General features: G+C 42.3%; 48 protein-coding genes, 1 tRNA gene and 1 other RNA gene (1 of these 50 running past the window's edge). 31 read left to right on the forward strand and 19 right to left on the reverse strand.

Going from position 1 to position 57671, the window contains the following annotated elements; genetic code table 11:
* Positions 1-97: 97 nt before the first annotated feature.
* Complete coding sequence (locus tag JMX07_RS08060; protein WP_201607341.1) at positions 98-415, forward strand: hypothetical protein; 318 nt, start codon at positions 98-100, stop codon at positions 413-415.
* A 190-nt stretch (positions 416-605) separates the two neighbouring features.
* Here the strand turns inward: JMX07_RS08060 and JMX07_RS08065 are convergent, their stop codons facing one another.
* The 3 genes from JMX07_RS08065 to JMX07_RS08075 all read right to left on the reverse strand — a co-directional run bounded on the left by JMX07_RS08065 (position 606) and on the right by JMX07_RS08075 (position 4822).
* Positions 606-1175, reverse strand: a complete 570-nt coding sequence (locus JMX07_RS08065) for a hypothetical protein (RefSeq protein WP_227684715.1) — start codon at positions 1173-1175, stop codon at positions 606-608.
* 453 nt (positions 1176-1628) lie between these two features.
* Positions 1629-2039: a hypothetical protein gene (locus tag JMX07_RS08070; protein ID WP_134292608.1), complete on the reverse strand. Its 411-nt coding sequence runs from the start codon at positions 2037-2039 to the stop codon at positions 1629-1631.
* A gap of 329 nt (positions 2040-2368) precedes the next feature.
* Positions 2369-4822 carry a YgiQ family radical SAM protein gene (locus JMX07_RS08075; RefSeq protein ID WP_201607342.1) on the reverse strand — a complete coding sequence of 818 codons (2454 nt, stop codon included), beginning with the start codon at positions 4820-4822 and terminating at the stop codon, positions 2369-2371.
* A gap of 615 nt (positions 4823-5437) precedes the next feature.
* Between JMX07_RS08075 and JMX07_RS08080 the strand changes: the two genes are divergently transcribed.
* Together JMX07_RS08080 and JMX07_RS08085 are read left to right on the forward strand one after the other, a co-directional pair.
* Positions 5438-6721, forward strand: a complete 1284-nt coding sequence (locus JMX07_RS08080) for an ammonium transporter (protein WP_201607424.1) — start codon at positions 5438-5440, stop codon at positions 6719-6721.
* 10 nt (positions 6722-6731) lie between these two features.
* Positions 6732-7373: a hypothetical protein gene (locus JMX07_RS08085; protein ID WP_201607343.1), complete on the forward strand. Its 642-nt coding sequence runs from the start codon at positions 6732-6734 to the stop codon at positions 7371-7373.
* Between the two features lie 155 nt (positions 7374-7528).
* Here the strand turns inward: JMX07_RS08085 and JMX07_RS08090 are convergent, their stop codons facing one another.
* Together JMX07_RS08090 and JMX07_RS08095 are read right to left on the reverse strand one after the other, a co-directional pair.
* Positions 7529-8278: a hypothetical protein gene (locus JMX07_RS08090; protein WP_227684716.1), complete on the reverse strand. Its 750-nt coding sequence runs from the start codon at positions 8276-8278 to the stop codon at positions 7529-7531.
* A 164-nt stretch (positions 8279-8442) separates the two neighbouring features.
* Entirely contained in the window at positions 8443-8910 is a 468-nt protein-coding gene (locus tag JMX07_RS08095) for an Lrp/AsnC family transcriptional regulator (RefSeq protein WP_201607344.1), read from the reverse strand.
* A 278-nt stretch (positions 8911-9188) separates the two neighbouring features.
* Between JMX07_RS08095 and rarD the strand changes: the two genes are divergently transcribed.
* Positions 9189-10199 (forward strand): EamA family transporter RarD, encoded by a 1011-nt coding sequence (gene rarD, locus JMX07_RS08100; protein ID WP_201607345.1) that lies wholly within the window; start codon positions 9189-9191, stop codon positions 10197-10199.
* Positions 10200-10370: 171 nt separating this feature from the next.
* Here rarD and smpB read toward each other — a convergent pair whose 3' ends face one another.
* Complete coding sequence (gene smpB / locus JMX07_RS08105) at positions 10371-10847, reverse strand: SsrA-binding protein SmpB (protein WP_057758370.1); 477 nt, start codon at positions 10845-10847, stop codon at positions 10371-10373.
* Between the two features lie 251 nt (positions 10848-11098).
* On the opposite strand from smpB, the gene coaD reads away from it, so the two are divergent.
* The 13 genes from coaD to JMX07_RS08170 all read left to right on the forward strand — a co-directional run bounded on the left by coaD (position 11099) and on the right by JMX07_RS08170 (position 22325).
* A complete protein-coding gene (gene coaD / locus JMX07_RS08110; RefSeq protein WP_102078894.1) occupies positions 11099-11617 on the forward strand; it encodes a pantetheine-phosphate adenylyltransferase in 519 nt (172 codons plus the stop codon).
* A gap of 95 nt (positions 11618-11712) precedes the next feature.
* A complete protein-coding gene (locus JMX07_RS08115; protein WP_021814308.1) occupies positions 11713-11961 on the forward strand; it encodes a YfhL family 4Fe-4S dicluster ferredoxin in 249 nt (82 codons plus the stop codon).
* A gap of 55 nt (positions 11962-12016) precedes the next feature.
* Positions 12017-13357, forward strand: coding sequence for an adenosylmethionine--8-amino-7-oxononanoate transaminase (gene bioA / locus JMX07_RS08120; RefSeq protein WP_227684717.1), 1341 nt, complete (start codon positions 12017-12019; stop codon positions 13355-13357).
* Positions 13354-14070: a dethiobiotin synthase gene (bioD, locus tag JMX07_RS08125; protein ID WP_201607346.1), complete on the forward strand. Its 717-nt coding sequence runs from the start codon at positions 13354-13356 to the stop codon at positions 14068-14070. Before bioA ends, bioD begins: the two co-directional genes overlap by 4 nt.
* 74 nt (positions 14071-14144) lie before the next feature.
* Positions 14145-14511: RNase P RNA component class A (gene rnpB / locus JMX07_RS08130), an RNA gene on the forward strand.
* A gap of 121 nt (positions 14512-14632) precedes the next feature.
* Positions 14633-14709, forward strand: a tRNA-Met gene (locus tag JMX07_RS08135).
* A 380-nt stretch (positions 14710-15089) separates the two neighbouring features.
* A complete protein-coding gene (lepA, locus tag JMX07_RS08140) occupies positions 15090-16889 on the forward strand; it encodes a translation elongation factor 4 (protein ID WP_101204270.1) in 1800 nt (599 codons plus the stop codon).
* A 102-nt stretch (positions 16890-16991) separates the two neighbouring features.
* A complete protein-coding gene (gene lepB / locus JMX07_RS08145) occupies positions 16992-17894 on the forward strand; it encodes a signal peptidase I (RefSeq protein ID WP_201607347.1) in 903 nt (300 codons plus the stop codon).
* 131 nt (positions 17895-18025) lie between these two features.
* A complete protein-coding gene (locus JMX07_RS08150) occupies positions 18026-18418 on the forward strand; it encodes a DUF4845 domain-containing protein (RefSeq protein ID WP_227684718.1) in 393 nt (130 codons plus the stop codon).
* 102 nt (positions 18419-18520) lie between these two features.
* Positions 18521-19318 (forward strand): ribonuclease III, encoded by a 798-nt coding sequence (gene rnc, locus JMX07_RS08155; RefSeq protein ID WP_201547921.1) that lies wholly within the window; start codon positions 18521-18523, stop codon positions 19316-19318.
* Positions 19319-19664: 346 nt separating this feature from the next.
* Complete coding sequence (gene era / locus JMX07_RS08160) at positions 19665-20630, forward strand: GTPase Era (protein ID WP_227684730.1); 966 nt, start codon at positions 19665-19667, stop codon at positions 20628-20630.
* A gap of 63 nt (positions 20631-20693) precedes the next feature.
* Positions 20694-21485 (forward strand): DNA repair protein RecO, encoded by a 792-nt coding sequence (gene recO / locus JMX07_RS08165; protein WP_201607351.1) that lies wholly within the window; start codon positions 20694-20696, stop codon positions 21483-21485.
* 66 nt (positions 21486-21551) lie between these two features.
* Positions 21552-22325, forward strand: a complete 774-nt coding sequence (locus JMX07_RS08170; RefSeq protein WP_201607353.1) for a pyridoxine 5'-phosphate synthase — start codon at positions 21552-21554, stop codon at positions 22323-22325.
* A gap of 20 nt (positions 22326-22345) precedes the next feature.
* On the opposite strand, the gene JMX07_RS08175 is transcribed toward JMX07_RS08170, so the two are convergent.
* Positions 22346-23074, reverse strand: coding sequence for a prepilin-type N-terminal cleavage/methylation domain-containing protein (locus tag JMX07_RS08175; RefSeq protein WP_201607354.1), 729 nt, complete (start codon positions 23072-23074; stop codon positions 22346-22348).
* A 584-nt stretch (positions 23075-23658) separates the two neighbouring features.
* On the opposite strand from JMX07_RS08175, the gene JMX07_RS08180 reads away from it, so the two are divergent.
* From JMX07_RS08180 to mscL, 3 genes are all read left to right on the forward strand, one after another.
* Complete coding sequence (locus tag JMX07_RS08180; RefSeq protein WP_201607355.1) at positions 23659-24843, forward strand: OmpA family protein; 1185 nt, start codon at positions 23659-23661, stop codon at positions 24841-24843.
* Positions 24844-25193: 350 nt separating this feature from the next.
* Positions 25194-27044: a translational GTPase TypA gene (gene typA / locus JMX07_RS08185; RefSeq protein ID WP_057758402.1), complete on the forward strand. Its 1851-nt coding sequence runs from the start codon at positions 25194-25196 to the stop codon at positions 27042-27044.
* Between the two features lie 280 nt (positions 27045-27324).
* Positions 27325-27780, forward strand: a complete 456-nt coding sequence (gene mscL, locus JMX07_RS08190; RefSeq protein WP_102078845.1) for a large conductance mechanosensitive channel protein MscL — start codon at positions 27325-27327, stop codon at positions 27778-27780.
* Between the two features lie 112 nt (positions 27781-27892).
* Here mscL and JMX07_RS08195 read toward each other — a convergent pair whose 3' ends face one another.
* The 6 genes from JMX07_RS08195 to cysM form a co-directional block, all read right to left on the reverse strand.
* Positions 27893-28333 carry a hypothetical protein gene (locus JMX07_RS08195; protein WP_114701175.1) on the reverse strand — a complete coding sequence of 147 codons (441 nt, stop codon included), beginning with the start codon at positions 28331-28333 and terminating at the stop codon, positions 27893-27895.
* Between the two features lie 290 nt (positions 28334-28623).
* Positions 28624-29565 carry a bifunctional DNA-formamidopyrimidine glycosylase/DNA-(apurinic or apyrimidinic site) lyase gene (gene mutM / locus JMX07_RS08200; RefSeq protein WP_201607356.1) on the reverse strand — a complete coding sequence of 314 codons (942 nt, stop codon included), beginning with the start codon at positions 29563-29565 and terminating at the stop codon, positions 28624-28626.
* Between the two features lie 55 nt (positions 29566-29620).
* Positions 29621-32149 carry a RelA/SpoT family protein gene (locus tag JMX07_RS08205; RefSeq protein WP_201607357.1) on the reverse strand — a complete coding sequence of 843 codons (2529 nt, stop codon included), beginning with the start codon at positions 32147-32149 and terminating at the stop codon, positions 29621-29623.
* 423 nt (positions 32150-32572) lie between these two features.
* Positions 32573-34144, reverse strand: coding sequence for a 23S rRNA (uracil(1939)-C(5))-methyltransferase RlmD (gene rlmD, locus JMX07_RS08210; RefSeq protein WP_413786668.1), 1572 nt, complete (start codon positions 34142-34144; stop codon positions 32573-32575).
* A 61-nt stretch (positions 34145-34205) separates the two neighbouring features.
* Positions 34206-35030, reverse strand: a complete 825-nt coding sequence (locus JMX07_RS08215; protein ID WP_057758412.1) for a 3'-5' exonuclease — start codon at positions 35028-35030, stop codon at positions 34206-34208.
* A 148-nt stretch (positions 35031-35178) separates the two neighbouring features.
* Positions 35179-36150, reverse strand: coding sequence for a cysteine synthase CysM (gene cysM / locus JMX07_RS08220; protein WP_227684719.1), 972 nt, complete (start codon positions 36148-36150; stop codon positions 35179-35181).
* 591 nt (positions 36151-36741) lie between these two features.
* Here cysM and JMX07_RS08225 point away from each other — a divergent pair.
* The 10 genes from JMX07_RS08225 to tsf all read left to right on the forward strand — a co-directional run bounded on the left by JMX07_RS08225 (position 36742) and on the right by tsf (position 50332).
* Positions 36742-40356 carry a hybrid sensor histidine kinase/response regulator gene (locus JMX07_RS08225; RefSeq protein WP_201607358.1) on the forward strand — a complete coding sequence of 1205 codons (3615 nt, stop codon included), beginning with the start codon at positions 36742-36744 and terminating at the stop codon, positions 40354-40356.
* 223 nt (positions 40357-40579) lie between these two features.
* The gene (locus JMX07_RS08230; protein ID WP_134292623.1) at positions 40580-41392 is read left to right on the forward strand and encodes a crotonase/enoyl-CoA hydratase family protein; all 813 of its coding nucleotides are present in this window, start codon (positions 40580-40582) and stop codon (positions 41390-41392) included.
* A gap of 357 nt (positions 41393-41749) precedes the next feature.
* On the forward strand, positions 41750-43009 hold the full coding sequence (locus JMX07_RS08235) for a multidrug effflux MFS transporter (protein ID WP_160021510.1): 1260 nt from the start codon (positions 41750-41752) through the stop codon (positions 43007-43009).
* A gap of 358 nt (positions 43010-43367) precedes the next feature.
* On the forward strand, positions 43368-44237 hold the full coding sequence (locus JMX07_RS08240; RefSeq protein WP_201607359.1) for a transporter substrate-binding domain-containing protein: 870 nt from the start codon (positions 43368-43370) through the stop codon (positions 44235-44237).
* Positions 44238-44249: 12 nt separating this feature from the next.
* Positions 44250-46433 (forward strand): ATP-binding protein, encoded by a 2184-nt coding sequence (locus JMX07_RS08245; protein ID WP_201607361.1) that lies wholly within the window; start codon positions 44250-44252, stop codon positions 46431-46433.
* A 61-nt stretch (positions 46434-46494) separates the two neighbouring features.
* A complete protein-coding gene (locus JMX07_RS08250; protein WP_102091535.1) occupies positions 46495-46857 on the forward strand; it encodes a response regulator in 363 nt (120 codons plus the stop codon).
* A 30-nt stretch (positions 46858-46887) separates the two neighbouring features.
* Positions 46888-47337 carry a chemotaxis protein CheX gene (locus JMX07_RS08255; RefSeq protein ID WP_201607363.1) on the forward strand — a complete coding sequence of 150 codons (450 nt, stop codon included), beginning with the start codon at positions 46888-46890 and terminating at the stop codon, positions 47335-47337.
* 35 nt (positions 47338-47372) lie between these two features.
* Positions 47373-47822 (forward strand): chemotaxis protein CheX, encoded by a 450-nt coding sequence (locus tag JMX07_RS08260; RefSeq protein ID WP_201607365.1) that lies wholly within the window; start codon positions 47373-47375, stop codon positions 47820-47822.
* A 464-nt stretch (positions 47823-48286) separates the two neighbouring features.
* Positions 48287-49075: a 30S ribosomal protein S2 gene (gene rpsB, locus JMX07_RS08265; RefSeq protein ID WP_201607367.1), complete on the forward strand. Its 789-nt coding sequence runs from the start codon at positions 48287-48289 to the stop codon at positions 49073-49075.
* Positions 49076-49450: 375 nt separating this feature from the next.
* Positions 49451-50332 (forward strand): translation elongation factor Ts, encoded by an 882-nt coding sequence (gene tsf, locus JMX07_RS08270; protein ID WP_201607368.1) that lies wholly within the window; start codon positions 49451-49453, stop codon positions 50330-50332.
* 239 nt (positions 50333-50571) lie between these two features.
* On the opposite strand, the gene JMX07_RS08275 is transcribed toward tsf, so the two are convergent.
* The 4 genes from JMX07_RS08275 to hflX all read right to left on the reverse strand — a co-directional run bounded on the left by JMX07_RS08275 (position 50572) and on the right by hflX (position 54850).
* Positions 50572-51378: a lytic transglycosylase domain-containing protein gene (locus tag JMX07_RS08275; protein ID WP_201607369.1), complete on the reverse strand. Its 807-nt coding sequence runs from the start codon at positions 51376-51378 to the stop codon at positions 50572-50574.
* 527 nt (positions 51379-51905) lie between these two features.
* On the reverse strand, positions 51906-52595 hold the full coding sequence (locus tag JMX07_RS08280; protein WP_201607370.1) for an LrgB family protein: 690 nt from the start codon (positions 52593-52595) through the stop codon (positions 51906-51908).
* Positions 52596-52611: 16 nt separating this feature from the next.
* Entirely contained in the window at positions 52612-53046 is a 435-nt protein-coding gene (locus JMX07_RS08285; protein ID WP_201607371.1) for a CidA/LrgA family protein, read from the reverse strand.
* Positions 53047-53422: 376 nt separating this feature from the next.
* A complete protein-coding gene (gene hflX / locus JMX07_RS08290; protein WP_057758442.1) occupies positions 53423-54850 on the reverse strand; it encodes a ribosome rescue GTPase HflX in 1428 nt (475 codons plus the stop codon).
* Between the two features lie 306 nt (positions 54851-55156).
* Here hflX and JMX07_RS08295 point away from each other — a divergent pair, with 306 nt between their 5' ends.
* Positions 55157-55957 carry a lysophospholipid acyltransferase family protein gene (locus JMX07_RS08295; protein ID WP_057758444.1) on the forward strand — a complete coding sequence of 267 codons (801 nt, stop codon included), beginning with the start codon at positions 55157-55159 and terminating at the stop codon, positions 55955-55957.
* 173 nt (positions 55958-56130) lie between these two features.
* On the opposite strand, the gene JMX07_RS08300 is transcribed toward JMX07_RS08295, so the two are convergent.
* Together JMX07_RS08300 and JMX07_RS08305 are read right to left on the reverse strand one after the other, a co-directional pair.
* Complete coding sequence (locus JMX07_RS08300) at positions 56131-57171, reverse strand: aldo/keto reductase (protein WP_201607372.1); 1041 nt, start codon at positions 57169-57171, stop codon at positions 56131-56133.
* A 99-nt stretch (positions 57172-57270) separates the two neighbouring features.
* Positions 57271-57671 carry the 3' portion of an FKBP-type peptidyl-prolyl cis-trans isomerase gene (locus JMX07_RS08305; RefSeq protein WP_201607374.1) on the reverse strand. 97 nt of this gene lie beyond the right edge of the window, so only the last 401 of its 498 coding nucleotides appear in the window; the start codon falls outside the window, past its right edge; its stop codon occupies positions 57271-57273.

Consider the following 57671-nt stretch of genomic DNA (forward strand, 5'->3'; position numbering starts at 1 on the left):
CTGATTTAAACCCTATTGAAAAAAAATGGGCACAGGCTAAGTTTCTACGACAAGGGTGGATGGAGAATAATTTACCTAAGCTGTTTCATGATATGGGTTGTACCAATTTTATTCTGGATTGACTATAGTATCAATATCTACTCTTAGGTTTTTACCAGAAAAACTACAAATTATTAAATCCAATCAAACGTTAGATATACCATGGCAGTCGATTGAAGATATTCATGAAAAACGGACACTTTCACATGCTCTATTGAAGATAGTAGTGAACGAAGAGAGTAGTGGAATTAAATCAAACTATGGAGAGTATTCATTTGATATTTATGATGTTTGCTATAGTGCAGCAGATATTGAACAGCTTGCTATTATTTACTGGGCAAAAGCCATAGGTAAAGAGATCAAAACAGTCGAGTAGGGTGCACTCCGCGTACCATTTAAGAACTTTATTTAGGAATTAAAAGTATTATTCAATAAATAGCGGAACGTTAAATCATTTGCATAGATAAAGGTTTTTAATCTATTGTTTCCTATTTATGCTTTGGTGCGCGAGGCGCACCCTACAAATTACTAATTTTCCACACCCATAATCTCATATACTTAAAAACCTACTCCACCAATTCCTCATGCGGATTAACTTTAGACTCACCTTTCTTACCATCTGGCTGAATTACAATAGGTAGTACCAACCCTTTAGCAAAGTCATCAGACAGCACATAATCGTAGCGACTGGCAGCGACATCGGGCGTGGTATGAATGATAAGCGTCATCTCATTGCCATCGGTTAGCTCGTGTGAGACATAGGTTTCGCTGAGCTGATCTAATGCTTTCGATAGTGCCTCGTTACTTGCCATGCTCACCGTCAGATTGTGCTGAGCGGTCGCAGCGTCCACTTTGAAGTAATCTGCATAGTCTCGGACGTTTTGACTATCGATGGCAAACGGATACTTATAATTAGTAGGGTCAGCAGGCTTTGCACCACTATCTACCAGTGACCAGTCGATGGTGTCGGCTGCTGGGGCGGATGGATCTGCTGCTGTCTCCGCAGTTTGCTCAGTGGCATCGACAGAATCGGTAGCGTTATCGCAGCCTGTCAGCGCCCACATGCTTGCCGTTGCAATTACCATCATACTTATCAGACGCTTTGTCATCGAGTTACCCTTTTGATTATTGGTCATGATTGATTTGCTCTACCTGCTATTTTGACAGCTTTCTTTGTGCTTCTCTAGCGAAATACATTAGATGGTAAGTTTTGATATACTCTAATCCTCTATAAAAGAATGACCGCGTTAACCTCGCTTGCAGTATCACAGTTATATCTGCACTCGGCTGCCTTATACTACTTTTAAATTGAATCAACTATATAGTCAAGTCTATATAAATCCGCTATATCGTCATCCTCGCTAAGCATACTAATGTATAACTTGCACTGGGTTTCCTTGTATCGAAATTATATTGAACTGACTATACAACCGTCTATTTGGAACTGGTTTTTATAGCCATCTTTATACGCGTATCAAACGAACACGCATAAAAAAGCAGCCACCATATAATGACTGCTTTTTGTCTATTACGACTATTTATCTATTACGACTATTTATCTATTACGACATGAGCGTATCTCTAGCTGATTAGATTTGGCAGTTTACTTGGTATTCTTTACCGTCAGCCCACTTCATCGCAAAGATACCTTTGTCACCTTTCATATGCCATGCATAGACGACTTCTGGGTTTGAGTCGTTTACATAGCTTGCGACTTCGCCTTTTACTTTACCGTTTAGGATGATTGGCTGCTCGGCCCATTTTACTTTTGGTAAGGTAGCGTTGAGCATCACTTGTTCTTTATTGATAGATTGCTTTGCCATGATTTTGCTGTCATCGGTACAGGTGTATGGTGCTGGTGCCATACGATCATAGGCGGCGGTTACTTTTTCTGGAACTGGCGTATCAGTTGCATCTGGGGTAGTTGGTGCGGTAGTCGCACAAGCGCTCAATAGGGCAAGGACTGGTAGGGTAGTCGCAATTTTAGTTATCATTTTCATGGTGCTCTCCAAAGCTTTTCGCTGATGTCATTTACTTGTTCTTAATGATGCGTTTAGCATATGAGGGTTATAGTAGCGAAAACGAACCATTTCAATGTTAGAAATTGTTCATTACCTGTTAGCTTCGTTACCCAACCGCTGTCTAATGTAACTTGCAATCTGCGACAGGGTGAAAAGTAAGCCGGATTAATTATGAAATCTGTGACTATAAACTTGGCACATAAAAAAGCGCCTATCAACGAGTGGCTGATAGACGCTTTTTTGCTTTACTTAACACGCGCTAGATTGAGCATGTATTTTTATACTATGAACACTATTTGCTATGAATACTACTTGGTTTTACGTGGTGGCAGACCAGTATGCTGAGTCTGGAAATTGCCTTTGCTGACTTTTTTCTTACCCGCCATGCCTTTGCCTGCTGCGCCTTTAGCTGACGCACTGTTGTTTGACGAGCCATTACTACGCTTCACTGAGTCATTGCCAACACGGCTATTCTTTTTGCGCGCTGATTGGTAAGTATCTTGCGCGGCATCACGCCCTTCTAAACTGGCGTTAAATGGTGGAATCAAACAACCACGGTTTTTACCAATCAAGTCACTACGACCCATGTCTTGTAGCGCTTTACGTAGTAGTACCCAGTTTTTTGGATCATGATAGCGTAAGAACGCTTTATGCAATTTGCGCTGCTTGCCAGACTTGACGATATCCATGTCACCTTCATCACGGCTGACCTTATGTAGCGGATCTTTGTGCGTGTGATACATGGTAGTCGCGGTCGCCATTGGGCTTGGATAAAACGCCTGTACTTGGTCAGCACGGTAGCCATTACTTTTGAGCCAAAGCGCAAGGTTCATCATATCTTCATCTTTGGTACCTGGATGAGCGGCGATGAAGTAAGGAATCAGATATTGCTCTTTGCCTGCTTCTTGGCTGAACTGCTCAAACATGGCTTTGAACTGATCATAGCTGCCCATGCCAGGTTTCATCATCTTCGATAGCACACCTTCTTCAGAGTGCTCAGGCGCAATCTTGAGGTAACCACCGACGTGATGACTGACCAATTCTTTCACATATTCAGGATCTTTCACTGCCAAGTCATAACGCAAGCCTGAAGCAATCAGGATTTTTTTCACGCCTTTGATATCACGCGCTTTGCGATATAGCTTAGTCAAATTACTGTGATCTGTAATCAAGTTTTCACAGACATCAGGATAGACACAAGATGGCTTACGGCAGTTCTTTTCAATCGTTTCATCTTTACAGCTGAGGCGATACATGTTTGCCGTTGGGCCACCAAGGTCAGATATCACACCAGTAAAGTTCGGTGCGGTATCTCGAATTGCTTCTACTTCACGCAAGATTGAATCTTCTGAACGGCTCTGGATAATGCGGCCTTCGTGCTCAGTGATCGAGCAGAAGGTACAACCACCAAAACAGCCGCGCATGATATTGACTGAAAACTTGATCATGTCATAAGCAGGGATACGCGCATCGCCATAGCTTGGATGCGGCAAGCGTGCATACGGCAGGTCAAACACATAATCCATCTCTTCTGTTGAGAGTGGTACTGGTGGTGGATTGAGCCAAACGTCGATAGAAGTATGCGAATTACCAGCACCGCTGCTATGACGCTGTACGAGCGCACGGGCGTTACCCGGATTGGTCTCTAGATGCAGGATACGACTCGCATGAGCATAAAGCACAGGGTCAGATTTGACATGCTCGTAATCAGGCAGACGAATGACAGTTTTTTCACGTGGTGGCATTTTTAGCTTATGCTTACGTGCGGTCATTGGCTTATCAAAGCCGCGCATTTGTACCACTTGCGTCTCTTCATCGACTTGTTCAGCGTTGATGACTTTATTGGCAACTGGCTCAGCGACGAAGCCCTGATATTGCGATGACATAGATGACGGCATGGCTTGGCCAACAGGCGAGTCCGATGGTTTGTTCTGCTCAATTGAACAGTTATCAACGTCTTCGGTCATTACATAAGGGTTGATGATTGGATCGACACGGCCAACGGTATCGACATCGTTACTCGCAACCTCGGTCATGTCTTCTTGCCAATGGCGACGGGTCGGGGTCAATAAGTAAGCCGTACCACGCAGTTTGCTCATCTGCTCAAAGCTATAGCCTTTAGACAGACCATGTACCACATCGACGATCGCACGCTCAGCATTGCCATACAGTAAGACATCAGCACGCGCATCTAGCAAGATACTACGGCGGACTTTGTCTGACCAATAATCATAATGAGCAATACGGCGTAGACTTCCTTCGATACCGCCTAAGATAATTGGCACATCAGGATAGGCTTCACGGCAGCGTTGGCTATAGACAATAGCCGCGCGGTCAGGGCGTTTGTTTGCCACGTTGCCTGGAGAGTAAGCATCATCGCTACGGATTTTGCGATCAGCGGTATAGCGGTTGATCATGCTGTCCATGTTGCCCGCGGTCACGCCGTACGCATAGACAGGTTTGCCAAGTTCCATAAAGGCATCTTTGCTCTTCCAATCTGGCTGAGCGATGATGCCAACACGGAAACCTTGCGACTCTAATAGACGACCGATGATGGCCATACCAAAGCTTGGGTGATCGACATAGGCATCACCTGAGATGATTATGACATCACAAGCATCCCAGCCCAAATCGTCCATCTCTTTGCGGCTCATCGGCAGATAAGGCGCCGGCTCGTAGCAGCTCGCCCAGTGTTTGTCATAATCATAAAGTGGCTTGGTGCCTTGTTTAAAGGCAGTGCGGGCGATGGTATCGGCAGACATGGGCGGACCTGTTAATTAGAAAAATGGCACTAAAAATACAGCCCTTATTACCCAATGATAATAAAGGCGAATTTAAAAGCGCTCATTTTAACATGAATCGCCTTCACTATGCGACCTATTCTATGAGTGGCGATTGCCGATAAGTTATTGATAGCGTGAGATAAACTGCTCATGCAAAGTAAGCTATCCGCACAGCAAAATAATGGCAAAAACAGTCTAGACAGAACAGTCACATTATCAGTTCAATCAAACTTACTTCCAACTATCATTCTCTACTCTAGTTCATTTTATAGCTACATCCTCGAAAGCATCATTATCGAAATACTGATTCGGCTGTTACTGGTCATTTGTTTTCTCATATTTATAAGTTTCTTTGATTTCTAATAATAGGTTTTGGCACAGGTTTTGCTCCACCCTTGTTAGGGCTTATTTGTGTGCATTAATGAGTAAAAATAGTGCACCGATAAAATTTGAACGGATAGATAAGTGTTTGGAGATAAAATGAGAACATCATCTGTTGGACTGGACACGATAAAGACATTATTAAAACTATTACAACCATTAAAACTATCGCTAAGTAATAGGCTGGTGCTAAGTACAGTATTGTTTGCAGCAATGGGTAGCGCCCAAGCTGCTGAGGCCGACACATTGACCGTGGCACAGCTGCTCGAATATCAAAATATCGCTTGGATTATCTGGGGCGGGGTATTGGTGTTCTTTATGCAGGCAGGTTTTGCTCTACTTGAGAGCGGATCAGTACGAGCGAAAAACGCGGTAAACGTGATGATGAAAAATTACACTGACATGTGTATCGGCGGTCTAGCTTTCTACTTGGTGGGTTTTGGGCTGATGATGGGTACCAATCACTCCGGATTTGTCGGCACGGATCACTTTATGCCAGTCGCGTTATCCAATATGGACTGGGCATTGATGTTTTTTCAGATGATGTTTGCAGCGACAGCGGTGACCATTGCTAGTGGTGCGATGGCAGAGCGCGTTTCCTTTATCGGCTATGCGGTGGCGGCCTGTTTGATTTGTTTGTTTATTTATCCCGTATTTGCCAGTTGGGTATGGGGCGGTTATTTCGGCGGTACTGGTTGGCTAGCTGAGCTTGGCTTTATTGATTTTGCTGGGTCTACAGTCGTGCATTCTATCGGTGGTTGGTTAGCATTGGCAGGTATATTAGTCATTGGCCCAAGGCTAGGCCGCTTTGCACCTGATGGCACGCCAAGACTCATCGCAGGGCATAACATGACGTTGCTGGCGCTAGGCGGATTTATCTTATGGTTTGGCTGGTTCGGCTTCAATGCTGGATCGACATTGTCTATCACGGGCAATATTGGTTTAATCGCAGTCAATACTTTTGTCGCAGCAGTCAGTGCGGTGGTGAGCTATATGCTTATCTCCCGATCGCTCAACAAAGCTATTTTACTGAGCGATAGTGTCAATGCCAGTTTGATTGGTTTGGTATCGATTACCGCAGGCTGTGCGACTACGACGCCTGTCTTCGCTATCATTATCGGTGTGGTTGCTTCCGTGGTTTATATCTTATCGTCGCAAGCGTTATTAAAATTCAAAGTAGACGACGTGGTCTCGGCAGTGGCAGTACATGGCTTTGGCGGGGCGTGGGGTACGCTCGCAGCAGGATTATTCTATACAGGAGATTTGTTTAACTTATCACGGCTTGGCGTACAAGCGCTAGGCGTCGGCGTGGCGTTAGGCTGGGGACTGGGATTGGGGCTAGTGATGTATAAGCTTATCGATTTAAGCTTTGGGTTAAAAGCAAGCCGCTTACATGAGCAGCGTGGCCTTGATTATACCGAGCATGCAGAGCTTGGTTACCCTGAGTTCCAAAAGCAGATGTTCGATGCGAAAAGCCTAACTGAGCGGCATTTATAGGAGAGAGCTGATGAATATTGATACTCAATCCGTAGACCAAGCTGTGACTGCGATGGCAGAAGTACTTGCCGATTATCTACATCCTGAGGAGGTGCGACTACTTAAATCACAGTGGCAGCGATACTCAACGGTCTCTGTGAAAATGATGCAACAGTGCGTCTTGGATGCGACAAGGCGCTATCCTGAGCTGCAAGCTTATAAGTCTGATATTAGGAAAGGCTTTTGGGCTACCTTGCAAGCGGACAGTCAGCAAACAGTAGAGGCTGATAGTCACAATAGCCATAATGGTCATAATAAAGCAATCAAAGCGCCAGTCCCTGTCTCTGAGTTGGTTCTGGCATTTTATACCGTCATAGAAGCACTGCGCAGTCAGCTATCAGAAACAGAAAGTCGCAACCTATTTCTGACCATGCACCAAACTGTTTCGCAAGAGCGCACCTTCAAAGGGCATAGTCTTAACATCAGTCAGTTTCTAGAAGGCAATCGCCCGTCCGTACCTGATAATGAGCACCTGTTGAATAATTTGATGCAGCTGGCTTATGTATGCTTATGCGATGTTGCAGGCCCTGTCGAAGCAGATGAGATGATGTTTCGAGCGGCAGAGAAGGCGAAACAAAACTACCCGAAAACATTGGTCGAAAAGTTATTCTAAAATGTTGAGTGGGCACGTTACGGGTGGGTACGGAATACCTTTCGATAACGTGCCTTATATAAAAGGGCTTTTATAACGTAACTGTCATGATGTAGCTTTCATAACGCACTTTGAAACTTGATACTATACGATGAGCGGTCTAGTAGTTTAACGATCTAATCTAATAACTGAAGCGGGAAAGTAACCACGTCAAAGGCGAGGGCAAAGGGTAGCAGTACTAGCTTTTGTGCGCCATTTGGACCGCTACGAGTGACGACATCCTGCTGAGTTTGTGTATAGAAACTCACCGTATATGGTTTGGTCAGTGCGCGATAGTTTGACTGAATCAATCCTAAGTTACTAACTTGCGGATAGATAGCGCCTTTGACAGGAACGCTAAAACAAAAGCGCTGAGCATTGATACGTTGATCGCTCGCTGAGGTACACTCTTTACCGTTGTTTTGCAAAAAGAACTGATAGTCTGAGCGCCCAAACTCATCTTTTAATTTAGCATAAGACAGTTTCATCTCACCTTGGAAGTACCCATCGTTATTGGGTACATGAAAGCTCATGTCGTTATCCACTTGAATGTTTTTTTGCGTGAGGTTACTCAGTAAGTTCACCATTTCTGTCCCACCTTGGGTGAGAACGTAGCTGTTCTTTTCTCCTACGATAACCATTGACGCGTTTGGTATTTTTGGTAACGCTTGCGCAGGACGACCAAAAGCAACAATTTGATCTTCAGACAGAATTTGCTTCGTCGTGTTTGTGGTGACGTGTCCGCTATTGTCTAATAGCGAGCTGGTCGCACAGCCTGAGCTGGCTAGTACCGTAGCAAACAAAGCGCCTGCTATTACCTTTTTTGAATTTGACGGTTTTAGTAACGCTTTCATGTTGTTGTTATCAGCGTTTGTATGGTCAATCATGATTAGGCTTCCTTGTCTAACAAATGGGCTTACGAAATTAACTATCGAGTTTTTATTTCTTCTCGGATGTCTGGTGAATATCGTACAGTGTTTATATGTAACTTAGCTACTTATCATCCATTGTCATATGATAGGTAAGTGTAGCTGAGACTGTTAAATTATAATTAATCTAGCGTGATTTTGGTTCCACTCTTGGTAAAGTTCATCACAAACTGACTCTTAAAGTTGCGTACATTATTTTCGTAAGTCAGCAAGCTGCGCGTGAACTGGTGGTAGTCGCTCATGTTCTTTGCATTGACCATCAGCATAAAATCAAAATCGCCAGATACTTCATAACAGCTCATCACTTGCGACTGCGCATCCATCAAACGCTCAAATCGATGTTGCATCGACGTATTGGAGCGCTCCATTTCTATCATCACCACTGCGGTCAGACCGTAACCCACTTTATTAGGACTAACGATGGCGACTTGTTTGGTAATCACGCCGCTATCTATCAATGCTTGAATGCGACGCTGAGCCGTCGCAATAGAAACGTGCACTCGTTCTGCGACAGTTTTAAGCGGTAATGTCGCATCATCTTGCAATAAGTTCAAAATGGCTTTATCGGTGTCATCTAGATGCTGACTCATGTGCTTATCCTTTTACAGTAACCCTTTTATATAAATGGGTTTTGGAGTAAAAATATAATAAGAATTATGCATTTATTAAATTATTATCATAATAACTTAGTAAATGATAAATAAATTGATTTATAAGGTAGTAATTGAAAAATAAATTCATTATTTTTGATAAATAGATAATTTATATCATAAGACATCAGTAGAATAATACCTATCAGCCAATAGTTACGCAACTTACGCACGCTGAGCTTCACCTTTTATCCTTATCTCAATCTATGGTGCTTCCCATGTCTATGCAAATGCTATCCAATACCTTCACTACGAGCCTCACACGCTGGCTGTTACCTAGTGTTTGGACAACTGGTAACACGCAGCAGCGCACGCTGATGTTGGGAGTGTCATTTGCCATCTTATCCAATATCTTGTTTGGTGTACTCTATGCGTATAGCAGCTTTCTGACGCCTTTATCGGGTACACAAGTGTTTATCTGGCGTATGCTGTCAATGTGGGCGGTGTTGGTTGGCTACTTATTGATAAGTGGACGTCTGGGATTGCACATCGATAAATTGAAAGTGTTAAGAGGCGCTAAGCAGTGGGCTTGGCTGCTATTACCTACGCCAATATTCCTTAGCCAGTTTTGGTTATTTATGTGGGCGCCAGTGAATGGGCAAGGTGTGCAAACCGCGATGGGATACTTCTTATTCCCGTTAATGATGGTAGTGTTTGGTTGTGTCCTCTTTGGCGAAAAACTAAGCCGTTTGCAATGGTTGGCAGTGGCCTTTGCTGCATTGGGCGTGGGTAGTGAAGTTATCCGTACGCAAAGTGTCTCTTGGGCGACGCTATGGGTATGCGGTACGTATCCCGTTTACTACATTTTACGCCGACTGCAGGGAATTGGAGCCGTAACTGGGTTATTGGTTGATTTAACGATATTTGCGCCTTTTGCGCTGGCTTACTTGTTCTTCTTTGCCCCAAGTAGTTTGGCGCTAGTTAGCGGCTCTGGTTTCTTTATCATGATGCTAGTAGGTTTGGGTGTGCTCAGTGTCTTGGCGATGAAGACCAATATTGATGCCAGTCAAATGCTACCAGTCAATGTCTATGGCATGATGAGCTATCTAGAGCCAGCGTTGCTGTTTATCTTGGCAGTGACCGTACTAGGTAACCCATTTGAATCAGCGATGATCTATAGCTATGGTCTGATTTGGTTAGGTATTGGGTGTTTGATTGCTCATGGTGTTAGGCAATTGCGTCAGGCTAGTAGAAAGACAGCATCGTCTCTAGAAGAGCAAATGGCATAGAAAGTCACTGGCTAGATGTTATAAAGGTGACTATTTTATAAAACTACTACTTTATAAAGCCTATTTTTGCCAACTAACGTTTAAAATGATTTTTATAAAATGTGATAGACAACAAAAAAGGACGGCTCAGTAAATATTGAGTCGTCCTTTTTTATATAGATTAAATAACGCTTAATCTAAATGCTGTTTGAAACCGCGTTGCTTATCACGTTCCCAGTCACGATCTTTTAGCGTTTTACGTTTGTCATGCTGCTTTTTACCCAAGGCTAGACCAATTTGGCATTTCACCAGTGAGTTTTTCCAGTAACAAGATAGCGGTACACAAGCGTAGCCTTTCTGGTTGATTGCCCCAGATAGTTTTTCGATTTCACGACGGTTCAGCAGCAGTTTACGGGTACGAATACTGTCTGGACTAACGTGCGTTGAGCTCGATAGTAATGGCTGAATGTGCGCCCCAAACAAGAAGGCTTCGTTATTGCGGAATATGACGTACGCTTCAGTAATCGTCATTTTTCCTGCGCGAATGGCTTTGACTTCCCAACCTTGTAATGCCAGTCCTGCCTCAAAGGTTTCTTCGATAAAATACTCATGACGCGCCTTTTTATTGGCGCAAATCTGATTATCTGGCTTTTTTGATTTTTTTGACATAATTTCTCCATAAGGATGACCCAAAACACAGGCTCCTTATTTAATCAGTCCCACTAATTCCTCATCCTAATCCAATAACTGGTCTTGTTTTTTATTTCGATTATGAGATGGATGAGTCGAACTGCCTATTGTATCAAAGCCTCTGGTGAAAAGGTAAATCAGCTGTTAGGACAAATGTAGCAGATAAGTATTAAGTTTGAGCAAAATTTGCTAGCATATGGCCTAATATCACCGATTATATCAGTCATGCTATGAGCCACTCTATTTCTCCCAATTCCTCAAAGCTACATACCAAAATTCTATACCCTGGTACCTTTGATCCTATTACCAACGGTCATGTAGATTTGGTCACACGCGCCGTCAAGCTATTTGATGAGGTCGTTATCGCGGTTGCCTCAGGCCATCATAAAAAACCCTTGTTTAATTTTGAAGAACGCGTTGCTTTGGTCGAAACCGTATTTGCTGATTTACCGCAAGTATCTGTCATTGGTTTTGAAGGGCTGCTTGTTGATTTTATGCGTGAAAAAAACGCCACGGCAGTTTTGCGTGGCTTGCGTGCAATGTCAGATTTTGAGTACGAGTTTCAGCTAGCCAATATGAATCGTGAGCTTGATGAAAACTTTGAGGCAGTGTTTTTGACCCCCTCTCAAAATTACTCCTTTATCTCATCTACAATGATTCGCGAAATTGCCAAGCTTGGCGGTGACGTCAATAAATTCGTTCCACCTTGTGTTTTGCAAGCATTCGACAAAAAGTTAAATATTAAATAAAAGATGTTGCATCAAAGATATGCTGCTAGCACTTGCTAAAACAGTAAGGAGCAGCCATATATGACTGATATAAGCAAAAATATAAGGAACAGTTCATGGCACTATTAATCACTGATGAGTGCATCAACTGTGATGTGTGCGAGCCTGCTTGCCCCAATGAAGCCATCTCAGAAGGGGATGATATCTATGTCATCGACCCTGATCTATGTACAGAATGTGTCGGACATTTTGACGAGCCACAATGCGTTGTGATTTGCCCAGTCGACTGTATTCCTCACGATCCCAATCATGTCGAAACTGAAAGCGACCTGCTATCTAAATACAAACGTATTACGGGTCAATAGAGTACTTATAAGCGATTGATGACGTCTGGGTTTACAACGTTTTAGGGACAACACGATGACCATGGAAACAATAACCACGCAAACAACAACCACGCAATCCATCCAAGTCACAAACGACTTCGATCAGCAACACCTTTGGCATCCATATGCTAGCCTGCCACCTACTTATTCTAATATTGTAATCGATCGTGCTGAAGGTATTTATATCATCACCGAAGATGGCACGCGCCTGATAGACGGTATGTCGTCATGGTGGGCGAGCGTTCATGGTTATAATCATCCTAAGCTAAATGCGGCGATTATTGAGCAATTGGGTAAAATGGCACATGTCATGTTTGGCGGATTGACTCATCAACCAGCGATAGATTTGGGCAAAAAACTGCTCGACATTGTACCTACTGGTCTCGATGCAATTTTTTATGCGGACAGTGGCAGTATCGCGGTAGAAGTGGCACTAAAAATGGCGCTGCAGTATCAAGTAGCTGCCAAGCGTCCAACCAAGCAACAGTTTGCATCAACCCATTCAGGGTATTACGGAGACACGTGGCATGCCATGAGTGTCTGTGATCCTGTTAATGGTATGCACAGCCTATATGGCAAGCAATTACCGATGCAGCATTTTGTTCCTGCGCCGCCACTTGGCTTTGATCGCGCATTGCCAGTAGATGAGCGTGAATCATTAACTCAGTTTTTTGTAGAGCATGGCGAACAGCTGGCGGGTTTTATCATTGAGCCAATTATTCAGGGCGCAGGCGGGATGCGTTTTTATAATCCTGAATATCTACAATTGCTGCGTCAACTGTGTGATGAGCATGATGTACTACTGATTGCGGATGAAATCGCCACTGGGTTTGGGCGTAGTGGTAAATTGTTTGCATGTGAACATGCAGCTATTAGCCCTGATATCATGACCATTGGCAAGGCTTTGACGGGTGGCTATATGACTTTTGCCGCCACGCTATGTACCCGCAAAATTGCCGATACCATTCATAATAGTGACTATCCAGCGCTGATGCATGGCCCAACCTTTATGGGCAATCCACTGGCTTGTGCAGTTGCGTGTGCATCGATTGATTTGATTATGTCTTATGAGATTGAAGCGCGTACCGCAAATATGCAATGTATTATGGAGCAACAACTAGCGCCTGCTGCTTTATTAGAAGGCGTTGCTGAAGTGCGCTGCTTGGGCGCGGTCGCTGTAATTGAGCTGCATGAAGCGGTCGATATGCCCATTTTTCAGTCTTTATTGATTGATAACGGTATCTGGGTCAGACCATTTGGCAAGCTGGTGTATATCATGCCGCCTTACGTGATTACCGATGATGAATTGACTACCTTATGCCAAGCGTTGCTAAAAGTAGTGCGTACGTATTTAGAAAACCGAGGTCAACCATGAGTGTTTTATTTGTTTCTGGTATCGATACCGATATCGGTAAAACTTATGCTACTGGGCTGCTTGCTAAAGCGCTTATGCAGCAAGGCTTAAATGTCATCACTCAAAAGCTAGTACAGACAGGTGTATCGATCAATCCAGATAATGGTGAGATGAATATCGCTGATGATATTATTACGCATCGTCAACTTATGGACATTCCTTTACAGCAATGTGACCTCGATTTTACGACTTGTGCTCATCGTTATAAGAAGCCAGCGTCTCCTCATCTGGCTACTAAATTATCAGGAGAAACACTTGATCCTGATATGATTATCAATGCTACTAAGCGACTGCAATCTGAGTATGAGCTGGTACTACTAGAAGGTGCAGGTGGCTTACTTGTGCCGATTACAGAGAATCTACTGATATTAGATTATATTGCCGAGCAAGGCTATCCAGTTATTTTGGTCACCTCTGGTCGATTGGGCAGCATCAATCATACTTTGCTGAGTTTAGAAGCCATAAAATCGCGCGGATTAATAGTACATAGCGTAATTTATAATCATATTCATGATGATGCTGAACAAACGGATACTGAGATCGCAAATAGCACTATTGAGTTTCTACGAAAATACTTGAACAATCATTATCCCAAAGCGCATTGGCTACAGATACCGTATCTAAAAGATAATCTGGTCGGTAATATTGAAACACTGCCAGAAAATTTTGTTTAGCTTATTTATGTTGTCCACAAAAATAAATTCAAAAGACATGCGCAGGCAGTCATAAGTTTGCTATACTAGCGCGCTTGGTAGACTAGGCGATCGCCGCTGCACACTGGCAACAGATGAGCAGGGGAGGAAAGTCCGGGCTACATAGGGCAGCGTGCCAGCTAACGGCTGGGCAGGGTAACTTGACGACCAGTGCAGCAGAGAGTAGACCGCCTTTAGTATCTTAGGGTATTATCGGTAAGGGTGAAAGGGTGCGGTAAGAGCGCACCGCGTGGCTGGCAACAGTTCACGGCATGGTAAACTCCACGCGTAGCAAGACCAAATAGGCATCGGCATGGCGCGGCCCGCGTTCGATGCGGGTAGGTTGCTTGAGCGTATTAGCGATGATACGCCTAGAGGAATGATCGTCCACGACAGAACCCGGCTTATCGGTTTACCAAACCTTTTTTATTGTTTGTTGTAGTAATAGTTGTAATTAATCTGAATTAAAATCGTTTTTTTGCAAAAAATGCTTATTAGGGGTTGACGGCAGTCAGCAGCTTGGGCATAATGTGCAGCCTAAAACGGCGATGTAGCTCAGCTGGTTAGAGCGCATGACTCATAATCGTGAGGTCAAGAGTTCAAGTCTCTTCATCGCCACCATATATAGTAGTACGAAAAAAACCAATCTATCGAGATTGGTTTTTTTTTGCCTAGAATAAATAATCTTCTCAAGGTTTTCCATCAGTTCTTGATATACTAGACATTCTCTATAAGTATTAAGTTTTTTTCATTTCATCTGCAAGTCACATCTCTTCTAACAAAATCGCCTTACTTTGCAGTGGAAAACTGCTAGAATACTCTTTTATGTCTGCGCATTAGAGTTAATGTGCTTGACTATGGATTTTAGACGTTAGTATTAGCCCGATCGGCTTGTTATAAGGGTTAACCTTCAAAGAAGTACAAGCACGTTATCAATTGCATCTGACAGTATTTATTTTTTAGTTTTATTATTCTATCACCCTTAATTTAGTAGGCGCTTTGTGACTGCATTAGCCAATATTCGTAACTTTTCAATCATTGCCCACATTGATCATGGTAAGTCGACACTTGCCGATCGTTTTATTCAAATGTGCGGTGCCTTGCAAGATCGCGAGATGCAGGCGCAGGTGCTCGACTCAATGGATATTGAGCGTGAGCGCGGTATCACTATTAAAGCACAGTCAGTAACACTGTTTTATGATCATCCAAATGGTGAGCGCTATCAGCTTAACTTTATTGATACCCCTGGTCACGTCGACTTCTCATATGAAGTGTCGCGTTCATTAGCAGCTTGTGAAGGTGCGCTATTGGTTGTTGATGCCGCTCAAGGCGTAGAAGCGCAGTCAGTAGCCAATTGCTATACAGCCGTTGATCAAGGCTTAGAGGTCATGGCGGTGTTAAATAAGATTGATCTGCCGCAAGTTGAGCCTGAGCGCGTCATTCAAGAAATTGAAGATATTATCGGTATCGATGCCGTTGATGCACCGCGAGTATCAGCCAAATCTGGTCTTGGTGTTGATAAGCTGCTAGAAGCGCTGGTGGAGTTTATTCCGGCACCAACTGGTGATCGTGAAGCGCCACTCCAAGCACTAATTATTGACTCTTGGTTCGATAATTATTTGGGCGTGGTTTCATTGGTACGGGTGCGTGAAGGTACTATACGTAAAGGTGACAAGTTATACATCAAATCGACTCAAGAGGCACATCTAGTTGGCTCGATTGGTGTCTTTACCCCTAAACCTGTAGATACGGGTGTTTTAGAGGCAGGGGAAGTCGGCTTTGTTATTGCGGGTATTAAAGATATTGCCGGAGCGCCAGTAGGCGACACTATCACTCATGCTAAAACCCCTGATGTCGACCGTATACCAGGTTTTAAACAAGTCACGCCACAAGTCTATTCTGGTATGTTCCCAGTAGATTCGAGTGATTTCGAAAAATTCCGTGAAGCTTTGCAAAAATTGCAAATCAACGATGCTTCGCTGTTTTTTGAGCCAGATACGTCGGATGCGCTTGGCTTTGGTTTCCGCTGTGGCTTCTTGGGTATGCTGCACATGGAGATTATCCAAGAGCGTCTAGAGCGTGAATATGATCTGGATTTGATTACTACGGCGCCCTCAGTTATTTACGAAATTGAGAAAAAGAACGGTGATGTAATCTATGTAGATAATCCATCACATCTACCTGAGCCAAACAACATTGAAGAGTTCCGTGAGCCAATTGCCCGCTGTCAGATTTTAGTACCGCAAGAGTTCTTAGGCAATGTAATGACGTTATGTATTGAGCGTCGCGGCGTTCAAGTTGATATGCGTTTTATGGGTCGACAAGTACAGCTTATATTTGATATCCCAATGGGCGAAGTGGTCATGGATTTCTTTGATCGTCTAAAGTCAGTCTCACGTGGTTTTGCATCGCTAGACTATAACTTTGAACGTTATCAAGCCGATAAGTTGGTGAGAGTTGATGTACTAATCAATGGCGATAAAGTTGATGCCTTAGCGATGATCGTGCACGAAACCCAATCACGTTATCGTGGTAATGCTCTAGTTACTAAGATGAAAGAGTTGATTCCGCGCCAAATGTTTGATGTCGCCATTCAAGCGGCTATCGGTAGCCAAATCATTGGTCGTAGTACGGTAAAAGCCATGCGTAAAGATGTATTAGCAAAATGCTATGGTGGCGATGTGTCACGTAAGAAAAAGCTATTGTCTAAGCAAAAAGCTGGTAAAAAACGTATGAAGCAAGTAGGTAATGTGGAAATCCCGCAAGAAGCCTTCTTAGCTGTGTTGCAAGTTGATAGCTAATCATTGAGCTTAATTTAAGATAGCCATTGTAGATAACAGTCAAATGTAGTGAGTCTTATCGTAAAAGTGTTAGATAAGCCGCTCGTTAATAGGCAATTTGGTATGGATTTTGATTTTAATTTAATTTTAGTGCCGTTAACTATAGTCCTAGGAATTGTTTGGCTGTTAGATAAGTTAGCGCTCAAACAGCGCAAAACTCGTGGTCGAGGTCAGGAAGGCTTACTAGTTCGCTGGGCTTATGACTTTTTCCCTGTGTTAGCAGTGGTATTGATAGTACGCTCATTTTTAATTGAGCCATTTAATATCCCATCATCGTCTATGGTGCCGACGCTATATACGGGTGACTTTATTGCTGTCAATAAGTATGCATATGGCGTGCGCCTGCCGTTAACCTATAATAAGGTGCTAGATACTGGTGAACCTGAGCATGGTGATGTGGCAGTGTTTCGCTATCCTGAAAACCCGAGCATTTATTATATTAAACGCGTTATCGGTTTGCCTGGTGACACCGTAAGCTATAGTCAAGGCACGTTATCTATCAATGATGTACCTGTTGAGACTAAGTCTGTAGATTTCGCGGCAAATGCTGAATTGACTTCACAGCTATACTTACCAGGCCAGGTTGGTCCAGGTCAAGTACTGACTGAGGAGAGTGCTTCTGCAATGGGCCAGCAAGAAGAAGGCGCGGCACAATATTTTGAAGAAGTACAAGGTGACAACAAACATCTCGTGCGCTATTTAGACGGCATGAACAGTTCACAATACGCGCCATTTTTGCAGCAACAATCACCAGAGGTGGTAGAGTCAGAAGGCACTGAGTGGCGTATTGATGTGGCAGAAGGTCAGTATTTTGTGATGGGTGATAACCGAGATCGCAGTGCAGACGGTAGATTTTGGGGCTTCGTTCCGGATGAAAACCTAGCAGGTAAGGCGGTCTATATTTGGATGCATAAACCACCTGGTCTTAACCTACCGACCTTTGAACGTAATGGTACTATCAATTAAGATTATCAGATTGTCTAGAGATTGATTGGTTAATAATAGTTTTATGCTAATATCATTGCTATCTAATAAATAGCTATTTATTATTTATACACTTATTCAAAATAGTCGTTTATCTTTAGAAGGATATCATAATGCAGCAATTATCTGGTTTGGCTATGCAGCGCGGCGCCAGTGTGACAAATGTTGTTCTCATTATTATGCTTTTAGGTATTGCGACTAAGTTGACAGTAGCTATCGTACCGGCTCAGATTGGTGATTATCAATTGACTAAGGTATTAAGTGCACAGCTAAAAGAAGCTAATAACAATAAAGAGACAGCCAAACAATTTGTTGAACGTGTCAACAAACAGTTATCTATCAATGCTGACTATGATACTAAAGCGGAAGATGTATTTACCTTTACGGATAAAAAAACAGGTCAATTGGCTATTTATAAAGAATATGCAGTAACTAATAACTTTTTTAGCAATGTCGACATCGTGAACCGTTTCGAAGGTAACATCGAGATGGCAACAGCAGAGTAAGCCATCATAGTACGACATAACGTTTTCATTATTTCATAAAATATATCAAATAATATTATTAAACTAAATCTGTCAAGCAGAAGGGATAACCACAAACCACGCATGAAACCAACTTCGCACCATTCCCAAGCGGTTCCTACTTCCCAAAAAAATAGTACGTCTGTTGACACGCTTGTTGTTAGCTCAGAATTTATTCAGCGGTTAGCAGTATTAACGCGTAAGTTAGGCTACGAATTTAATGACTTGAGCCTACCTAAACTTGCATTAACGCATCGCTCATTTGATAGCAAAAAAAACTATGAGCGCCTAGAGTTTTTAGGTGATGCACTATTAGGGATGATTGTGGGTGAAGCTTTATATCATCGTTATCCTAGTCAAAACGAAGGGCGCTTAACGCGTATGCGTGCGACATTGGTGCGCCAAGAGTCGTTGGTAATTATCGCTCAAAACTTAGAGCTATCTAACCATCTTATATTAGGAGTAGGTGAGCGCAAAGGTGGCGGTCGCAATCGTGCTTCTATACTGGCCGATGCCGTAGAGTCTCTGATTGGTGCTATCTATTTAGACAGTAAAGATATGGATATTACTCGTAAATGTGTTCTCTCTTGGTATGGTGATCTAATTGATAATGTCAATGACCAAAAAGCGCTGAAAGATGCTAAGAGTCGGTTACAAGAGTGGCTACAATCTAAACAGTTTGACTTGCCTAATTACGAGCTCATGGAAACGCGTGGTAATGCACCGCATCAAATTTTCGTTGTACGTTGCCATGTCAATATCAATAATTGCCCTGACATTACTGAATCTGGTGAAAGCCGACGTATTGCTGAACAAAAAGCCGCAGAGCTTATGATTAACCAATTACATAAATTGCCAGGATCTGCCAAAAAACGTGTATAGCCGATGTCTATTAATGCATTTTTAGATGCAGAATATTAGCTTAGATTGGTTTATAGCTTGCAAAACATATATTAAAACTACCTCACATATTATTTATTTTAAAACTTTAAATGTTTCTAGCCTGTTTTTAATGGTGACTAAATAAATTTACCATCAAAGACTGTTCGGCTAGTCACAAACCCTATAGGATTAACTTATGAGCAATCATACTGATTTGCCATCAAACAATGAAGACAGCACCCAAAATTTGGGTGAAAATACAGATATTGATTCAAGCCAAAACAATATCGAAGTTACCGAAGAGACTCATGGTATTGAGGCAGAAGATATTGCATTAGACAATGATATGGCAATTGAAGAATTTTTTGCACCGAGTGGCAATGCTCGTATGGCTGAAGATTTTAGAGCAGGTTATGTGGCCATTGTTGGACGTCCAAATGTGGGCAAGTCAACTTTGATGAATCACTTATTAGGTCAAAAGCTGTCTATCACCTCACGTAAACCGCAAACTACCCGTCATCGTATTCATGGCATTTTGTCAAACCATGAAATGCAAGCTGTGTTTGTTGATACACCAGGCATTCACCGTAACGAAGTACGTGCTATCAATGAACGTATGAATAAAGCGGCGGTATCGGCGTTAGTAGATGTAGATTTAGTACTGTTTGTTGTCGATTCAGATCAATGGCGTGACGATGATTTATTGACCTTGCAAAAGCTTGGTGAGACCAATCTAACGGTCGTCTTGGTTATCAATAAGTCAGATACTCTAAAAGATAAAGGCAGCGTGCTACCACTTATCGAAACTTTCAACGATAGTTTCGATTTTGCTGATATCGTTCCTGTATCTGCACTAAAAAATCAAAACTTAGATCGTTTGCAAGAAGTGATTGCCTCACATTTACCAGTTGCTGCTCCCATTTATGATACAGAGCAAATCACTGATCGCTCTGAGCGATTTTTGGCCAGTGAAATCATTCGCGAAAAAATCATGCGTAGTGCGGGTGATGAAGTGCCATATGATTTAACGGTACAGATTGATGAGTTTAAAGACGAACCTGCACATACTGATCCAAAGACAGGGCGTCCACGCAAAGCTTGTACTTTCATCGATGCGACTATCTATGTTGAACGTGGTGGTCAAAAAGCCATCGTTATCGGTGACAAAGGTCAGCGTATCAAACAAGTTGGTATGGATGCTCGTAAAGATATGGAGCAGTTATTCGGTAAAAAAATTATGTTAACTTTGTGGGTCAAAGTGAAACGTGGTTGGTCTGATGACGAACGTGCGTTGACCAGTTTGGGCTATTGATAGCGGTTAAAAACGAACGCTTCAAAAATACTGCCTGCCTTTTAGCTATTTAGGTAATAAAAAATGCGTAATGAAGCGCTCGTCGGGTATTTATTGCATCAGCGCCCTTATCAGGAAAAGCGTGCTTTGTATTATCTTTTTTCCCAACAACATGGTGTGATACATGGTGTTGGGAAAAAAGGCGCGCCACTATTTATGCCATTACAGCTTTTTGCTACTGGCAAACGTGACTTAAAAACCTTTAGTCAAATTAATATTGCTTCGCAAGATAATACTCAAGCTGACAGTGTTCAAAAAGACGGTGTTCAAAAAGATAGTACACCTGCTGTCTTGGAAGCCGTACCTTACGCCAATATCAGCGGTCAACATCAGTATGCCGCACTATATATAAACGAGATTCTGTGGCGGCTGTTACCTACTGAAGACCCAATGCCAGTATTGTGGCAGCATTATCAAATCAGTCTACAACAACTCAAACAACCTCTAAGTAATAGCGAGCTTCGTCTCTGTCTACGTCAGTTTGAGCAGTATCTATTTACCGAATTAGGATTCACTTTAACGTTAACGCATGACAACGTTGAAGACCCCATCGAGTCTGATTGTACTTACCGTTTTTTACCGGATGTCGGTTTGCTCCCTGTATTGGTACATAATGAAGAGTCTGAGCATTTAGCCAGTGAGTCTGGACAGACTGTTTTTAAGGGTGCGGATATCATAGAAATGGCACGTTTAGGTATTACTGAACAGACGCTGAGCCATTGGTCAAAACTACATCGACATCTTATTGATCATTTGCTTGATTATCAGCCGCTACAAAGTCGTCTGTTATGGCAGCAACAGCAGCGTTATCAATAACTGCATTCTCAAATATCATCGTAGTATCAACTATATAAGTTAGGCTTAATTGTCCAAAGGATTTTTATGAGTATCTCTGTATCTACCTCATCTGAAAACAATACAAAAAAACCTTTGCTAGGCGTGAATATTGATCATGTGGCAACATTGCGTCAAGCGCGCGGTGTGAGTTATCCAAGTCCTTTGGCTGCTGCATTATTGTGCGAAAAGGCAGGAGCAGATGGTATCACTATACATCTACGTGAAGATCGTCGTCATATACAAGATGCGGATGTTTATGAAATGGCAGGGCAGTTGTCGACGAGAATGAACCTAGAGATGGCAGCAACGGACGAGATGCTTGCAATTGCCTGCGAAGTTAAACCTTTTTGGGTATGTCTAGTACCTGAAAAGCGTGCAGAGTTAACGACAGAAGGTGGTCTTGATGTTGCAGGGCAAGTCACGTCTCTAAAAGAGTATGTTCATAAACTACAAGCCTCTAATATTAAAGTTTCTTTGTTTATTGATCCTGATGACAAGCAGATTGCAGCCGCGATAGAGTGTGGTGCAGACGCGGTAGAGTTGCATACGGGTGCTTATGCGGAAGCAGGGTTAGCAAATGATACTGACGTACAGTTGGCTGAACTTAAAAGAATCGAACATGCAGTAGCTATAGCACAGAGCCTAGACGATAATTTGCTTATTAACGCAGGTCATGGCTTAACTTGTGACAATGTTAATGCCATTGCAAAGATTGATGGTATATATGAGTTAAATATTGGTCATGCACTTATTGCAGATGCCGTATTTTTAGGGTTGGAGAGCGCTGTGACAATGATGAAAGAGGCCATGTATAAATAGGTTTACATATATGACAACTATTAACCGCTACATTTCGTAGGGTGGTCTGCGTTAAGTTTGTGTTTGACGATACCGGATTGGTTAAAAGAGATTTGGTACATTGACTTGTTATAAGAAGATGTGGGGCAGTATTTTATATGGCCGAAGTGTCCTCGCGGTCTGCCACTATCACCCCAAAATTTAGTATAGTGACGCCTACCGCCAACTCTTAATTTCACCGTACTATATTTCAGGTCTAAAGATTGCTGAGTTAATAAGGTATCTACCTGAGGATCAAAATGCTTATTGTTGTTTTTATCTACGAATAGCAGAAGTGTCTTATCACTGTTCCTATGGCATTGCTGTGCATCATTCGATAAACAAACCAAGACATCTTGTCGACTTATATAACTTTCGGCCTTTGCTAAAGATAAAGTGTTCTCTAACTGATGCTTGACCCGTTGGGCTTCCATTCGTGCTAAGTGCGTTAAGATACTTGGCGCTGCAATAGCTGCGATAATTCCCAATACCATTGTCGTCACAGTTAGCTCAACGAGAGTAAAGCCGTTTGATCGCTTAGCACTGAGAATATTATTGTTTTGAAGGGTTAACTTTCTATAACTGACTAACTTCAATAGTTTATTGAATAACCTAGATACAATAGCTAAAAACTTATCAATTCCATATCCGCCTTTTCTGCAAATAGGCAAACAAAAGGTAAAAATGAATATTCTTCTATAACTGGCCAGTACCTCATTAAATAAGTTCATAAAGCGCTACATCCTATAGCTATTTGTCATTCAAGTAGAAAACAACGTCTCATACATCCTTGTGTTGACTATCTTTCAAGCACACCAATTGTCCAAATTCTTTAAACCTTCTCTGACTTAACTGTATATAAGAAAGATGCAATTGATAATTACTTGATTTTCAGAAGAATATTGGTTTTTTACAATATATATGTAATATATAGCGACTGTCAAAAAATGTTTCAATTAGTGAAAGAACGATATTAGCAATAGAGAAAAAATTCTAATTGTAATAAAATGCTTCAAGAAAATAGCTATCAATGGACTACTCATCTATCGCAAACTGATGTGTAAAAGATAAGAAGCGTAAGGTGTGTTAGTTCTGGGTAACTTAGACTGTTTACTGTGTTTTAGTTACAACATTATCGTGTAATAATGTGTAGCTCGTTAACGAAAAAAGTTGTAAACTGAATTAATAATCGCTAAGCTATTCCTTAATTGGTTTTGCTTTGTAACTTAAAATGCGTAAGAGATGTTTATCTTAGTACGTCTTGAGAATCGGTTTTGCTTAATGCATCACTAAAATTATCCTTTGGAGGAAGTCCATGAAATTGAATAAAATCGCTCTAGCTCTGTTCGCTGTAACAGCGGCTCCTTTAGCAGCTAATGCTGGTGTTACTATCAGTCCATTATTACTAGGTTATCATTACAGCGAAGGTGCTGATGACGATCAAGCTGACTTGTTAAAAGATTATAGCGGCAATGGTGATAGCTATTACAAAGAAGATGGTCTTTATACTGGTGCAGCATTAGGTATTGAACTGACCCCTTCTACTCAGTTCCAAGTAGAGTATGGTGTATCAGATACTGATGCGATCAACCAAGATGGTTCTGATAACTTTGATGCAGAACAAGAAACTATCTCTGGTAACTTCTTAATCGGTACTGAAGAGTTTACTGGTTATACAGATAATGCATTTAAACCTTATGTATTAGTTGGTGCTGGTCAATCAAAACTTGAGATTAAAGACTCATCAGGTGATAAAGTTAGTGGAACTAAAGACACTATCGGTAACCTAGGTCTAGGTGCTATGTATCGCATCAATGACGCGCTAAGCCTACGTGGTGAAGCTCGTGCGATTCATAACTTTGACAACAACTGGTGGGAAGGCATGGCTTTGGCCGGTCTAGAAGTAGTACTAGGTGGCCATCTAGCACCTACAGTAGCAGTACCACCTATGCAAGAGCCAGTAGTTGACAACACTCCAGTAGTTGTTGTTGAAGCTGATCTTGATTCTGACGGTGATGGCGTACCTGATAGCATCGATGCATGCCCAGGCACTCCAATGAACGTTGTAGTTGATGAGCGCGGTTGCCCAGTACCAGTAGACATTACTGACGAACTGAAAATGGAACTACGTGTATTCTTTGATAACGACAAGTCAGCTATCAAAAACCAGTACAAGCCAGAAATCGCTAAAGTAGCAGAGAAGATGCGTGAGTATCCTAACTCTACCGCTCGTGTAGAAGGTCATGCTTCTAAGACTGGTCCTTCAGCACGTTATAACCAACGTCTATCTGAAGCTCGTGCCGTTGCTGTTAAATCTATGCTAACTAACGAATTCGGTATCGCTCCAAACCGTCTATCAACTGTAGGCTATGGTTACAACAACCCAATCGCTTCAAACGACACTGAAGAAGGTCGTGCTATGAACCGTCGTGTTTATGCCATCATCACTGGTGACAAAACAATGACTGTTGAACAAACTAAAGATATGGTTGTTCAGTAAGTATTAGCAAAATAACCGTATAGTCAAATATACAGTTACAAAAAAAGCCACCCATTGGGTGGCTTTTTTTTATTTATGTATTGAGAAAGGTGAGTTATTACATAAATTTATGAATCAATAATGTTATACTAGCTACCCAAACATTCTGTAAATTAACAGTATGTACATTAGCATAGCTATCTGTATGATGGATTCGTCAGTATAGATATTTGATTGTATTGAACTTTTTTATTTGATAGCATTATTTTTTTGCGTCATCTTAGATTCAATATCTATCTGATTGATGATGAAAGTTTATTCAGCAGCGCTTACTGCTACTGCATTTTTTTAAGACGAAACGAGCATTTTATATGGCGAACGATATCAAACACCTGCGTAACATTGCAATTATTGCCCACGTTGACCACGGTAAGACAACTCTGGTTGATAAGTTATTACATCAGTCTGGTACTTTTGGCGACCGTGCAAACATTGCTGAGCGTGCAATGGACTCAGGTGATATTGAGCAAGAACGTGGTATTACCATTTTGGCTAAAAACACAGCTATCCGCTGGACAGATAAAACTTCAGAAACTGAATATCGTATCAATATTGTAGATACCCCAGGTCACGCCGATTTCGGTGGTGAAGTTGAGCGTGTAATGTCTATGGTTGATTGCGTACTTTTGGTTGTTGACGCTGTTGATGGTCCAATGCCTCAGACTCGTTTTGTGACGCAAAAAGCATTCGAACAGGGTCTAAAGCCAATCGTTGTTATCAACAAAATTGACCGTCCTGGCTCACGTCCTGATTGGGTAATGGATCAAATCTTTGATTTGTTTGACAACCTAGGTGCAAACGATGAGCAGCTTGATTTCCCAGTTGTTTATGCTTCAGCATTGAACGGTATTGCAGGTCTAGAAGCAGATGATTTAGCTGATGATATGACGCCATTGTTCAAAACTATCGTTGACGTTGTTCAGCCACCACAGGTTGATGCTGACGCTCCGTTCCGTATGCAAATCTCAAGCCTTGACTACAACAGCTTTGTTGGTGTTATCGGTATTGGCCGTATTCAACGTGGTAAGGTTAAACTTAACACGCCAGTAACTGTCATTGACAAACATGGCAAGACGCGTAACGGCCGTATCCTAAAAATCATGGGTTACCATGGTCTTGATCGTATTGACGTTGAAGATGCACAAGCAGGTGATATCGTTTGTATCACGGGTATCGATGCGCTAAACATCTCTGATACTATTTGTGATCCTAACAACGTTGAAGCACTACCAGCACTAACGGTAGATCAACCTACAGTATCTATGAACTTCCAAGTAAATAATTCACCATTTGCTGGTCGTGAAGGTAAGTTCGTGACTTCACGTAACATTCGTGAGCGTCTTGAGCGTGAGTTGATTCATAACGTAGCATTACGTGTAGAAGACACTGAGTCTCCTGACAAATTTAAAGTATCAGGTCGTGGTGAGCTTCATTTATCAGTACTTATCGAAAACATGCGCCGTGAAGGTTTTGAGCTAGGTGTTTCTGGTCCAGAAGTTATCGTTAAAGAAGTTGATGGTAAGCTACAAGAGCCGTATGAAAACGTTGTCTTCGATATCGAAGAAGAGCATCAAGGTTCTATCATGGAGCAAGTTGGTCTACGCAAAGGCGAGATGACTAACATGGAGCTGGACGGTAAAGGCCGTATGCGTATTGAGGCAACCATACCAGCGCGTGGCTTGATCGGTTTCCGTTCTGAGTTCCTAACCCTGACTTCAGGTAGTGGTATTATGACCTCGAGCTTCTCACATTACGGTCCACAGAAGATCGGTGATGTTGGTGGTCGTTCTAATGGCGTATTGGTTTCTATGGCAAATGGTACTTGCCTAGGTTTTGCTCTATTTAACCTACAGAAACGTGGTAAGTTGTTTGCTGAGCCACAGCTTGAAGTTTATGAAGGTATGATTGTTGGTCTTAACTCTCGTAACGATGATATGACTGTTAACCCGACGACTGCTAAACAGTTAACCAACGTACGTGCTAGTGGTACTGACGAAGCATTGACGTTGACGCCAGCAGTGAAATTCACTCTTGAGCAAGCGCTTGAATTTATTCAAGACGATGAGCTAGTCGAAGTAACGCCAAAAGCGGTACGTATTCGTAAACGCTACTTAACTGAAAGTGAGCGTAAACGTCACGGCCGTGGTAAGAAAGGTGCTTAATATCAATAAGTGAGTTACTGAGTGATTCATAGTATTGATGTTTGACGCAATCACTTAGTGTCAGTAGTTTTTACTGGCACTGAGTGGTTAAAAAATGAGCAATATAAGGTGAGCTATTAGTAGTTCACTTTATACTGCTTTTTTTTGTGTTGTAATCTTGGAAAAATACAGACAGAATGAATAGTGACGTTAATGTATTCAATTATTAACATGAAAGCTAGATGTGACACTTATTATATAAATATCTATTTGCTTATAGATAAATTTTGAGGAAAAGACAATGAGTATGGTTTCAGAGTTTAGAGAGTTCGCTGTCAAAGGTAATGTGATGGATTTGGCAGTCGGTGTCATCATCGGCGGGGCTTTTGCTACCATTACAAAATCTCTGGTAGATGATATTATTATGCCGATTGTCGCTTTTATCTTTGGCGGCGAGATTAATTTTGAAAACATGTTCTTAGTTTTAGGTGATGCACCTGATGGTATTGCTCTGACTTATGATGCGCTCAAAGAAGCAGGTGTTCCTGTATTGGCTTACGGTAGTTTTATTACCGTACTTATTAACTTCTTAATTTTAGCTTTCATCATCTTCATGATGGTTAGAGGTGTCAATAAAATGCGCCGTGCTGAAGAGGTAGAGGAGGTTATTGAAGAAGCAGTAGAAGAGCCATCAGAGGAAGTGAAGTTGCTGCGCGAAATCAGTGCTAAATTAAGTAATACCAGTATTACAAAATAAATTATCAACTCGTTGACAATAAAAAAGGCTAACGTCTCGTTAGCCTTTTTGCTATGAAATAGTCACAGTCATTTTTTGTGAACTATTTGATGTGCCTATTAAAAGCAAATTGTTATGGAGTAACCACTACATAATCATTAGTGTTAATTAAAATCTCTGATGGTTGATCGACAACGATACGTACTACGTTATTATCAACGACTTGAGATTTGTAATAATTGTCTTCTGCAACTGTGCAGCCTAAACAACGTCCCATCGCATCCCAAGGTTCAACAAATAGCTTCTGCTGTGCTTGATCTGCATTACCACCAATAAGTGAGAAAGGTAGGCTTACGATATAAGCTGCCGTACCAGCTACCGCATTCACGAGTTGCAGTGGCTTACCAACAATCGTATCGACTACCATCGTCTCGTATGAAGGACCAAAATCAGTTTCATCAATTTCTATAGCTGCAAAAGTAGGCTGGATAGTTGCAGCTACCAATCCTAGAGTTGCCAATACAGTAAAAAATCTCTGCTTAACTGTGCGTTGGGTTTTTGCTTTAACAGTCATAACGATATCCTGAAACTCATAATAGTATGATTAATGGCTGCTGCTATTTCCACACAGGAATCTTGCGGCAACAATAGGTAGGCTAAATATTACAGAAAAATAAATGATACGCACTATTTATGTAAGCGCTAGCACTATTAAAGCAAGATGTGCGCTAATAAGCAACAAAAATGAGAATAATCTAGCTATAGCTTTGGCAGTATTTGATACTTTCAAAAATAAATACTCTGTCTAGATATTAGCCTCATTTAATCTAAATATACCTCAAGCAAACAGATGTCAGTTATTAGCTATTTTAACGGCTGGCAATTTGGACAATAAACACTGGCTCTACCAGTAAGTTTGATGTTTTCTAATGTTGTGCTGCAATGCAGACAGCTTTCTCCTTGTCTACCATACACGTTTAAGGTTTGTTGAAAGTAACCAGTTTGACCACTTGCTACTGTGAAATCTCGTAGTGTTGATCCGCCCAACTTTATCGCTTTCTTTAAAATTTCTTTAATATGATTCACTAAAATGACAGTTTGTTCGTATGAAAGTTGATTGGCCGGCGTAGCAGGGTGGATGCCGGATAAGTACAGGCTTTCAGTCGCATAAATATTGCCAACACCGACCACGACTTCTTGTTCCATGATGATAGATTTAATCGCTCGGGTGATGGGTTTTAGTCGCTTATTCGTTTTAGTATCATCTGACGTTAACCCATTGCTATCTTGGCTAGATAAATCTATACGCTGGATTAAACTGTATAAATAGTCTGCGGTAAAATCTTTTGAAAGAGGCTCAGGACCTAGATGATCTAGTAGTTTATTGCCGTAATCCTCATGCCATAGTACTGAACCAAAACGTCTTGGATCATAGTAGTGTAGCTGAGATTTTTTATTAGCAGTATCGTTAAAAACGACGACCAGATGATCATGTTTACGCTTATCAGTACCGTAGCTGTGCTGCTGTAAGCTACCTGACATTCCTAAGTGAATGAGAAGCTGACGCGGTTCAACTTTGCTGGCTGACATGGGAGCGTTATTCTGTGCAGCTACTGGCAGAAAATTAAGAATCAAATACTTTGCTCGGCGCTCGACACTCTCCAATGTGTAATTAACCAGCTCGTCCAAGTTGTCTGGCATCATCCATCGCAGCTTTGGTTGAAATACTTTAACATCAACGACCTGTTGCCCCATCAATGGAGCAAGACTGGCTTTAGTGGTTTCTACTTCAGGTAATTCAGGCATAGTATTTTTTAACAACTCTATTATGGAATAAACAACGACTGGCTTAAGGTTTTATTTACACAACTGCACGGCGCGCATGCAAAATACCATGTTGCTGCTCTAATTTTGCGAGCAGCTTAGAGAGATGTGCTAAGCCTGAGACTTCAATATGGAACTTTAAAAAAGCAATATTGTCGTCATTACTTAACGTTTGAACTTGGCGAATATTGACGTTTTCTTTATCAATTATCTGAGTCAAATCACGTAGCAAACCGCGTCGGTCATATGCTTCGACATGAATATCAACGGGCTGATAACGCCCTGTCTGCACTTGCCAAGCGGCTTCTATCTTGCGCTCAGGATCACGCTCGACCAGACGTAAGTACTCTGGGCAGCCTCGATTATGTACACTGACGCCGCGCGATAAAGTGATGTAGCCAGCAATCGGTTCGCCATGCACAGGATGACAACAACCTGCCAAATTGATTTCAATATTATCCAAACCATCGATATGGATTTTATACGCATCGAGCTTACCTGTATCTCGGTTATCTACATGCGGTACAAAGCTCTCTGGTGGTATCTCAGGTTCAAGGTGTAGCTGACGAGAGATATGACTGGTCAACTGATTCAGGCCAATATCACCTGTCACCAGCCCTACAATAATATCGTCGGTCGTATTGACATGAAAATGCTGAATATAGTCGTTTAGATCAATACTGTTAGGATGAACAGATAGGCGCTCAAGCTCTTTGCTGAGCATTTGGCGACCTATTTCAATATTCTTATCACGGTCTTGCTTATTGAACCACTGGCGCAGTTTTGAACGGGCCCGATTGGTATGAATATAACCTAGCGATGCTACCAACCAATCGCGATTGGGCTCACGCGATGCCTTGGTGATAATCTCAACTTGCTCGCCTGTTTTCAACTGATAGGTCAGTGGCACATAGCGCTGATTGACGCGGGCTGCCTGCGCGCGGTTGCCAACTTGAGTATGCACATAGTAGGCAAAATCAAGAACGGTCGCGCCTTTTGGTAGTTCGGTAATATCACCATCCCGACTAAAGATATAAATACGTTCTAGCTCATCAAAATCAACGAGTTGCTCTTCTTCATCAAACTCGATATCGTCTATCTCTTCGCCCGCTACAACAGCTGAGCGTGTCTCATTATTGATAGATAATAATTGGCGCAATGAGCTGATTCTTTGATTCAGATAGTTGTCTTTCTTGTTCTTTAGACCTTCTTTGTAATTAACGTGCGCACACATGCCAAGCTCGGCCTCAAAGTGCATCTCATGAGTACGAATCTGGACTTCTAGTGACTTGTTTTCTGCAATCACAGCCGTATGTAGCGAGCGATAGCCATTGGACTTAGGGTTAGTAATATAGTCATCAAACTGCTCAGGAATATAACGCCATAAACCGTGTACTAGGCCTAAAACGTGATAACAGTCAGAAGGGCTATTGACCAAGACACGTAAGGCGCGAATGTCATAAAGCTGATCGAACGATAAGCCTTTGAGCTTCATTTTTCGATAAATAGAGTAGATATGTTTGACGCGCCCAGATACTTCGCCTTCGATACTGGCATCTGCTAATGATTCATTTAATTTGTCTTGTACGCGCTGAATATAGGACTCGCGTTCGCTACGTTTTTCTGACAGCAGCTTAGCAATTTCTTTGTAGCGGTCAGGCGCAAGATAACGGAAAGCTAAATCTTCGAGCTCCCATTTTAACTGTGCAATGCCTAGGCGATGGGCTAATGGCGCATAAATAGTCATGACTTCACGTGCGACACGCGTTTGACGCTCTGGCCTAGAAAACGTCAATTCACGCATGGCGAAAGTACGTTCAGCCAGTTTTATCAGTACCACGCGCACATCGTTAGTAACAGAGATGAGCATACTATAAATATTTGATAGCTGATCACGCTGATTATTGACGAAATGGTCTTCTAAGCGCTTGTTACTCTCAATAATCTCCGACAGCTTACCCATTGCAAGGGTATCTTTAACAAGCGTCAAAATATCTGGACCAAAGTTTTTTTCCACTTCAGCGAGACTAATAATTGATTTGCGCGCACTGCGATACAGCATGGCCGCGACCAATGCGTCTTCATCTTGATAAAGATAGGTCAAAATATCAGTCATACCAATACCGGTCACATAAGCACCTGAACGCTCAGATTCACTGGTATTCATATGACTGCGAATAAACTCGCAAGCTGCACTTAGGTTGGGTACTGACTCTTGTCCAATACGCTTGGCCACATTATCTAGCCAAGTAGGTACGTCGATGTTGGCGTGGTGGTCTAAGTCGACCGCCTCAAGCTCATCGTTTGATAGCGCATTGGTATCATCCAAATACTCGTCTTCAGTGTGAGGGTCATGCAAATGATAAGTGTGTGCAGCTGAGCGATCAAAAGTAGTATGTAGCTTGTGGGTTGCCAACTGGTATTTGATGTCGAGGGGAATTTGGGCATAGCTATTGGCTGACTGGTGAGAGCGTTGGCTCGCCACCAGTTGTGCCGCAAGTGTTGCACTATCGGCCTGAGTGGTCTGTCCATCCACCAGCGGTAATCCTTCACGAATTTTTACCATAGCCGACTCCTCTTAGCTATTTTGAATTGATTATAACCTCATCTACTATGCACACACTCTGAATTAACGATCCATAAAGCGTCAGCTATAAACCAATACAACTGCTAAAAATGTTATTTTTAGCAGCTATAAAATGCGCGTAAAATATATAAAGCTATGAGTGCAAATGCTTGCTATGTAGCGATTGGAAACATCATCAAAAACATAGGAAGATTGTTTACTATTATCTCATTTTAAAGTGACAAATCAAGCGAGCCTCTGTACGGCTGTGGTCAATTACGCTAAATAATGACTATTTATTAGCACAAACTTATCAAAGCTTTGAGTTATCTTAGATAATTGTAATAACCCTTAAATGTCTCTTTAATCAGGTTCAACTATCAGTCATTTCTAGCTATCAATCATTTTTGAAAATTAATAACGTTAAACTGCTACTTTTTCAAAGCGAGCGATAGATTCAACATGGCCCGTATGGCAGAACATATCCATCACGCCAGCATGAGTCAGACGATAGCCTTGTTCTAACAATGCTTTTGTATCACGAGCAAGGGTCGCTGGGTTACAAGAGACATAAACAATGCGCTCAGCATTAAATTTTGGCAAATATTGCATAATCTCCCAAGCACCAGAGCGCGGTGGATCAATCAATAGTGCATCAAAGCCTTGGTTGGCCCATGGCTTATCAGTACAGTCTTGAGTCAAATCTTGACTGTAAAATTCAGTATTGTTGATACCGTTGCGACGAGCGTTGTCAGCAGCACGTTCGGTCATGGCTTCACTGCCTTCGACACCGACTACTGAGCCTGTCTCGCCAACGAGGCGCGCTAGTGGTAAGCTAAAGTTACCCAAGCCACTGAATAAATCTAATACGCGTTCGCCTGCTTTTAAATCCAATAAGTCACAGGCAAGCTTGGTCATCTGACGGTTGACCGATAAGTTTACTTGAGTAAAGTCAGTAGGGATAAATTCAAAAGTCAGATCATACTCTGGCAATTGATAATATAAACGACCAAATTGCTCGCTCAAATCATCAGCGTCTGTCAACGCAATACGTTGGATGCTATCAACGCCTTTCGACTGCAAATACAGCTGCCAATTACGCGCTGCGAAAAATACTTTTAGTTTGTCTATATCAGCGTCTGACAACGGTTCTAAATTACGTACGATGAGCGCAACTGGCTGATTACCATCAGGTAGTTCTGGCAGTTGCTCACCCATTGCAAGCTCAAGCTGAGCAATCTTGTCACGGCTCTCTAAAGTGCTAATAAGCGTTTTTAGGTTTTCAATCTCGAAACCAATACGCGGATCTAAGATATGACACTCATTTAGCTCTGCTAAGAAGTTACTTGAACGCTCGCGGAAGCCGACAAGCGCGGTTTCTTTTTTGACAACATAGCGCACGCCCAAACGTGCTTTGGTACGATAACCAAGACGATCACCAACCACAGGGGCCAGCCAATTGTCAGGTTCTGCATTGGCTTGATGCATTAGCATTTCAGCCAGTACTGACTGTTTAAAGTTTATTTGTCCATCTGGCTGCCAGTGCTGCAAGTTACAACCACCGCAAGTACCGAAATGTGGGCAGGGTGGTACAGCACGTTCAGGGTTTGGGTTGGCAGTAATACTAATGGCATCGCCTTCTTCAAAGCTAGCACGGCTATTAGTTATTTTTACTAAGGCGCTTTCACCTGGGAGGGCAAAGCTAACAAAGATTTTTTTGCCATGCTTATCTTCAGCATGACCTTCCGCAACATCAAAACCATTACCATAAACAGCAACGCCGCGACCATCATGTGATAAGCCATCAATATTAAATGGAATTGGCTCTGCATCTTTTAGACGACGACGTGTCTTTGATGATGGCTTTGATTTTTTCTTACTCGGCGGAATGACAATCGTTTGGGTGTCGTTTGTTTGAGCTTCATTCGTTTGAGCGTTACTGCTTTGCGCTGCCATATCAGATGCTGTAGATGTTTTTGAATCGGTGGGTTGCATAAACCTGCCTTAATAATAAATAACTAGAAGAGGGGAATAAAAACTACTAATAATGCGAATTCTATAATTCGGGTGCCGATGACCAGTCAGCGATAAACTCTTGATGTCGCGGACTACCGTCAGCTTGGGTATACTTTGCCAGATAGTCATAGCTCTGCTGCTGCCAAGCATCAAAATCTTGTGAAGACAACTGTCCTGTTAGACGTAACCAGCGTAAATAAATAAGCCAAGTGTTCATAACATCAGACTCACAGTATATAGATAGGGTCTGCCAGTCACCGCTACTAACAAGCGCGCCAACCATGCTGCCATCCACGTCAGTTTTACCGGGTAATCCGTACAGACTTGCGACGATATCCATGGCTTCGCGGCGGCTAGCACCGTACTGGCTAAACCGATCCATCAAGTCTAGATGACGCGTATGAAAGCGATTAACATAGTTATCAAAGCGCATGTTTTTAATTCGCTCGCCTTCTTCGAACAGCCAGGGCGCTGACAAATCATATTGCATGGCACGATATATCAGTACAGGTATGTCAAAGCCTGAGCCATTCCAACTAATAAGTTGCGGCAGTGTCTCAATGTCGTTAAATGCTCTAAAGAACTTGGCTAGGATTTCTTTTTCACTAAATTTATCGGCAGTCAAAGAAAATAGCGATAACTTACCATCTTTGATATACAGAGCTGAGATACAGACGATACGCTGTAGTGGCAAGCGCATAAAGTCGTGCCCTGCCTCTTGTGTACGTATCGCTGTCAGCGCACTTAACGCATCCGCATCGTTGAGATCGGCCAATTGCGGATAGATACGGCGTGCTGCATCGACATCGGCGACAGTCTCGATATCAAAAACCAAGATAGGGTCGGATGGTAGCGCTTGTGACATAGATAATCCTGACTATTTATGAGCTTATAGTTAATTCATTATAAAAGAATAACAGCGTTAACCTTGCTTGAAGTATTACGTTTACATCTGCACTTGGCCGCTTTGTACTTCTTTTAAATTAACGATACTAAATGGTATTTCTTATGCATTAATTAACTTCTGCGCTACTGTTATCCATATTGCTATCGTCAACGTTATATAAACCCGTTGATAAATAACGATCGCCACGATCGCAGACAATAAAAGCAATGACAGCATTAGGGTTTGCTTTTGCCACTTGGGTCGCTGCCCATGCAGCTGCGCCCGAAGATACCCCAGCAAAAATACCTTCAGTCTTCGCCAATTTACGCATATATACTTCGGCAATACGCTGATCGATATCCATCACTTCATCAATCAAGTCTGCATCAAAAATACCTGGCATATAGGCAGCAGGCCAACGGCGAATACCAGCAATCGAAGCTTCTTCGTCAGGCTGTAGGCCGATAATTTTGACGTCTGGATTTTGCTCTTTTAGGTAGCGTGATACACCAGTAATCGTACCTGTCGTGCCCATCGAGCTAATAAAATGCGTAATTTTACCTTCTGTCTGTGCCCATAGCTCAGGGCCTGTAGTCAGGTAATGTGCTTGGCTATTATCAGGATTATTAAACTGATCCAATACAACCCCTTTGCCATCTGTTTGCATCTGCAATGCCAAATCACGCGCAGCTTCCATACCTTCGTCTACTTCAATCAGCGTTGCGCCATAAGCAATCATGGCATCTTTACGCTCTTGGGTAGAGTTGGTCGGCATCAGCAACGTTATCGGATAGCCACGCATCGCAGCGACCATGGCCAATGCAATACCAGTATTGCCACTAGTGGCTTCAATCAACATATCACCAGGCTTGATATCACCGCGCTGTTCTGCTTGATAAATCATATTAAAAGCAGGACGATCCTTTACAGAACCCGCTGGATTATTGCCTTCAAGCTTAGCTAATACTGTGGCGCCATTGGCAATGTGCTCTTGCTCAGGCAGGCGTTGAAGTTTTACCAGCGGCGTTTGACCAACGCAATCAGCGAGGGTAGTGATTTGAGTAATAAAGTTAGCATTTGACATGGCCGTAGTGGACATAAAGTATCCTTTTCTATTTTTTAAATATGTTTTTAATGGCTTGTTTTTGATGGAAGCGCTGTTTTTATTGTTTGATCATAATTTTAGACAGTCGCTTGGTATATAGGTTTACGGTGATAAGCGAGCTAAAAACGAAAGGCATTAGAGTGCGCTCTCATATGTTATGACTATGAGCGATATATTGTGGTAAATAAAAAGTGGCTTTATTATATCATTTTGTTTTCAGCTGCGCTTATCGCATCAAGGATTAATAGTCACTGTATCAGGTCAGTACTAATGCTACGTTAAGGGTTGCAAAAGTAGGACCATTGCTTAAAGCCATATTCTCTTTGACACAGAGTGGTTGGTACTCTAATTATAACGTTATTCATCACATGGAATGCTTAACCAGTACTTATAAAATCCTGTTAAGATAATCTTGAACTATTTATCAATTGTCTTATCAAAATTAGTGAACTTATTAATGATTAATAGCTTCATTAAGAGTAGCCCCTTACCCAAATACTCTGATACGACATGCTGCAAGTATCACGAATACTGACATTATTACAAAAATTCACGGCAAGAACCTTAGTAGAGAGTAGACCTAGCATGGCATATAAAAAACGTTTCGACACCAGTAGTGCTTATGGTCAGCTGATCATACTGGTGTTTTTGCCTATCTGTGTGTTGGCAGCAGTAGGCGGCATTTTGGTATTTCACGAAACCATGCGCGCAAGCGACTCTGAACAAGAAGTATTGGCCGAAGCGGTACTTATTCGTTATACACCAGTCATAGCTGAACTGATTCCTGAGCTGCTAGAACAAGAGCGCCAGCAAGTAGGGAGTAGTGCTGAGAGGACCCAGCAAGCGGCAATGACGACGCTAGAGGGTATCCAAGATAAGCTTGGACGTATGCAGTCTGAGCAGCATGTACAGCGCATTGCTATTATTAATGAAGGCAATCAAATACTAGCAACAGTCGGTTATGGTCTCAATGAAGAGTGGCCGCTAATCAGTGATTCCGCAAGCTTTTTGTCACAACGACCAACGCCTGTAGGCACAGCGTATGGCAGTGTGTTGGGAGAATTTGAAGGGCAGACATTGTGGTTGCTCGTCGATATGGATAATGAGCCGCTCTATATTGCACGCTACCGTATTGCGATGGCGTTAGTGATTACCGGCTTGTTTACTATTTTGATTCTACTACTGAGTTTAAATATCTATTCGAAACGTTGGATTGCTCCCATTTATGAGCTGCGGTTGCAGTTGCAGCGTACCCATGTTGATAATTTATACCAACCTGTACCCGTTGAGTCAGATGGTGAGCTGAATTTATTACAGCAAGATCTAGTCAGAACATTACGCCGCTTACATAGAAGCTTTCAAGAGCTCAAAGACCATGCCGAGCAGACTGAGGATGATTTACGGTTGGCATTTGATGAGATGGAAATGCAAAACATCTCTATTCGAAATGCACGTGATGCAGCGATTTCAACCAGCCAAGCAAAGTCTGCATTTTTAGCCAATATCAGTCATGAACTGCGTACACCATTGAACAGTATCGATGGTTTTATTAATTTGCTGGCACGTCATGGTGAGCTCAATCCTGAGCAGGACTTGTATGTACAGACCATACGTAAGTCCTCAGCACACTTGCTCGCTTTGGTAAATGATGTCTTAGACTTCTCTAAGATTGAGGCAGGTAAGCTGGTACTGGATCGCCATGAGTTCGATCTCTATGACACTATTTATGATGTGGTCGATATGCTATCTCCGGTCTCTGCGGAGAAGGGTTTACGCATGGCAGTACTGTTTTACAATGATGTGCCGATGCGTATCAATGGCGATGCGTTACGTCTTAAGCAAGTATTGACCAATATTGTTGGTAATGCCATTAAGTTCACGGATAGTGGTGATGTGGTGGTGCGTGTGAGCTTAGATGACCACCGTGATAATTATCTGATGATTAGCGTGCAAGATAGCGGAAAAGGTATTTCTCTGGCAGATCAAAAAATGCTGTTCCAAAGCTTTAGCCAAGGCGATCCATCAATCACGCGTCAGTATGGTGGTACAGGGTTGGGTCTGGTCATCTCCAAACAGTTAACGCGCTTGATGGGCGGGGATATTGGATTTCATGATAATGCGCAAGAGAATATTGCCAATCAAGGTGCGACGTTTTGGTTTCGCATGCCAGCCCATGTCGATGTGCTAGAGGCAGCCACAGGGCAAACGATTGAGCTGCCAGTATTAGCACCATTGGCGAGCGAGACCGATGAATTTAATGTGTTGGTTTGGATCAATCATACCGCTTCGATACAAGTACTCAAGGCTAGCTTGCAGTACTTACCAATTAAATTGACTCAAGCCAACTCGTTGCCAGGAGTGCTTGAGTCATTAAAAGAGCACGGTAACTATTGGGATTGGGTCATCGTTGATGATGACACGCAAGACGATATGATGGCGCTCCTCAAGCAAATACGTTTGCATTATCAAGGCAAGCTTGCTGTATTTGGCTATCAAGTGGCGGCCGATCAAGCGCTACTCAATCGCTATCATGCCAACATACTGTATGAGCCATTAGACAAAAGACAGCTGTACGCGATGCTTGATACGCAAAGCCGTAGTACGCCGCAAAGCCTGCAGGAACCACGCTGGAAAGGGGTCACGGTACTGGCAGTTGATGACCATTTGCCCAATTTACTAGTGCTTGATGCTCTATTGAGCGAGCTAGGGATTCAGGTAGTTACTGCGAGCAGTGGGTTTGATGCTATCGAGATTATCAGTAAACAGCAAACCAAAAACATCAAAACTGCCAAGAGCGATAAGCAAAGCCTATCGAATAAAACGCAACTTTCTAAAGCAGAAACACGTGATGAGATAAATAAGAAAACAAACAGCGCGTTCTATCATGAGGACACGAGCGCTGACGATAAAGCAGGTACGCAAGACAAAGACAATATTGATCTGATATTTATGGATATTCAAATGCCGCGTATGTCAGGACATGAGGCGGCTAAGCAAATCCGCAATATCGAAAATGCGGATAGTCGTATCCCTATTATCGCTCTGACAGCTCACGGGTTGGCAGATGAACGTGACAAACTTATAGCCAGCGGTATCAATGACTATGTCGGCAAACCTATTAGCCAACCTCAGTTATTACAGGTGCTACAGAAATGGCTTGGTCGCAAGAGTACGACACCACAATTGACCGCATTGCCCGATACAGATTTGCAAAACTTTGGTTTACAGCATCCAGATTTACAGGGTGCTAATTTACAAGATGCTAATGTACAGAGTATCGACCCAACAGAGGCTGAGTTAACTGCTATTGACTCGCTGCGCGGTTACTCAATCAATGATAATGATTTATCGAACGACTTACTCTCTAACAATGTAAATGGGCTAGAGACTCAAGCCAGTTCAGATATGTCTTCAGATACATTAACCACTACTTATCCAATAATAAGAGGAGACGGGGTAGATCGTAATAGTACTTCTGTCAGTAGCGAGCCGAAAATTACCCGTCCACTATCCCTGAAAAAAATCCGTGATGATTATTTGCGCGATAGCCAGCCTCGTGAAGGCTATAGACGGGATACTGCGCGTGATATTCAGCCGCGCTATGAGAGCTTACGTTTACAAAAACAAGGTCAATCGCCACTACTACAATCACCAACAAAGTCTATCAATAACTCTCAAGATAAAAGCCCTCAAGACCAAAGCTTTCAAGATAGAACAGCTAACGCTAACTCGGCTTTACACGAGCAAATCAATAATGACCTTAGTAACAATAATATAAGCAAAAGTGATACCTCAAACATTTTAGATTGGCAAGATGCGCTCACTCGTTCAGCGAATAAACCTGAATTGGCGGCCAAGCTTATTATCATGATGATCGATACTATCAATGATGAAAAACAAGCGCTTATTCAGGCATGGGAAGCGCATGACCGCAATATGTTGGCACAAATTGCCCATCGTATATTGGGTGGGAGTCGATATACAGGTGTACCACAACTGCGTCAGGCTAGCCAAGATTTGGAAGATAAGTGCCTGCTGAATGTACAGCATACGACACCTGTGCAATTTGCAATGATTGAGCCATATTATGAGGCATTATTAACGGCGCTAGACAACTTGCAAAAGGTGGATTTATCTTCTTATCCGCAGCTTAATTATCATCGCTTAAGCGAAAATGACATGACGTGGAAAATGATATAAGTTGAAGATGAGGTAAGACGGTCAGAATCATTCAGATTCAGAGAGCGATAGACGATCGCGCTAAAATTGTTTATAGCTACTAGTTAGACAATCTTTATCTGCTGTATATGAAACTGACTATAGTATCGTGGCAGTCAGTTATTACTACGGTACAACAAAGACAAGCCTGCTAATATTGTGAATATTAGAACCATATTTTTTTTATTCATTAATAAGGATTGTTATGAACGCGATTGCAAGTTACCAGTATGAGACCTTACAAGTTAGTATTACAGACAACATACTGACGGTTACCTTAAATCGTCCACATAAAAAAAATGCCATGAGCTTTCAGGTAATCAATGAGCTGATTAAGCTGGCAGGTCGTATTAGCAAGGACAGAACCATACGCGCAGTCATTCTAAATGGGGCAGAGGGGACGTTTTGTGCAGGGATCGACTTAGGGGACTTAAATCATCCAAAGAATACAGCATTTGCGCTTTGGGAGTTGATTAAGCCATGGCAAAGTGCGTTCCAACGGGTGTGCTTGGTATGGCGTGATCTACCAGTACCTGTCATAGCAGTATTGGAAGGGTATTGTATCGGCGCTGGGTTGCAGTTGGCGTTGGCTTGTGACATACGTGTCAGTCACCCTGATTGTCAGTTATCTATTATGGAAGCTAAGTGGGGCCTAGTGCCAGATATGGGACTGACCCAATCAGCATTTGGGGTTCTACGAGAAGATACTCTAAAAGAACTCGCCATGAGCGCTCGTATCATCGATGCTAATGAAGGCAAAGAGTTAGGCTTGATTAGTCATTGTAGTGAAGCGCCTCTTGAACAAGCACAAAAACTTGCTGCCGAATTCGCAGAGCGCTCTCCTGATGCGGTACTAGCAAGTAAACGCGTGATAAATGCGATGTATGATCAACCTGCTAAGACTTTGTATAAAGAAAAAGCATGGCAGCTTAAAATGATGCTTGGTCGTAATCGTAAGCTTGCCCTCAGAAAAGCAAAGCAGGCCAGCACCTTATTTGGCAAACGCCAATTCCGCTAAATTTTTTCCACTAGCAACTTTGTTAGTTCTGTTTTTTATTTGACTCGCTTTAATAGAAGAGGACTATTAGCTAAGAATACCAGATATATTTTGATAAATTATTTTGACGATTTTTAATTGTTAGCGGTTGTTTCGCTATTATCTTATAGCCATTGAAATGCAAGCAGATAGCACGATATAGCATTGTCTGCTTGCACCGATGTGGGTAAAGATGCACTATTGTTGTTAAAGGTAACTATTTTGATTATTGGATAAGCCAGTAAAATGACGAAAGCCTACCTAACAACACGTGCAAGCTATTAAATGTCGAAAAATAAAATATCAAAAATAATAGCCACTATATAAAACGGTCTAAATATGTCTGCTTCAAAACCCTCCCTTCCAAACAAACCTATCGCTTCTGAGCGAGTGCGCTCTGCTGATTTGCCTGTTGCATGGATTATGATGCTTGGGCTGATGGTTGCGGTAGGGCCATTATCAATTGATATGTATCTGCCAGCACTGCCATCGATGGCTGATGATTTCGGTGTTTCAACGGCCTTTATGGCCAACTCTGTCCCTGCATATTTTTTAGGTTTGGTATTTGGGCAGCTATTTTACGGACCTTTCAGTGACCGTGTTGGCCGTGTCAAACCCTTGTATATAGGTATGACGCTATACGTTATCGCTTCTATTCTTTGTGCGACCACTGACAATGAGTACGTACTGTTTGCAGGCCGTACTTTACAAGCGTTGGGCGCGTGCGTCGGTGCAGTAGTTACTCGCGCTGCGATTCGAGATCGCCTCACTGCCAAACAAACGGCAAAAGCTTTTTCCATCATGATTTTAGTGATGGGCTTAGCACCCATATTGGCACCATCGCTTGGCGCGCTATTCTTACAGTTTTTTGATTGGCACTCTATCTTTTGGTTCTTAGCTGCATTTGGTGCTCTAAACTTGCTACTTACTAAGTTTTTCTTTTTTGAAACTTTAACCGAGGAAAATCGTAACGTACGCCCTGCAAGAGAAGTGCTCAGTCAATATTGGGATTTATTAAAAGACCCGACTTTTAACTATCCAGCAATTGGTGGCGGATTGTTAATGGGAGCAATGTTTGTCTATATCAGCTCGGCCTCTGAGCTAATTATGGATACCTATGGCGTCTCAGCGACACATTTCGCTTGGTTATTTGGAATGAATGCGGCGGGTTTTGTGGGTTTGACTCAGCTGAACCAATGGCTTACCAATCGCTTTCGAATACTAAGCATTTTGCGATTCGGGGCGATGATGCAGGTTATCTCTGCGGGTGTGCTATTCGTGATTGGCTTGCTTTTAGGGACGGATGCTTGGTTGCCACTGGTGCTGGCTTGTATTTTCTTTTGTATCGCAGGATTGGGTCTGACCCAGCCCAATGCTTCTGCAATTGCGCTCGCTTTTCAGAAACGCCGTGCTGGTATGGCAAGTGCATTACAAGGCTCGCTGATGTTTTCAGTCGGTATCTTCGGCGGGTTATTATTGAACCTGTTTCCAGTCAACCCAGTTCTCAAAGTTGGTATTGCCCTGTTCTCACTAATGAGTTTCGGTTCTTTCCTGATTTGGAAAATTGATCGTAATTTAAATTTGGACGATGCAGAGTAACAGCATCTCTATTTTAAGTTAACTGTACTTTAAAAAAGCACTTATACGTTCACAGCGTATAAGTGCTTTTTTGTGTACTCTATATATTTTTCTTCAGAGCAAAATTAGATTTTATAGATATTTTATATGATGGAATTTATTGATTATAAACAAGTATATGTTTTTTATAGTTATATGCAGCCTTTGCTATATATAGCTTACCTTAAATAATGACCAAACATAATTATTGCAATCATGAAATTAGACAAGTACTATCTAGCGTAACTTTCTGTAAGTAAATATGTATAGACATTGCTTAACCTTGCTAGATTGTCAATTAATTAAAATGTAAAACAACGTTAGGTTTCAAGGATAGATTATGAAGCAGTTATATCGAGCGTTACCGATTTTGTTGAGTGTTGGCCTATTTGGCTGTGGTAATTCTGCTACTCAAGAAAGTGCAAACGCACCAGTAAAGGAAAACACAGATAGCTTTGTGAGTAAGCTACCTGATACAGCGCCAACATTGAAAGTTGCCATGACTGGTGATTTGCCGCCTTTTTCGTTCCAAGATGACTATGGCAATATGCAAGGCACTGATGTTGATTCAATTCGTGCTATTGGTGAAGAGCAGGGATTCAAAGTCGAGTTTTATAAGGAAACTTGGCAAGACATGTTCGATAGCGTCGAAACAGGAAAGCGTGATCTAGCGATTTCTGGTATTTCTTACAAAGACGATCGGGCAGTGAGATATGGTCTATCAACACCATACTTTTTCAACCCAGCTACTATCATGTATTTGGAAGGTAAGTTCGATATAAAAGGCTTAAACGATATAAAAGGTCTAAAAGCAGGTACGTTAGAAGGCTCTAAAGAAGAAGACACGCTAAAAGAGATGGGCAGTTCAGTTGAGCTAATTTCAAGACCTACAGCATTTTTGGCGTATCAGGATTTGGTTCAAGGTAATACGGATGTCTTCTTGTACGATATGCCAGTCTTGCAATATATCGTCAAAGGCTATCCTGAGCATAAAGTGAAAATTGTACCTTATGAAGCTGCAGATGCACCTTCAGCCCAGCAAGTGGTGCTCATGGCAAAAGAAAATACTCAGCTTATCAAAACGGTTAATGAAGGTATTGCCAAACTAAAAGAAAAAGGGACATTTAAAGAAATTGAGGCGCGCTGGTTGGGTGAAGCTGACCCTGCTGAAAAGAGCGACTCTGACACCAATACTAAGCAATTGAACTAAGGAATTCTGAAGATGGCAACCGTACCTAATGTTGACAATAAGCGCTATCAAGGTCTGATTATTTCAATTGCACTATTTTTATCTCTAATCGGTGCTTTGCTGGCGTTTACGTTTTATACCTCAAATTTATTAGAACGAAACACGGCTTTAATTGACCAAACTAACCAAGTGGCAAACAGTGCACAGGCAGTAATTAAAGATCTTTTCGATTTAGACAGTAGTTATGGTGAGGATACTAACTCTCCACACATACAACGAGTGCTAAGCCGTTTAGAGCAAAATACTGCGTTGATTACTAGCTCGATTGCTGCTATTGAGCAAGGCAGTACAATTACAGATGCAGAAGGTAATAGCTATGACTTGCCAAAAATTGATAGTCAAGCACAAACCAATATTGCTGCGGCCAATGAGCAATGGAAAGCGCTAGAGCCCAAAATTCAAACATATCTAAAAGATGCTGATAATATCATGGTAACGTCTGCTGATGAATTGACGCAGGCCGTTGAACAGGCGAAGACATCAAGTTTGTTTATTAACGATTCTTTGGATAATTTGACAAAAGACGTGTTCGATAGTGCACAACGTCAAGCAACTACCATTCGTCTTATTCAGGTACTTGGTGTTGCCGCTATCTTTACCTACTTCCTAATTTTCGTATTCTTCTTTGTACGTCGTCTACGTGAGACGGATGCTGAAGCATCTGCCGCTCGCCAAGAAACGCAAGAGATTATGGAAACAGTAAATACGGGTCTTTTCCTACTGGATAAAGACTTGAATATTGGTCAACAGCATTCTCGAGCGTTGAACAATATCATCGGCTCTGATAGCTTAGCAGGGGAAAACTTTACCAATGTCTTGCGTGGTCGTATCTCTGATAAAGACCTCAAGACCACCCAGCAATTCATTGAACAGCTCTATAACCCTCGCGTTAAAGAAAAATTGGTAGATTCACTTAACCCATTAAACAAAGTCATGCTGCATAACCTGTCTGACGACAAGAGTCTTGATAATCGCTTTTTGGATTTTAAATTCTCACGTGTTTATGACAATAAAGACATTGCTCGTATTTTGGTCAACGTTAACGATGTATCAGATGCAGTCTACTTAGAACAGCGCCTAGAAAAAGAGCGTTCGCAAAACGATATGCAGATTGAGATGTTAACGACTATCTTGAATGTGAATCCAAAGATTATTAATGAGTTTATTGGTAATACCCAAGCGCATATCGAGAAGATGAATAACATCTTGAAAAATCCTGGTAGCTCACAATACGAGCTTGAAGGCAAATTGAAAGCTATTTATCGTGAAATGCACAGCTTAAAAGGTGAAGCATCAGCACTAAAACTACACAGCTTTACGAAGATTGCTTCTGATGCTGAAGACAAGTTACATGCATTACAAAACCAAGGTCAGTTGTCTGGTAATGACTTCTTACCATTGGCAGTACATTTGGATGACTTGCTCAGCTTATCGAACACGATTGCGACATTGGGTGAGCGTATCAACCGCTCAGCACCGACAGCAGCTAAGTCGTCAACCGTACAACAAGCACCAGTCGCTACTCAAAATCCAGTAGCAGACCATGCAGCTAGTAATGCTGACTTTGATGGTGGGCTAGATATCGACTTAGACAATGGAACAGATGACGATTTATTGTCCTTTTACAATGAGTTTACAAAAGAGATTGCTGCAAGACAAGGCAAGCAAGTACAGCTAAAAAGTACGACGCTAACCCAAACCAGCATTCCGGCAAATCTGGCAAAGCCAATCAAAGAAATCAGTATTCAGTTGCTGCGTAATGCGGTGGTACATGGTATCGAGTCACCAAGTGTGCGTCATACTACTGGCAAAACTGACATTGGGACCATTGACTTGGAAGTGCAAGACAACGGTTCAAACTTTATGTTGGTTGTGCAAGACGACGGACAAGGCATCAACTATGACAGCATCCGTAATAAGCTGATTGAAGAAGGTCGTTTCGGTACGGAAGAGGCAAATCAGCTTAGCAAAGGTGACTTGCTCAAACAGCTGTTCTCTTCTGGATTCTCTACTAAAGAGCACGCAGATGAAGACGGTGGCCGCGGTGTTGGACTTGATATCATCAAAGCAAAAGTAAAAGAGTATGATGGCAAGCTTAATGTAAATAGCGAGCTGGGTCAGATGACACGGTTTGTCATTACTTTACCTAAAGCTTAATCAAAATAGTAATTATATTGTCAGGGACGACAAGCACTTCATTAAAGGTAGTAGATAAGTTATGTATAAGTTAATGATTGTTGATGATTCAAATATTATTAGAAACCGTATTCAGCGTGCATACGATTCAGGAAAGTTCATGCTGGTGGCGACAGCGACTAGCGGTGTTCAAGCCATCGAAAAGTTCAATGTCCATCGTCCTGATGTAATCACCATGGACCTAACCATGCCACAAATGGATGGGCTAGAATGCATTGAGAAAATCATCGCGATTGATCCTGAAGTACGTATTTTAGTGGTGTCAGCATTGTCCGATAAAGCCACTGGTATTGAAGCATTGTCACTAGGTGCTAGCGGCTTTTTGTGCAAGCCTTTTTCAGAAGAGGAGCTTGTAGAGTCTTTGTATGAGCTGATGCAAGACTAATACCATTCATCGACCAAAGCAGATGTCATTATGAAAGAGCAAAAGCTACAGATTTTTTTAAGTATTATTAGTAATTATTTTGACCAGTTTGGGGGAGAAGAGCTTATTGCCGATACTCCTTACTTACTAGAAAACAAACAGCCAAAAGTCCACGATTATACGGGCGTGATTGGTATATCTGGTGGCCAAAAAGGCGTGGTATATTTTTCGGCGACGCGTGAATTGCTGTCTTCAATATTAGACAGCATGGGCGAAACCGATAAAAGTGAAGAGAACTATGTAGATCTGGCTGGGGAAGTGGCTAATACCATCGCAGGCAATGCACGCAAAGAGTTTGGCTCAGAGTTTCATATCTCTGTACCATTTGTGTTTAAAGGTGCGCCGCAAAGTATTGTGTTGCCGAACGATGAGCGTTCTTTTATCATCCCCATCACTTGGCATTCTCAAGTAGGCGAGATTGTGGTTTGTTTGCAAGACTAATGCTGCCACGTAATACAGATGGATATTAATATATTATGGTTAAAGTAGAAAAATTGGGTGTGTTTCTAAGCTCGATCAATGCGTTTTTTGCGCAAATCGATGGCTCGGAAGTGTCAATTGATACCCCTTACTTGAACAACAACAAAAGCGCGATTGGCTTTGATTATAGCGGTGTCATTAAGATATCAGGGCCTTTAGAGGGCTGCGTCTATGTCAGTGCACCAAGCGTGATGTTGCGAGAAGTCATCAAAGTGATGGGCGAGCCTGACTCTTCAATCACCATGATGAAAGATTTGTTGGGTGAAATGGCCAATACAATCTCAGGTAACGCTCGGACAGAGTTTGGTTCAGAGTTTATTATTTCTCCGCCGCACATTGTAGAGAGTGCGCCAAGCGTGTCTTATTTACCTAAAGACCGTCAAAGCTATATCACACCATTTACGTGGCATGGCTACAAAGCGGTCATTGGTATTTGCATTGCATAAATTATAGCCAATCCTCTATAAACGAGTGATAACTATAAAAGAGCGACAGCATTAACCTTGCTTGAAAAATAGCTATTAAAAGATAATCATAAAAAAAGCGATGCAAATGTGTCGCTTTTTTTTGTTTTATTATCGCCGTAGTTTGTTTTTATCTTATTGATACGCTACAAACAAACTGCTGGAGATTCCAAGACGTTATGTGATAAAATACAGCGCAGCTATTTTTTATAATTCACTTTATAGTTTAGATTTGGGCATCTGCTTCAATCTAGCGATAGCTTCTTTTTTTAAACCAACCAATGACACACACATCATGGCAAAAAATTGCTGGGTGTTTGGCGACTTGATTAATTTGTGATCTGTTAGTGCTTTACTAATGAAAACTAACCGGTAGCAGATGCGTGTCGCTAAATAGGCTGTTTTTGTGATGTGGAGGCATAACCCAACCAATAGGATATATTCTCATGGCTACAAAGAATCCAACCAAAATCGAAATGCGCGACTTACTACAAGCAGGCGCTCACTTTGGTCACCAAACACGTTTTTGGAACCCAAAAATGGGTCCATACATCTTTGGCGCACGTAACAAGATCCATATCATCAACCTAGAGCACACCGTAAAAGCGTTCAACGAAGCGTTGACTTACGTAAACGGCCTAGCTGCTAAGAAAAACAAAGTATTATTTGTTGGTACTAAACGCGCTGCAAGCGGTATCGTACGTGAGCAAGCAGCTCGCGCTGGTATGCCATACGTTGACCATCGCTGGTTAGGTGGTATGTTGACTAACTGGAAAACTCTACGTCAGTCAATCAACCGTCTAAAAGAGCTAGAAAAGCAAGCAGAAGACGGTACTTTCGCTAAGCTAACTAAGCGTGAAGCGTTAGAGCGTACTCGCGATATGGAAAAACTTGAGCGTTCACTAGGCGGTATCAAAGACATGGGCGGCCTACCTGACGCTATCTTTGTAGTAGACGTAGATCATGAAGCGATCGCTATCAAAGAAGCCAAGAACTTGGGTATCCCAGTTATCGGTATCGTTGATACTAACTCTAGCCCAGACAACGTTGATTACATCATCCCAGCTAATGATGATGCTATCCGTGCTGTGACTTTGTACGTAACTTCTATGGCTGATGCTATCATCGCTGGTAAAGAATACGCACAAACTCAAGCTGGCGGCAAAGCTGAGCAAGCACCTGCTGCTACTGAAGAAGCACCAGCTGCAGAAGAAGCTGCTACTCCAGCAGAGTAAGTAACTGAATCAAAAAGTTTAACGTTGTAAGGATACCTTGATAACACGTTTATCAGTATTCATATAATAGGTTGAACAGCGTATAAGCTCATAATAGGCATGATGTAGTTTTACTCGTCATGCCTTGTTATTGAATAAAGCCTTATTAATAACACCATGTGTATCAGCGGGTCGCTATCGGGCGAGTATTATCGTTCCTACTGGCTATATTGCTGTACTGTAGAGATGTTATTTGTTTGACATCAACTACGACTATATTAGTAATCGTTCAAAACGAGCTGTCTGCTAGATTTTAAGTAATACCAAGATATCGAATAGAAATACAGCACTTAGAAATACAGTGCTCCTATACATAACTATACTAAGGTGACTCTTATGACAGAAGTAAAAGTATCTGCCAAAATGGTAAAAGAATTGCGTGACCGTACTGGTCTTGGCATGATGGAATGTAAAAAAGCGTTAGAAGAATCAAACGGTGATGTTGAAGTTGCCATTGATAACCTACGTAAATCTGGTCAAGCAAAAGCAGCTAAAAAAGCGGGCAACATCGCAGCTGACGGCGCTATCATCATCGCTCAAGGCGAAGGTAAAGCATTCTTGTTAGAAGTTAACTGCCAAACTGACTTCGTTGCAAAAGATGACAGCTTCACTGCATTTGCAGAAAAAGTAGCTAACCTTGCACTAGAAAACAACGTCACTGACGTTGCTGCTATCTCTGCATTGCCTTATGGCGATGGTCAAACTGTAGAAGAAGCACGTGTATCACTAGTACAAAAAATTGGTGAAAACATCCAGATTCGCCGCGTTGAAACGCTTGAAGGCGCAAACATTGCATCGTACCGTCATGGTCTACGTATTGGTGTTGTTGTCTCTTATGAAGGCGGTGATGCTGACACTGGTAAGAACCTTGCAATGCACATTGCAGCGTTCAACCCTGTTGCTGTAGATGACGAAGATGTTGCGGCTGACGTACTAGCACGCGAAAAAGACATCATCGAAGCAAAAGCAAAAGAATCTGGCAAGCCTGACAACATCATTGAAAAAATGATCGAAGGTGGCCTACGTAAGTACTTAGACGAAGTTACTTTACTGCGTCAGCCATACGTTATGGACAATGAGAAAAAAGTTGGTGACGTACTAAAAGCTGAAGGCGTAAAAGTACTTGGTTTCAAACGTCTAGAAGTTGGCGAAGGCATCGAGAAGAAGCAAGAAGACTTCGCTGCTGAAGTTGCTGCAACTCAGGCTGCTAACAAGTAAGCACGACGTATATTGGAGAAGGCTGCAAGTGCTCAATGAGCACCCGCAGCTTGGTTCTACTTTTTGTATTAATATAGAGTAGAGCATCCAAGCACAAAAAAGCCCGTTAATCTTTTAACGGGCTTTTTTGTGTCTGACTATTTATTGAATATCTATTTAGAAAGTGTTCGTTAGTGAATGCTTAGTTGAAAAGTCTTTAGAGCTAACAATGCCTAGACCTAATAGTATTTAAACTTATTTTAGCGCAAAGCGTCATAAGCTGAATTGGCGTAGCTGGCACTATTCACATTGCTACTGGTACCGTAACTGACATTTTGTAGCCCGCTACTTGTAATGGTGCTACCTGTTTGGTTGCTAGCATTAATGCTAGCACCAGATAGACCTGCATCGTTTTTATATAGGCTATGATAGCGGCTCATGACCTTTTGGACATAGTTACGCGTTTCTTTAAATGGAGGAATACCGCCGTATTTATCAACATTGCCTTCGCCAGCGTTGTAACCTGCTATGGCATACTCGACGTTGTTGTTGAAGCGGCGCATGAGCCAAGCGATATATTTGGCAGAGCCTTCGATATTATCGGCAGGGTTCCAAGGATTACTTACTTTGAATCGACGGGCTGTGGCAGGCATCAACTGCATGAGGCCTTGAGCACCTACTGGCGAGCGGGCATTAGGATTAAAAGCAGATTCGGTATGCATCATCGCTTTCATTAGGGCAGGGTCAACACCGTTGCGTTCAGCGGACGCACGAATGTAGCTGTCATAAGAGTTACGACTTCCGCTGTTGCTAGCGGCACTGCTACCATAGCTATCGCTGCTTCCGTCATACATCTTAGAGTCTTTATAATAAGTTACTTTTACTTTTTTCGTAAACTTATCAAAATTTCCACTAGGGTTTACGTTGGTCAGTAATACTTGCCCACCTTTGTCTTTATAGATATACATATTGCCAGCATTGGCAGCAACAGAAAAACTAGACAGAGCAAGTGCACTTAATAAAATAGGAGACAAACAGCGAGTAATTAAAGTAGCAGTATTTATCATAGTGTTATCACTTTTCATCGAATAATGGCAAATTGTTTTGACTATAGACGCGTTGTTTTATGCGTTTAAGCGGTTATCAGTAATGCCGGATTTTGTAGCTCATCATGAACACAGCTACTCAGCGGATACCACGTCTAATAAGAACCACTTGCAATAGATACAAAAAATAATAGTTGCTTACTATAACATATAATAACTTTTCGCCGTATCAGATTGGCAAAATAAGTTGTAAAATCAAGTTTTTACCGTTGCGCAATATAAGGTGCGTACCACGCTATAAGTTTAGGGACTTGCTAGAGAGACCCTCATATCATGCGATTTCTAATCGCTTGCAGTCTATTTTGAAGTGAATGCAGCATCTTAATGCTCTAAAGTTTAATCATGATGACAATGTTTAAAAAAAGTGCGTATATCAGAGACTGGTACACATACCAAGCTTAAAATCATGTTTGGCGACGGTAAAAAACAAAGACAAAGCTATCGACTGTTTATTAGAATCAGTTATTAAAGTCAGCAACCATAAAGCTCTAAACACTGAGGGCACTGACGAATACAGGTACCCAGACAGCAGTAACCAGACCATTGACAGCCAGTCCGAAGGCGGCATAACGTCCAGCCGTATGACTGATTTGCCATGCCTCTACGGTACCAAATGCATGAGCGGCCAGTCCGAGCGCCAATCCTTTGGCACGATCATCATTAACGCCGCGAAACAAAAAGCGCGCGACCGTGCCGCCGATGAGACCTGAGACAATAATAATGAGGTTAGCCATCGCTAATGGTGCTTTGATTAAATCTGCGACACTGAGTCCAATAGGCGTGGTCACAGAGCGGGTAGCGAATGCCAGTATGGTGTCATGGCTGAGCGAAAACAGATAAGCCAGCGACATGGGCAGTAGGGCGCCAACGACGCTAGCAATTGCAACGATTATAGTCAGTTTTTTGACTGGTAAGCCTTTAAAGTTCATTGCTGCTAGTGGCACGGCCAATAGTACAGTGACATATCCCAAGAGATGATCGAATACGGGCTTGGCTGCGCTATAGTAGTTGTTGTAGTCCCATTGCAGTACAAACAAGAAGACCAGCACGAGAACGAGCGCGGTAATGACCATTGGCAACCAGGTCAATTTACGCGCCAAGACACGAGCAGTCACGTGTGCTACTAAAGTTAGGAGTACAGCCGCTAGGGTCGCCATAAATACGCTGTCAAAAGTCATAATATTTCTCCGCAGCTCACGGCTGTCCCTTTTGCTCAGTGGTAGTCGTACTATCAGTGTTTGCAGCGTGATTGAGCCAACGATTGGCCAATAATGCTAGTCCCCACAGCGGTATGAGCGTACTAACGATCATCGTTATCATCACACCCAATAGCTCATCTCCTAGAGCAAATAGCAACAAGCCTGCACCAGCAGAAACTGGTAAGAAGGCAAAACCACTATCGACTAGCAATGTATTACTGGCCTGTGTGAGCCAGCTCGGTAACCCCTTGAGCAGTCGCCACGCCATCAAAATGACAAACATCGCAACCAAACCGACAATATTGGCCGCTTTTTCGATGCCTGCCATTTGACAGAGAACAACCGCCGTCTCTCGGACAACGATAACCATGGTCAACGTTAAAATTAACGAAATCCATAGCGGGAGATGGGAGGAGTGAGCAGGCTTCATAAGCAATTCTGGCCAAGTCAGATATAAATGGATGGTGTACCAAACAAAGTATGTGATCACACCAAGAACACAACGTAGAAAATGATGCTATGCATACTGATGGTAGCAATGATTCACTTTCGAGAGATTAGCGCTATCTATCAATATTTATTGAATGTATAACAGGCGATTATATAGAGAGTGGGGCAACTAATAAAGCCTATGCACCGTGACTGGTCATATCCAAAAAAAATAGACGATATCAATGGATATCGTCTATTCTATTTTAACGTACTATATAAGGGTTTGTGATCTAACAGTATGAATCAAACGTTCATTCAACTACTGTCGCAAATGACTCACTTTAACAATAGTTCTTATTTTGCAGAAATGATCATTATTTTTCTGAATCAGCTGTTTCTGAGTGTAATGCATCAAACTCATCAAATGCTTTTTCCTCAGCCTCTGTCATAGTCGGCTCTTCAACGTCATCAACTTTTTCAAACTCTTCGAGTACCGGCATCAGTAGTGTTGCTTGTGCAAGCGGCAACACATCGATAGGTTTTAAGTTGGCTTGACCCAGTAGCTGTCTTAGACGGTCACTTGGCAAACGAATCGTCAGACATTCACGACCCGTATCGTCATAGCTTTCTTCTTCAATAACACCTAATTCATATAGAGTGTTTTTGAACTGTCCAGCATCATACGGCAAGGTCAAATCAAACGTCGTCAGTTTACCTGTCAACAGTTGCTGTACGGCAAGCGTTAGCTCTTCCATACCGAGATTCTGTCTAGAAGAAACATAGACGCGGTTTGGCTGACCTTCGCTAGCATAGCCGATATGTGCAGGCTCATCAGTCAAATCAATCTTGTTGTAGACATTGAGCACAGGTACATCGTTATCGATTTCTGCCAATACCTCTTTGACCGCCTGAATCTGCTCGTGCATGTCTTCGCTAGAAGAATCAATGACGTGCAATAACAAATCTGCTTCTAGCGTTTCTTCTAGGGTTGCATGAAAAGACTCAACCAGCTCATGCGGCAGATGACGGACAAAACCAACCGTATCGACTAAGACGACACGACCAACTCCCTGCCAGTCTAGACGGCGCAGGGTAGGGTCTAGCGTCGCAAATAGTTTGTCAGCAGCATAAATATTTTCATCGACCAAACGGTTGAACAAAGTAGATTTGCCCGCATTGGTATAGCCGACCAGTGAGATGGTCGGTACATCAGATTTCTGTCTACGGGCGCGACCTTGCGCACGGGTCTGACGGACTTTTTCTAGTTTGCTCTTTAGCTGATTGACGCGAGTCTGTAGTAGACGGCGATCGGTCTCAAGCTGAGTCTCACCCGGTCCACGTAAACCAATACCACCTTTTTGACGTTCCAAATGCGTCCAACCACGTACCAGACGTGTTGATAGATGATTAAGCTGAGCCAGCTCTACTTGCAGCTTACCTTCATAGGTACGGGCACGCTGCGCAAAAATATCTAAAATCAACCCAGTACGGTCTAACACGCGGCACTTCACTAGCGCTTCGATATTACGCTCTTGTGATGGCGACAAACTGTGGTTAAACAGTACGATATCGGCTTCGTGTTCGCGCACTAGTTCTGCGATTTCTTCTGCTTTTCCGCTACCAACAAAGTATTTGGCGTCAGGGCGCGAGCGTGATCCAGTGACTAGTGCCAAACGATCGGCACCTGCTGAATCAGCCAACAGCTCAAATTCACTAAGATCATCAGGATCTTGAATTTGGCGGATGTCTAAATGTACTAAAATGGCGCGTTCGCCACCTTCATGTCTTTCAAAATAATCCAAAGAGTATCACCTATTTAATAAAGTAAATGTCTCGCTATAATCAGCTTAATAAGCTTTAACATAGCGTTCATATGATTATCTATATATGGTCTTATCACTTGATATTAAAGCGTATTAGCATAATTAGCGATGGTTTTATGTTACAGCATTTGCTACAGATAACTTTTTATAAATCTGCTTTATTACCCATTTGTATAAAAGTCGGCACTCACTGAGTGAACAAGCTATCACTGAGTGTGTGAACTTTGTTATACTGGGCTCGTTTTTTGACTATTAAACACCCGTTATTTAATCATGAGGGCGAAGATGAGCCAAGCTAAATCAAGCTTTTCACTCAGACGACAGTTGAGCCGAGGTAGACAGGTTGCTGGTATGACCACGACTATGGTCGGCGGCATACGCGCGGCAAAGCGTATCGGTGCCTTTAAGCAGCCACCACGCGAAACCCTACCACGCTATATCCAGACATTCTGCCGCAAGATGGCAGGTTCTTTTGGTGTAAAAGTAGTAGAAGTGGAACCTGTAGAGCAGTTCCATGGCTTATGGGTATCGAATCACGTGTCATGGATGGATATTCCTGTCGTTGGTACTGTGAGCCCAGCGTTCTTTTTATCCAAGGCTGAAATCGGTGAATGGCCTGTATTTGGCAAACTTGCCCATGCCGCAGGGACGCTTTTCATCGAGCGTGGCTCCGGTGATGCAAGCTCAGTATCGGCACAGATTGCTGACTTTTTAGCCAAAGGTTTTTCGATTATTTTCTTCCCTGAAGCGACCACTACTAGTGGTAAAAAAGTAAAGCGCATTCATGGAACATTGCTGCAAGCAGCCATTGACGCTGATGTGCCTATCAGACCGATCATCATCGCTTATGTCAATAAAGACGGCACACTAAGCGACGCATTGCCATACTATGGTAAGCTGACGATGAAAGAAAGTATGAAAAAAGTGCTCGATAGCAAAAACGTGACCGCTTATGTATTGCCACTCGCGCCTATAGATCCAGAGGGTCGTAACAAAAGCGAGCTGACCAATTTATTGCAAGCACGCATGAATGAAGGGTTGGCTGAGCTGCACTCAAGAGTACTTAGCGCACCAGTTGAAGACTGATTACTTATAGTTGAGCTAGTTAGAGTTGAACTAGTGCAGCTAATCTCAGCCAGTTAATAAAAGGGCGCAAATCGAAACGATTTGCGCCCTTTCTTATAGGAGATTTAATAGAGCGAACTTAATATTATTTATTCAGCAGGCTCTATTAACATCCAGTCTCTATAAAATACCAACTATGGTGATGGATTAGGTTGCTGTGTATGCACCGCTTCAATCGCTTCTAATACATCTGCTGTTAGCTCCACATTGACACTGTCGATGTTTGATTTGAGTTGCTCGGTCGTCGTCGCCCCAATAATGTTGCTGGTGACAAAGTGACGAGAGTTCACAAAAGCCAATGACATCTGCGCCATGTCCAGACCTGCATCAGCAGCTATCTTGGCATATTGTTCAGTGGCTGATTTGGCTTGCTCATTCACATAACGTCCAAAACGATCGTACATTGTGAGGCGTGCGCCAGTTGGACGTTTGCCATCAAGATACTTACCAGACAACACGCCAAAACCAAGCGGTGAATATGCAAGTAGACCAACGTTTTCACGATGGGCAATCTCTGCCATACCGACTTCGTATAAACGGTTCAATAGGCTATATGGATTTTGTACGGTAAGTGGTGGAATTAGACCGTTTTTATCTGCTTCCCATAGGTAGCGCATGAGTCCCCACGCGGTATCATTCGATAAACCATAAGCACGAATACGACCTTTTTTGATCTCATCATTCAGGGCCTGAATAGTCTCTAGAAATGGCGTTAAATCGTCTAATGACTGTGCTGCCATCTCTTCATCATAGCCGCGCTGACCAAAGAAATTCGCTTGGCGTTCAGGCCAATGCAGCTGATAGATATCGATATAGTCGGTTTGTAGACGTTCCAAATTCCCGTCAATAGCGCTGCTGATGTGATCGGCATTAAAGCGCGTTTGACCATCACGCAAAAAGTTCATTGGCGATATCTTGCTAGCGAGAATAACTTTGTCACGCTGTTTAGTCTTGTTAAACCAAGTACCCATAAAGCGCTCGGTATCACCTTGTTTGTCTTTATCTGGTGGTGACGGGTACATCTCGGCGGTATCCCAAAAATTCACACCTTCAGAGAGTGCCATGTCTATTTGCTCGTGTGCTTGAGCTTCGGTATTTTGCTGTCCCCATGTCATCGTACCTAGACAGATCTTAGATACTTTTTCATCGAGTTGCGGTAAGGTTTGATACTGCATATAAGTCTCCCTTTTGGCTTTTTTATCGATATTAATTTTTATCGTCGCGAGCTTTTATCTTAGTTAATGCCTAACGAGTTTTTGATAGTCTTTAAGTGACTACATCAATTTGATACCAGTGACACCGGGTGGTGTGACTTTGAAGATTTTTACTTTGAACAACACGTCTTGTCCAGCAAGCGGATGATTAAAGTCGACTTCGACTTGATCATCATCGATGGCACTGATCGTACCGGGCAGCGTGTTTTTACCTTTGTCTTCGAACTCAACCATCATGCCAATCTCTGGATTATCAGCGACTAGCGCAAACTGAGTACGACTAAAATGTTGGATGTTTTCAGGATTCCACTCACCAAATGCTTGCTCTGGCTCAAGGTGTGCGGTACGAGTGTCACCGGCGCGCAAGTTCATCAGTACTTGCTCAAAACCAGGTAACAAGCTCTCATCACCAATGGTCAAAGACACAGGTGCATCACGATTAAAGGTTGAGTCGATGATGG

This window comes from Psychrobacter immobilis, from assembly GCF_904846235.1.
Classification (GTDB): domain Bacteria; phylum Pseudomonadota; class Gammaproteobacteria; order Pseudomonadales; family Moraxellaceae; genus Psychrobacter; species Psychrobacter immobilis_C.

Excerpts from the sequence above, each read along its gene's own strand:
- JMX07_RS08285 (WP_201607371.1), bottom strand. The coding sequence starts at position 53,046 with ATGAAGCCTGCTCACTCCTCCCATCTCCCGCTATGGATTTCGTTAATT.
- bioD (WP_201607346.1), top strand. The coding sequence starts at position 13,354 with ATGAGTGTTTTATTTGTTTCTGGTATCGATACCGATATCGGTAAAACT.
- JMX07_RS08230 (WP_134292623.1), top strand. The coding sequence starts at position 40,580 with ATGAACGCGATTGCAAGTTACCAGTATGAGACCTTACAAGTTAGTATT.
- JMX07_RS08250 (WP_102091535.1), top strand. The coding sequence starts at position 46,495 with ATGTATAAGTTAATGATTGTTGATGATTCAAATATTATTAGAAACCGT.
- JMX07_RS08235 (WP_160021510.1), top strand. The coding sequence starts at position 41,750 with ATGTCTGCTTCAAAACCCTCCCTTCCAAACAAACCTATCGCTTCTGAG.
- JMX07_RS08115 (WP_021814308.1), top strand. The coding sequence starts at position 11,713 with ATGGCACTATTAATCACTGATGAGTGCATCAACTGTGATGTGTGCGAG.
- rarD (WP_201607345.1), top strand. The coding sequence starts at position 9,189 with ATGTCTATGCAAATGCTATCCAATACCTTCACTACGAGCCTCACACGC.
- JMX07_RS08195 (WP_114701175.1), bottom strand. The coding sequence starts at position 28,333 with ATGACTGTTAAAGCAAAAACCCAACGCACAGTTAAGCAGAGATTTTTT.
- JMX07_RS08295 (WP_057758444.1), top strand. The coding sequence starts at position 55,157 with ATGAGCCAAGCTAAATCAAGCTTTTCACTCAGACGACAGTTGAGCCGA.
- JMX07_RS08205 (WP_201607357.1), bottom strand. The coding sequence starts at position 32,149 with ATGGTAAAAATTCGTGAAGGATTACCGCTGGTGGATGGACAGACCACT.
- JMX07_RS08245 (WP_201607361.1), top strand. The coding sequence starts at position 44,250 with ATGGCAACCGTACCTAATGTTGACAATAAGCGCTATCAAGGTCTGATT.
- JMX07_RS08070 (WP_134292608.1), bottom strand. The coding sequence starts at position 2,039 with ATGAAAATGATAACTAAAATTGCGACTACCCTACCAGTCCTTGCCCTA.
- JMX07_RS08150 (WP_227684718.1), top strand. The coding sequence starts at position 18,026 with ATGCAGCAATTATCTGGTTTGGCTATGCAGCGCGGCGCCAGTGTGACA.
- JMX07_RS08215 (WP_057758412.1), bottom strand. The coding sequence starts at position 35,030 with ATGTCACAAGCGCTACCATCCGACCCTATCTTGGTTTTTGATATCGAG.
- JMX07_RS08170 (WP_201607353.1), top strand. The coding sequence starts at position 21,552 with ATGAGTATCTCTGTATCTACCTCATCTGAAAACAATACAAAAAAACCT.
- JMX07_RS08255 (WP_201607363.1), top strand. The coding sequence starts at position 46,888 with ATGAAAGAGCAAAAGCTACAGATTTTTTTAAGTATTATTAGTAATTAT.
- JMX07_RS08240 (WP_201607359.1), top strand. The coding sequence starts at position 43,368 with ATGAAGCAGTTATATCGAGCGTTACCGATTTTGTTGAGTGTTGGCCTA.
- JMX07_RS08260 (WP_201607365.1), top strand. The coding sequence starts at position 47,373 with ATGGTTAAAGTAGAAAAATTGGGTGTGTTTCTAAGCTCGATCAATGCG.
- coaD (WP_102078894.1), top strand. The coding sequence starts at position 11,099 with ATGAGCCACTCTATTTCTCCCAATTCCTCAAAGCTACATACCAAAATT.
- era (WP_227684730.1), top strand. The coding sequence starts at position 19,665 with ATGGCAATTGAAGAATTTTTTGCACCGAGTGGCAATGCTCGTATGGCT.
- JMX07_RS08175 (WP_201607354.1), bottom strand. The coding sequence starts at position 23,074 with ATGAACTTATTTAATGAGGTACTGGCCAGTTATAGAAGAATATTCATT.
- JMX07_RS08275 (WP_201607369.1), bottom strand. The coding sequence starts at position 51,378 with ATGATAAATACTGCTACTTTAATTACTCGCTGTTTGTCTCCTATTTTA.
- lepB (WP_201607347.1), top strand. The coding sequence starts at position 16,992 with ATGGATTTTGATTTTAATTTAATTTTAGTGCCGTTAACTATAGTCCTA.
- JMX07_RS08095 (WP_201607344.1), bottom strand. The coding sequence starts at position 8,910 with ATGAGTCAGCATCTAGATGACACCGATAAAGCCATTTTGAACTTATTG.
- JMX07_RS08065 (WP_227684715.1), bottom strand. The coding sequence starts at position 1,175 with ATGACCAATAATCAAAAGGGTAACTCGATGACAAAGCGTCTGATAAGT.
- JMX07_RS08280 (WP_201607370.1), bottom strand. The coding sequence starts at position 52,595 with ATGACTTTTGACAGCGTATTTATGGCGACCCTAGCGGCTGTACTCCTA.
- bioA (WP_227684717.1), top strand. The coding sequence starts at position 12,017 with ATGACCATGGAAACAATAACCACGCAAACAACAACCACGCAATCCATC.
- JMX07_RS08300 (WP_201607372.1), bottom strand. The coding sequence starts at position 57,171 with ATGCAGTATCAAACCTTACCGCAACTCGATGAAAAAGTATCTAAGATC.
- recO (WP_201607351.1), top strand. The coding sequence starts at position 20,694 with ATGCGTAATGAAGCGCTCGTCGGGTATTTATTGCATCAGCGCCCTTAT.
- JMX07_RS08085 (WP_201607343.1), top strand. The coding sequence starts at position 6,732 with ATGAATATTGATACTCAATCCGTAGACCAAGCTGTGACTGCGATGGCA.
- mscL (WP_102078845.1), top strand. The coding sequence starts at position 27,325 with ATGAGTATGGTTTCAGAGTTTAGAGAGTTCGCTGTCAAAGGTAATGTG.
- JMX07_RS08080 (WP_201607424.1), top strand. The coding sequence starts at position 5,438 with ATGGGTAGCGCCCAAGCTGCTGAGGCCGACACATTGACCGTGGCACAG.
- rpsB (WP_201607367.1), top strand. The coding sequence starts at position 48,287 with ATGGCTACAAAGAATCCAACCAAAATCGAAATGCGCGACTTACTACAA.
- typA (WP_057758402.1), top strand. The coding sequence starts at position 25,194 with ATGGCGAACGATATCAAACACCTGCGTAACATTGCAATTATTGCCCAC.
- mutM (WP_201607356.1), bottom strand. The coding sequence starts at position 29,565 with ATGCCTGAATTACCTGAAGTAGAAACCACTAAAGCCAGTCTTGCTCCA.
- smpB (WP_057758370.1), bottom strand. The coding sequence starts at position 10,847 with ATGTCAAAAAAATCAAAAAAGCCAGATAATCAGATTTGCGCCAATAAA.
- rnc (WP_201547921.1), top strand. The coding sequence starts at position 18,521 with ATGAAACCAACTTCGCACCATTCCCAAGCGGTTCCTACTTCCCAAAAA.
- JMX07_RS08075 (WP_201607342.1), bottom strand. The coding sequence starts at position 4,822 with ATGTCTGCCGATACCATCGCCCGCACTGCCTTTAAACAAGGCACCAAG.
- JMX07_RS08180 (WP_201607355.1), top strand. The coding sequence starts at position 23,659 with ATGAAATTGAATAAAATCGCTCTAGCTCTGTTCGCTGTAACAGCGGCT.
- JMX07_RS08225 (WP_201607358.1), top strand. The coding sequence starts at position 36,742 with ATGGCATATAAAAAACGTTTCGACACCAGTAGTGCTTATGGTCAGCTG.
- tsf (WP_201607368.1), top strand. The coding sequence starts at position 49,451 with ATGACAGAAGTAAAAGTATCTGCCAAAATGGTAAAAGAATTGCGTGAC.
- JMX07_RS08090 (WP_227684716.1), bottom strand. The coding sequence starts at position 8,278 with ATGATTGACCATACAAACGCTGATAACAACAACATGAAAGCGTTACTA.
- cysM (WP_227684719.1), bottom strand. The coding sequence starts at position 36,150 with ATGTCCACTACGGCCATGTCAAATGCTAACTTTATTACTCAAATCACT.
- rlmD (WP_413786668.1), bottom strand. The coding sequence starts at position 34,144 with ATGCAACCCACCGATTCAAAAACATCTACAGCATCTGATATGGCAGCG.